This is a genomic window from Streptomyces sp. NPDC005820 (assembly GCF_040630255.1).
GTDB lineage: Bacteria > Actinomycetota > Actinomycetes > Streptomycetales > Streptomycetaceae > Streptomyces.
Map to the genome: position 1 here is coordinate 1 of NZ_JBEXXE010000047.1, position 57158 is coordinate 57158.

Annotated in this window: 44 protein-coding genes and 7 pseudogenes; 13 read left to right on the top strand and 38 right to left on the bottom strand. The window is 70.3% G+C overall.

The window, feature by feature from the left end:
• From ABZ464_RS40940 to paaN, 16 genes and pseudogenes are all read right to left on the bottom strand, one after another.
• Positions 1–1484, bottom strand: a 1484-nt coding sequence (locus tag ABZ464_RS40940; protein ID WP_359286799.1) for a helix-turn-helix domain-containing protein, incomplete at its 3' end; no start/stop codon positions are given.
• 1380 nt (positions 1485–2864) lie between these two features.
• Positions 2865–3670 (bottom strand): IS5 family transposase gene (locus ABZ464_RS40945; RefSeq protein WP_359286975.1). Its coding sequence is split into 2 segments (ribosomal slippage): positions 2865–3340 and positions 3340–3670, totalling 807 coding nucleotides; the frame shifts between segments, so codons are not numbered across the junction.
• Between the two features lie 383 nt (positions 3671–4053).
• Positions 4054–5970 (bottom strand): pectinesterase family protein, encoded by a 1917-nt coding sequence (locus ABZ464_RS40950; RefSeq protein ID WP_359286801.1) that lies wholly within the window; start codon positions 5968–5970, stop codon positions 4054–4056.
• 486 nt (positions 5971–6456) lie between these two features.
• A complete protein-coding gene (locus ABZ464_RS40955; protein WP_359286803.1) occupies positions 6457–8736 on the bottom strand; it encodes a LuxR C-terminal-related transcriptional regulator in 2280 nt (759 codons plus the stop codon).
• A gap of 55 nt (positions 8737–8791) precedes the next feature.
• Positions 8792–9181: pseudogene (locus ABZ464_RS40960) on the bottom strand (transposase); the annotation flags it as partial.
• Between the two features lie 148 nt (positions 9182–9329).
• Positions 9330–9656, bottom strand: a pseudogene (locus tag ABZ464_RS40965) (enoyl-CoA hydratase/isomerase family protein); the annotation flags it as partial.
• 7 nt (positions 9657–9663) lie between these two features.
• Positions 9664–10782, bottom strand: coding sequence for a 1,2-phenylacetyl-CoA epoxidase subunit PaaE (gene paaE, locus ABZ464_RS40970; protein WP_359286806.1), 1119 nt, complete (start codon positions 10780–10782; stop codon positions 9664–9666).
• Positions 10782–11297 carry a 1,2-phenylacetyl-CoA epoxidase subunit PaaD gene (paaD, locus tag ABZ464_RS40975; RefSeq protein WP_359286809.1) on the bottom strand — a complete coding sequence of 172 codons (516 nt, stop codon included), beginning with the start codon at positions 11295–11297 and terminating at the stop codon, positions 10782–10784. Before paaD ends, paaE begins: the two co-directional genes overlap by 1 nt.
• Positions 11291–12124, bottom strand: coding sequence for a 1,2-phenylacetyl-CoA epoxidase subunit PaaC (gene paaC, locus ABZ464_RS40980; RefSeq protein WP_359286811.1), 834 nt, complete (start codon positions 12122–12124; stop codon positions 11291–11293). The genes paaD and paaC overlap by 7 nt, the downstream gene beginning before the upstream one ends.
• Positions 12125–12134: 10 nt before the next feature.
• Positions 12135–12437, bottom strand: a complete 303-nt coding sequence (gene paaB / locus ABZ464_RS40985) for a 1,2-phenylacetyl-CoA epoxidase subunit PaaB (protein WP_359286814.1) — start codon at positions 12435–12437, stop codon at positions 12135–12137.
• Positions 12434–13420: a 1,2-phenylacetyl-CoA epoxidase subunit PaaA gene (gene paaA / locus ABZ464_RS40990; RefSeq protein WP_359286817.1), complete on the bottom strand. Its 987-nt coding sequence runs from the start codon at positions 13418–13420 to the stop codon at positions 12434–12436. The genes paaB and paaA overlap by 4 nt, the downstream gene beginning before the upstream one ends.
• An 82-nt stretch (positions 13421–13502) precedes the next feature.
• Positions 13503–14333 (bottom strand): enoyl-CoA hydratase-related protein, encoded by an 831-nt coding sequence (locus tag ABZ464_RS40995; RefSeq protein ID WP_359286820.1) that lies wholly within the window; start codon positions 14331–14333, stop codon positions 13503–13505.
• Positions 14324–15178: a 3-hydroxyacyl-CoA dehydrogenase family protein gene (locus ABZ464_RS41000; RefSeq protein ID WP_359286823.1), complete on the bottom strand. Its 855-nt coding sequence runs from the start codon at positions 15176–15178 to the stop codon at positions 14324–14326. Before ABZ464_RS41000 ends, ABZ464_RS40995 begins: the two co-directional genes overlap by 10 nt.
• A complete protein-coding gene (locus ABZ464_RS41005; RefSeq protein WP_359286827.1) occupies positions 15175–15921 on the bottom strand; it encodes an enoyl-CoA hydratase/isomerase family protein in 747 nt (248 codons plus the stop codon). The genes ABZ464_RS41000 and ABZ464_RS41005 overlap by 4 nt, the downstream gene beginning before the upstream one ends.
• Complete coding sequence (locus ABZ464_RS41010; protein WP_359286830.1) at positions 15918–17105, bottom strand: thiolase family protein; 1188 nt, start codon at positions 17103–17105, stop codon at positions 15918–15920. Before ABZ464_RS41010 ends, ABZ464_RS41005 begins: the two co-directional genes overlap by 4 nt.
• Entirely contained in the window at positions 17098–18810 is a 1713-nt protein-coding gene (paaN, locus tag ABZ464_RS41015) for a phenylacetic acid degradation protein PaaN (RefSeq protein ID WP_359286833.1), read from the bottom strand. Before paaN ends, ABZ464_RS41010 begins: the two co-directional genes overlap by 8 nt.
• A gap of 99 nt (positions 18811–18909) precedes the next feature.
• Between paaN and paaI the strand changes: the two genes are divergently transcribed.
• The 4 genes from paaI to ABZ464_RS41035 are packed head-to-tail and all read left to right on the top strand — an operon-like array spanning position 18910 to position 22381.
• Positions 18910–19341 carry a hydroxyphenylacetyl-CoA thioesterase PaaI gene (gene paaI / locus ABZ464_RS41020; RefSeq protein WP_359286977.1) on the top strand — a complete coding sequence of 144 codons (432 nt, stop codon included), beginning with the start codon at positions 18910–18912 and terminating at the stop codon, positions 19339–19341.
• Complete coding sequence (paaK, locus tag ABZ464_RS41025; RefSeq protein WP_359286836.1) at positions 19338–20684, top strand: phenylacetate--CoA ligase PaaK; 1347 nt, start codon at positions 19338–19340, stop codon at positions 20682–20684. The genes paaI and paaK overlap by 4 nt, the downstream gene beginning before the upstream one ends.
• A gap of 33 nt (positions 20685–20717) precedes the next feature.
• Entirely contained in the window at positions 20718–21383 is a 666-nt protein-coding gene (locus ABZ464_RS41030; RefSeq protein ID WP_359286841.1) for a TetR/AcrR family transcriptional regulator, read from the top strand.
• 56 nt (positions 21384–21439) lie between these two features.
• Positions 21440–22381 (top strand): helix-turn-helix domain-containing protein, encoded by a 942-nt coding sequence (locus ABZ464_RS41035; RefSeq protein WP_359286844.1) that lies wholly within the window; start codon positions 21440–21442, stop codon positions 22379–22381.
• Between the two features lie 417 nt (positions 22382–22798).
• Here the strand turns inward: ABZ464_RS41035 and ABZ464_RS41040 are convergent, their stop codons facing one another.
• The 10 genes and pseudogenes from ABZ464_RS41040 to ABZ464_RS41085 all read right to left on the bottom strand — a co-directional run bounded on the left by ABZ464_RS41040 (position 22799) and on the right by ABZ464_RS41085 (position 33353).
• Positions 22799–24238: an aldehyde dehydrogenase family protein gene (locus ABZ464_RS41040; protein ID WP_359286847.1), complete on the bottom strand. Its 1440-nt coding sequence runs from the start codon at positions 24236–24238 to the stop codon at positions 22799–22801.
• A 44-nt stretch (positions 24239–24282) separates the two neighbouring features.
• Positions 24283–25812 carry a GMC family oxidoreductase N-terminal domain-containing protein gene (locus ABZ464_RS41045; protein ID WP_359286850.1) on the bottom strand — a complete coding sequence of 510 codons (1530 nt, stop codon included), beginning with the start codon at positions 25810–25812 and terminating at the stop codon, positions 24283–24285.
• 181 nt (positions 25813–25993) lie between these two features.
• Positions 25994–26419 (bottom strand): annotated as a pseudogene (locus tag ABZ464_RS41050) (IS4 family transposase); the annotation flags it as partial.
• Between the two features lie 192 nt (positions 26420–26611).
• On the bottom strand, positions 26612–27223 hold the full coding sequence (locus ABZ464_RS41055; RefSeq protein ID WP_359286854.1) for a hypothetical protein: 612 nt from the start codon (positions 27221–27223) through the stop codon (positions 26612–26614).
• 285 nt (positions 27224–27508) lie between these two features.
• Positions 27509–28177: a lipoyl(octanoyl) transferase LipB gene (gene lipB / locus ABZ464_RS41060; RefSeq protein WP_359286857.1), complete on the bottom strand. Its 669-nt coding sequence runs from the start codon at positions 28175–28177 to the stop codon at positions 27509–27511.
• A gap of 46 nt (positions 28178–28223) precedes the next feature.
• Positions 28224–28847 (bottom strand): CGNR zinc finger domain-containing protein, encoded by a 624-nt coding sequence (locus ABZ464_RS41065; protein WP_359286860.1) that lies wholly within the window; start codon positions 28845–28847, stop codon positions 28224–28226.
• 154 nt (positions 28848–29001) lie between these two features.
• On the bottom strand, positions 29002–30729 hold the full coding sequence (locus ABZ464_RS41070; RefSeq protein ID WP_359286979.1) for a GMC family oxidoreductase: 1728 nt from the start codon (positions 30727–30729) through the stop codon (positions 29002–29004).
• Between the two features lie 5 nt (positions 30730–30734).
• Positions 30735–32318 carry a succinic semialdehyde dehydrogenase gene (locus ABZ464_RS41075; RefSeq protein ID WP_359286863.1) on the bottom strand — a complete coding sequence of 528 codons (1584 nt, stop codon included), beginning with the start codon at positions 32316–32318 and terminating at the stop codon, positions 30735–30737.
• Positions 32308–33234 carry an alpha/beta hydrolase gene (locus ABZ464_RS41080; protein WP_359286866.1) on the bottom strand — a complete coding sequence of 309 codons (927 nt, stop codon included), beginning with the start codon at positions 33232–33234 and terminating at the stop codon, positions 32308–32310. The genes ABZ464_RS41075 and ABZ464_RS41080 overlap by 11 nt, the downstream gene beginning before the upstream one ends.
• Positions 33231–33353, bottom strand: a complete 123-nt coding sequence (locus ABZ464_RS41085; protein ID WP_359286869.1) for a hypothetical protein — start codon at positions 33351–33353, stop codon at positions 33231–33233. The genes ABZ464_RS41080 and ABZ464_RS41085 overlap by 4 nt, the downstream gene beginning before the upstream one ends.
• Positions 33354–33626: 273 nt before the next feature.
• Between ABZ464_RS41085 and ABZ464_RS41090 the strand changes: the two genes are divergently transcribed.
• Both ABZ464_RS41090 and ABZ464_RS41095 read left to right on the top strand, forming a co-directional pair.
• On the top strand, positions 33627–34874 hold the full coding sequence (locus ABZ464_RS41090) for a helix-turn-helix domain-containing protein (RefSeq protein WP_359286872.1): 1248 nt from the start codon (positions 33627–33629) through the stop codon (positions 34872–34874).
• A gap of 258 nt (positions 34875–35132) precedes the next feature.
• Positions 35133–35324: pseudogene (locus tag ABZ464_RS41095) on the top strand (IS21 family transposase); the annotation flags it as partial.
• Between the two features lie 224 nt (positions 35325–35548).
• Here the strand turns inward: ABZ464_RS41095 and ABZ464_RS41100 are convergent.
• From ABZ464_RS41100 to ABZ464_RS41120, 5 genes and pseudogenes are all read right to left on the bottom strand, one after another.
• Positions 35549–37657 carry a SpoIIE family protein phosphatase gene (locus ABZ464_RS41100; RefSeq protein ID WP_359286875.1) on the bottom strand — a complete coding sequence of 703 codons (2109 nt, stop codon included), beginning with the start codon at positions 37655–37657 and terminating at the stop codon, positions 35549–35551.
• A 221-nt stretch (positions 37658–37878) separates the two neighbouring features.
• Positions 37879–39120: an aldehyde dehydrogenase family protein gene (locus tag ABZ464_RS41105; RefSeq protein ID WP_359286878.1), complete on the bottom strand. Its 1242-nt coding sequence runs from the start codon at positions 39118–39120 to the stop codon at positions 37879–37881.
• A 307-nt stretch (positions 39121–39427) separates the two neighbouring features.
• Positions 39428–40597 (bottom strand): annotated as a pseudogene (locus tag ABZ464_RS41110) (thiolase family protein).
• Between the two features lie 152 nt (positions 40598–40749).
• Positions 40750–41338, bottom strand: a pseudogene (locus ABZ464_RS41115) (3-oxoacid CoA-transferase subunit B); the annotation flags it as partial.
• 83 nt (positions 41339–41421) lie between these two features.
• A pseudogene (locus tag ABZ464_RS41120) lies at positions 41422–42082 on the bottom strand (3-oxoacid CoA-transferase subunit A).
• A 268-nt stretch (positions 42083–42350) separates the two neighbouring features.
• On the opposite strand from ABZ464_RS41120, the gene ABZ464_RS41125 reads away from it, so the two are divergent.
• Entirely contained in the window at positions 42351–43514 is a 1164-nt protein-coding gene (locus ABZ464_RS41125) for a thiolase family protein (protein WP_359286881.1), read from the top strand.
• 60 nt (positions 43515–43574) lie between these two features.
• Here ABZ464_RS41125 and ABZ464_RS41130 read toward each other — a convergent pair whose 3' ends face one another.
• The 5 genes from ABZ464_RS41130 to ABZ464_RS41150 form a co-directional block, all read right to left on the bottom strand.
• The gene (locus ABZ464_RS41130) at positions 43575–43850 is read right to left on the bottom strand and encodes a hypothetical protein (protein WP_359286883.1); all 276 of its coding nucleotides are present in this window, start codon (positions 43848–43850) and stop codon (positions 43575–43577) included.
• A 30-nt stretch (positions 43851–43880) separates the two neighbouring features.
• On the bottom strand, positions 43881–45035 hold the full coding sequence (locus ABZ464_RS41135; RefSeq protein WP_359286886.1) for an MFS transporter: 1155 nt from the start codon (positions 45033–45035) through the stop codon (positions 43881–43883).
• A 286-nt stretch (positions 45036–45321) separates the two neighbouring features.
• Positions 45322–46110, bottom strand: a complete 789-nt coding sequence (locus ABZ464_RS41140; RefSeq protein WP_359286889.1) for an enoyl-CoA hydratase/isomerase family protein — start codon at positions 46108–46110, stop codon at positions 45322–45324.
• A 64-nt stretch (positions 46111–46174) separates the two neighbouring features.
• Complete coding sequence (locus tag ABZ464_RS41145) at positions 46175–47368, bottom strand: alpha/beta hydrolase (RefSeq protein ID WP_359286891.1); 1194 nt, start codon at positions 47366–47368, stop codon at positions 46175–46177.
• Positions 47369–47379: 11 nt separating this feature from the next.
• Positions 47380–48039: a flavin reductase family protein gene (locus tag ABZ464_RS41150; protein WP_359286894.1), complete on the bottom strand. Its 660-nt coding sequence runs from the start codon at positions 48037–48039 to the stop codon at positions 47380–47382.
• Positions 48040–48240: 201 nt separating this feature from the next.
• Between ABZ464_RS41150 and ABZ464_RS41155 the strand changes: the two genes are divergently transcribed.
• The 6 genes from ABZ464_RS41155 (at position 48241) to ABZ464_RS41180 (ending at position 53899) form a co-directional block, all read left to right on the top strand.
• A complete protein-coding gene (locus ABZ464_RS41155) occupies positions 48241–48390 on the top strand; it encodes a hypothetical protein (RefSeq protein WP_359286897.1) in 150 nt (49 codons plus the stop codon).
• A gap of 6 nt (positions 48391–48396) precedes the next feature.
• Positions 48397–49296 (top strand): alpha/beta fold hydrolase, encoded by a 900-nt coding sequence (locus tag ABZ464_RS41160; RefSeq protein WP_359286900.1) that lies wholly within the window; start codon positions 48397–48399, stop codon positions 49294–49296.
• Positions 49297–49413: 117 nt separating this feature from the next.
• Positions 49414–51435, top strand: coding sequence for an NADPH-dependent 2,4-dienoyl-CoA reductase (locus ABZ464_RS41165; protein ID WP_359286903.1), 2022 nt, complete (start codon positions 49414–49416; stop codon positions 51433–51435).
• Positions 51436–51475: 40 nt separating this feature from the next.
• Positions 51476–52327 (top strand): MBL fold metallo-hydrolase, encoded by an 852-nt coding sequence (locus ABZ464_RS41170; RefSeq protein ID WP_359286906.1) that lies wholly within the window; start codon positions 51476–51478, stop codon positions 52325–52327.
• 345 nt (positions 52328–52672) lie between these two features.
• Positions 52673–53434, top strand: a complete 762-nt coding sequence (fabG, locus tag ABZ464_RS41175) for a 3-oxoacyl-ACP reductase FabG (protein ID WP_359286909.1) — start codon at positions 52673–52675, stop codon at positions 53432–53434.
• 12 nt (positions 53435–53446) lie between these two features.
• Positions 53447–53899 (top strand): MaoC family dehydratase, encoded by a 453-nt coding sequence (locus ABZ464_RS41180; protein WP_359286912.1) that lies wholly within the window; start codon positions 53447–53449, stop codon positions 53897–53899.
• A 42-nt stretch (positions 53900–53941) separates the two neighbouring features.
• Here the strand turns inward: ABZ464_RS41180 and ABZ464_RS41185 are convergent, their stop codons facing one another.
• Positions 53942–55219, bottom strand: coding sequence for a helix-turn-helix domain-containing protein (locus tag ABZ464_RS41185; RefSeq protein WP_359286915.1), 1278 nt, complete (start codon positions 55217–55219; stop codon positions 53942–53944).
• A 52-nt stretch (positions 55220–55271) separates the two neighbouring features.
• Positions 55272–56999 (bottom strand): acyl-CoA dehydrogenase, encoded by a 1728-nt coding sequence (locus ABZ464_RS41190; protein ID WP_359286918.1) that lies wholly within the window; start codon positions 56997–56999, stop codon positions 55272–55274.
• Positions 57000–57158 lie beyond the last annotated feature (159 nt).

The window sequence follows — 57158 nt, forward strand, 5'->3', positions numbered from 1 at the left end:
CTGAGGGCTTCGGCATGGGCGGCGGCCAGCTCGTCGTAACTGCGCTGGTCGGATGGGGTGATGAGGATCAGTCGGCCGTCGGTGGCGATGCGCCAGCCGTCGGCAGGGCGGCCCGTGACCGGGTCGAGGACGCGCCCGTCCTGGGTGTGCAATGTCGGCGGGATCTCGTCGGGGCGTGGTGCTGGGACCAGGACCTGGCAGCCGTCACGGACGAGCACCACAGCCCTGCTGCGATGCTCCGCAAACCGGTCCAGTACCTCCTGGTAGGCCCTTCGCTCCGCCGTGTGCAGGGCCTTGCGCCGGGCCGCGATGCCCCAGGTGCCGTGTTGCTCGGCGATCTTGTCCCAGCCCTGCGCCGGCTCCGCGGCGAGGCCGGTATCCACGTCGGGGAGGCTGATCCCGAAGCCTTCCAGTGCACGCGGCGCGAGGGCCCAGGTCTCTCCGGTGTGCTGGACGAGGCCGTGGTCGGCGAGGCGTTTGAGTGTCCGGTAGGTGGTGGCGCGGGAGACCGAGGAGGTACCGACGAGCTCGCTGACGCTCTGGTGGGGGTGTTGGTTCAGGGCGCTGATGAGCATGAGGGCGGCGCTGCCGAGGCCGTGGTGGGCGAAGGCGTCGTGGCCCATGAGACGGCCGAGGACGGTGGAGTCGATGTCGGCCGTTGTGGCCGTCTCAGGGGTGGTCCATTCCTCAAGTGCCGGGTCGGGGGGGAACTGATTGGTCCGGAAACGAGACAGCAGAGGCGGGCCGCCGTGACCGGGGGTGCTGCCGTCGCCCAGGTACCAGGTCGAGCTCTCCCGGCCATGGCCCACGCGCAGGCGGCGAAGCCAGCCTCCCGGCTTCAGGACCGTCTCATAGACGACTCGCAGCGTTGTGCGGGAGATCCCGGCTTCCTCCGCGGTCTGCCGCTCACTGGCGTGGTGCAGGAGTCCGCCACCGATCTCGGCGAAGTTCAGATGTGCCCGCAGCACCCGCAGCGCGGTCCGTCCCCGCTCCCCGCGCCAGGGCGTGGTCTCGATGCGGTCCCGGAGCGCGGCGAGCACCTCGTACGCGTCATGACGGGATCCCAGCGCCAAGGTGGTGCCGACGGCGGTCGAGGCGCTGGTCCAGACCCGGCGGATGTAGTCCAGGGCGCGCGCCTGCCCGGAGCGCAGCGCGATGAGCCGGGTGTGCCGTCCGCCTTCGTGGTCGGGGTGCAGCAGCAGCTGCGTGAGCTGGTGGATGCTGCCGCCTGCGCGGGCGACGTGGCAGGCGATGGCCGCGGTGATCCGGTGTCCGTGCTCGGCCGCGCCCTGGCGGTCCCCGCGCAGGATCACGGTCCGTTTGTCGGAGCCGAGTCGGCTGTAACTGCCGGTGGCGTAGCGGCCGGTGAGGTCGCCGAGCAGAATGAGATCGGTTGCGGCCGACGGCAGTTGGGCGTGGCCGACAATGCCGCGGAATTCGGTGGAGTTTTGTTGAGAGAGGGCGTGATGGGTGCTGTCTGGCACGGTGGGGTCGTCTCGCAAAGACGTGGACGCCGTCCAGGCCCGCTAAAACCACGGGCGGCGTCCGGAACCGACCTCCATCGGCGCCGGCAAGGTCTCCAGGATGGCCGTCCTGGAGGCCCTCGTACGACCGGACCCGAGCGGAGGCAGGCGTCCCCATCGCAGCTCGACCGAGATCGAAACAGAGCCCCGCCAGAGTCGCCCACCCGTGATCCACACCGGCCAACTCGGGTCCCTCACAGGCCAGTTTCAGGGGCTGATGCCTCTGACTGCCTCCGAGCGATCCGGGTCGAACCGGGGTCGAATCAGAGCGGTTTTCTCTGACTGCCTCCGAACGTCTCTGCAACCCGTCCTAGCAGGTCACAGCCTCATCGCCCCCACATAAGCGCAGGTCAGAAAGATGCGCTAGCTGTACCACTGGTTCCTGGCGAAAGCGGTCATGTGCGGCATGGCAGTTCCCGTCCCTGTCGGCGGGACGTCCTCGCCCCGCGTGCCGTGGTTGGAATCAGGGTCGTGAGGCTTGCATCGGCTGGGCAAGACGGCTTCTGCCAGGCGGAAGGACTTCTGTAAAGGAGCTGGTCAGAGCCTTGCTCTGTCAACCCCTGATCGCCAGGGTCGAGTGCCGCGTGGTGCGGCGACTGGGTTCGCGCTCGGGGAGCCGGATACGGCGACGGCGAGTGCGACGACTCACAACGTGGCGTTAATCGCCCTACAATGTTCGCTTAGTTTCAATTGTGAAACTCCTCTGCCGGAGGATGCTCGGTACAGCGGCAAGAATCGGCATCACTGCAGGTCAACTACTGTTCGTTTGGGAGTCTTGGACCGTCGGGTCGAATCCGGGTCGAATCCGCGCCCTCTGAGGCTGTTGAGCGTGTTGCCGCTGTTCAGGGGTGGTGTGAGGTCGCCTGCTTTCGGCTTGCGGATGAGGGGTGGCGCGGCGAGAGGTGGGGCCGATGAGCCGCTGAAGAGGCACTGAGTGGCGGCGGTCGGCTACCACGGGCGGGGGCTGACCAGCAGATTCTTCGCTGCTGGTGGCGATCGCCTTTCGTGATCATGTCCTGCGGAAATGCCTTGAGGCGGGACGGCTGATGCGTGACGGCGCGGGATTGATGGTTCCTGGCCAGAACCGACCTGCCGAGCGTTTCAGGGGCCGTCCAGGGGGCCCGCGGTGGTCGGGCCATGTGGCAGAGGCCCCGCCGCCTCGCGCGGCAGCCGGCGCTCTCGCGCTATCCGGTACACCACCGGAACTGGCATTCCTCGGCGCCGACATCAGCACAGCCTCGGTCGGCTCGCCGTCACCAACGCCGAACTGGAAAATCTTGGTACCTCGACGAGTTCATGGGTCCGCGAGGCCCCTTTGTGGCACTCATGTAAGAGGATGTCTCACGTGGCGAGTTTCGCGAGTTTCTTGTAGCAGGTCAGGGCGGCGGCCAGGCCGAGGAAGGCGAGGAAGTGGGAGCCCTTTCGCTCGTACCGGACGGTGAGCCGTCGGTAGCCGAATAGCCAGGCGATCGACCTCTCGATCTTCCAGCGGTGCCGGCCGAGCCGTTCGCCGGACTCGATTCCCGGCCGGGCGATGCGCGGGACAAGTCCCCGTTCACGCAGCCAGGAGAGGTGGTGAGCGGAGAAGTACGCCTTGTCGGCACGGAGTTTGACCGGGCGGCGCCGACGAGGTCCGCGCCGGGAGCGGATGGCGGGTATGCCGCGGATCAGCGGCTTGAGGGCGAGACTGTCGTGCATGTTCGCGCCGGACACGGCGACGGCGAGCGGGAGGCCCTGGGCCTCGGACAGCACATGGAGCTTGCTGCCCCTCTTGCCTCGATCGACCGGGTTCGGCCCGGTCAGCGAGCCCCCCTTTTCGCCCGCACCGACGCGGCGTCCACGATCGCCGAGGTCCAGTCGATCTCGCCCCGGGCGCCGAGTTCGTCCAGGACCGCCCGGTGCAGTCGGCGCCAGAGTCCCGCCTCGGTCCACGCGGTGAACCGCCGGTGTGCCGTCGCAGGCGACACCCCGAACGTCTCCGGCAGATACCGCCAGGCACACCCGCTGGTCAGCACGTACACCACCGCCGCGAACACTGCACGCTCGTCCAGCGGCGCGGTCCCACCGCCCTGCGGACGGGAGTTGAACGACGGCAGCAACGGGGCGACCAGTTCCCACAGGCCGTCAGGAACCAGCCGCTGCGACAGATCGGCACCCATGAAGAGACATCATGCCGCAGCTCGCACCATCACCACGTGAGACATCCTCTAAGTCCTGCTCTTGGCTGGGCAATTGGGGGGCACAAATGTCGGCGGCCAGTAGAAACTACTGGCCCGTCCCACTCACAGCGGGCTCCCCGGTCTCGATTCGCACGAGATGGCCCAGCAGATCACCGTCGGCCCTACCCGTCGATCCAGATCTCCCAGGAGGCCCTGGACCGCACGAGACATACCCCGGCGTCTTCCGCTCCAGGATGAGTAGCCGACGGCGGGGCCGGGACGGTCGTGCCGTCCCGGCCCCGCCGTGGCACGCCGCGGCGCGGCGGCGGAGGGGGTTGCCAACAGGCTGTGCTACCGCTGTCGAACCTCGGTCAGGAGACCGGGTTCCAGCCGTCCGTACCGGCCAGGTACTTCTGGGCGGTGTAGTCGGCGGCCTGCGTGGACGTCAACTTCGGAGCGTTCGCACCGACGCCCGCTCCGGCACCGGAGTTGTTGTACTCGAAGAACCGGGCCTGCGTCCAGGAGTAGGTGGTGTCCATGTCGGTCCACGGGTGGGCGGACGTGATACCCGAGTCCACCACGGTGTCGCGGATCACCGCCTGGGGTGAGACGGTCGTCGCGCTGTGCCAGGGCCGGCCGAGGTACATCGTGCTCGCCGGTATGCCGTTGGTGTAGATGTGGCTGCCGGTGATCAGGATGCCGTACTTCAGGCTCTGGTCGGTGTTCGGCGCCAGCACCGTGCCACCGACCCAGTTGCGCAATGCGATGTTGTTCCGGTCGAACACCGCGGTGGAGTTGCCGAAGATGAAGTCGATCGCTCCCTCGATGTAATTGCCGACGAAGTACTGCCGGTACTGGCCGGTGGCCACGGGGGCCTTGGCGAGGATCGTGTCCTGGCGGGCGATGATCCGGTCCTGGTTGAAGATCTGCCGGTCTCCCATGGCGGCCACCGCCACGGCCTGGGTGGAGTACTGGTCGATCTCCGGGTGCTGTGCGGGGTCGAACGTGTTCTGGATCGTGACCTTCGAGATCGTCATACCGGGCGCCTTGAAGGTGGCGACGGCGCTGCCCTGCGTGCCGTAGACCAGACCGGTGGTGGGGTCGATCATCCCGTGTGCCCGGTCGGCGGTGATGACGACGTCAGCGGCGTTTCCGGTCTCCCCCCTGATGGACAGGTTGCTCTTGCTCGCCGCGACGACGATCACCTCCGGGTAGGTGCCCGCCGCGAGAACGATCTCGCGCGCAACCCCGTCCGAGGGGGCGGCGTCGATCGCGGACTGAATGGTCGGATAGTCACCGAAGGGATCGGGCTCGACGTACAGCGAGCTGAAATCGACCGCGGTGAGCTTCCTGCGGGTGGAAGTGCTCGCACCCGCCTCCTCATAGGCCAACATGATCACGCGCGCGAGGGCAGCCACGGTCACGTAGGTGACGCCGCCCATCGTGAAGGGGGCCGCGAGGACGGTGGCACCCGCCACGAGCGCGGTCACGAGCGCGCGGCTCCCCGTGGCCCAGTTGTTCTGCTGGTCCGTGAACTGCGACGTGATCGTGAACGGCTGACCGTTGCCGAACGCCACGGCGGTCGCGGCCGCCTGGTTCCGGAACCGGGTACCTTCGGAGACCGCCACGATCACCTGGAGAATCGACGACGCGGCGAGGCTGACGAATCCGGCGGCGGTATTGTCACCGTTCTGAAGGGTCAGTACGGCGTTGTTGATGCTGGCCGGGGTGATCTGTGTGCCGAGGCGTACGGCTCCCTGATTCGCCAGGGCGGTGTAACTCGACATCGCCTGCCCGCTCGCGGGACTCGAGAAGCGCGTGTTCGTGTTGGTGCTGTCGGCGCCCGGCAGCGGCGAACTCCCCCCGGGCTGGGCAGCGGGCTCCAGCGGAAAGAACGAACCCCACGTCACGGCGCCACCCGCGCCACCGCTCTCGACGGCCTGTCGCCATCCCATGATGTAGGCGTCGGACCGGCGCATGAACAGCCGGATGAACTCGGATCTGTTCTCGGCGTGCAGGTCGACGGTGATGTAACTGCTGGTCCCGCTGGGGTCGGTCAGGCTGACCTGAGGACCGTTCGCGCCGGTGGGGGTCTGGGCCTTGATTCCGTAGCCGCCGCTGACCGCCGCCCTGATCGCGTTCAGCATCGCGGAGTAGTCGTTCTTGGCCTCGTCAGGCTCACTGCTGATGCGCCAGGTGACGTCCGCACCGGTCGCGGCGCTCGCGCGCTGAAGCAGGCCCAGCGGGCCCAGCAGAGTCGCGAAGATCGAGAGCGCGACCACTGTCACGATCGACCGGACGGTGAAGGCGCGGGCACCGCGCCTGCGAGGCGGCGGCTGAGGCACCCCTGCCTCTGAGAGCGCTCTGATATCGGTGAGCGGCATGCTGGTCTCCAGTTGCTAGGGCTGCTGAGATCGGGGACCCGCGCGTGCCGCCGCCTGCCGCATGTGCGGCAGGCGGCTTCGGACAGCGGCGACGCTGGGTCCGGAAGGGTGCACACCTGCCGGGCGGGAGTGGCTCGGTACCCGGCCGGGCGGCTTGGGCCCGGCTCGGAGTCCTGGCCGTCCTGGCGGAGGTCTGCACCGCAAGAATCACCGCATAGGAGAAACGCGCGCTATACGCGCTTCTGCGCAGGTGCGGTCCCCGGGAACTGGGTATCCCTGGTCCAGGCACTGGGTATCCGGACCCGGGCAATGGGTACGCGGGCCAGGACTCCGTGGATGGACAGCTGCCGCTACATGGGTGGCGGGCGGGGTGGACCGGCCGGTACCGCTCTACAGGCCTGTCAGGCCGTCAGGTACCTGGCTCACTGACCACCAGGACGCGATCCGGGCACGAGAGCCGAATCCGAGCTTGCCCAGAATGTTCTGAACATGACGGTCGGCGGTGCGCGGCGACATACCCAGCGTCGAGGAGATCTGCCGATTGCTCAAGCCCTCGGCGACCAGCTCGGCCACCTCCCGCTCCCGGCGGGTCAGCGAGCGGGCGAGGGCGGCCGGCGGCGTCCACTCCGCGGCGGGGAGCAAAGCGTACTCAATGGCCTGGCCCGGACTGTTCTGCAGGCCGCCCTCCGCGAAGGCCTGCGCATAGACCGCCGGACCCAGGGCGGCCACTACCGCTTCCTCACATCGCATGTGCCATTCTTCCATCCGCGGGCCGAACGCGGAGATGCTGGTACCGGCGTCCCGGCACAGGGCACGCGCGGCGCCCAGCAGCCGGGCCGCCCGACCGTGGTCACGGCCGGAAGCGGTCGCCCAGGCGAGGAGTTCGAGCATCCACGCGACCATCGCGTAGTCGTTGAAACCGCGCATGTTCTCCAGAGCGGACCGGGCCAGGGCCTTGGTCGCCTCCCGATCACCGCGAGCCCAGGCATCGTGACCGAGCGCCATCAGCACATGTGAGCGGCCCCACCGCTCCCCGATCGCCTCGAACGCGGCGATCACCTGCCTGCCGGTCTCCGCCGCGCGAGGGTCCCCCGCGTAAGCCTGTGCGGAGGCCAGCGCGAGCAGCCAGGAGGTCGCCTTACGCCCATCACCCAGCGCCGTTGCCGCGGCCAACGCCTCCTCGTACCACGAGATGCTTTTCTCCGTCTGGCCCCGACAGTACGCAGCCATACCCCGGAAGCCGCTCACATGGGCACTCAGTGCCAAGTCGCCCAACTGCTCACCCAGGGCCGCGGCCTCATCCAGCCACCGGTCGGCCGCCGCCAGGTCACCCTGCATCAGCCCCACCCAGGCGGCAACCCACAGCGCACGGCCCCGCTCCCGGCTGGGCTCGGGCGCCGCCGCCAGCGCCCGGTCGATCTGGCGACGCCCTTCCGTGAGGAATCCGCCGACGCACCAGTGCAATGCCAGCACCGCGACGAGCACAAGCCTGGCCCGGGTGTCACCGTCGTGGTTCAAGGCCGCCAGCAGATTGGGGTGGTCCACGCGCAGCCGGGCCAGTTCCCGCACCTGGCCGGGGCCGTACCAGCCGTCGTAGCCCCGCTGGGCGAGGGCAAGGAAGAAGTCACGGTGCCGCAGCAGCACCGTTTCCTCTTCGCCGGACTCCACGAGACGTTCCCGTCCGTACTGCCGGATGCTCTCCAGAAGCCGGTAGCGCGGCAGGCCCTCGGTCTCCGTGGTCAGGACGACGGACTGAGCGACCAGCTGGTCCAGCAGGTCCAGCACCTCGCGCTCCGCGACACCATCCCCCACGCAGACACTCTCCACGGCGTCCAGTGCGAAGCTTCCGACGAAGACGGACAGCCTGTTCCACAGCAGCCGCTCGGCTGGGGAGCACAGCTCGTAGCTCCAGTCGATCGTCCCGCGCAGCGTGCGCTGGTGCGGCAACGCGGTCGAACCGCGGCTGGTGAGCAACGCGAACCGGTCCCCAAGCCGGTCCGCCAACTGATCGACGGTGAGGGCGCGCAACCGGGACGCGGCGAGCTCGATCGCCAGCGGCAGTCCGTCCAGATCGGCACACAGCTGACGGACCCGTTCCCGGTTCGCCTCGATCACCTGGAACCCGGGCTGGACAGCGGTGGCCCGGTCCCGCAGCAAGCCGACCGCCTCCTCCGGACAGAGCGGCGGGACCGTGAGTACATGCGCGCCCGTGATGTCCAGCGCATGACGGCTCGTCGCCAGGATGCGCAGCCCGGGGGCGGCCGACAGCAGCGCCTTCGTCACTTCGGCGCACGCCCGGGCCAGGTGCTCGCAGTTGTCCAGCAAGATCAGCGCACGCCGCTCCGCCAGATAGCCCGCGAGCTGCTCCACGGCAGGCCGGGCACCTGTGTCAGGCACCCCCAGCGCGGTCGCGACTGCCCCCGCCACCGCCGCCGGGTCGTGCACCTGGGCCAACTCGACCAGCCACACACCGTCAGGAAAGTACTTCGCCGCCTCGCCGGCCGCTTCCAAGGCCAGCCGCGTCTTGCCCACCCCGCCCGGCCCGGTGAGCGTCAACAGCCGCTCCGTCTGCAACAGGCTGCCGGTCCTGGCGATCTCGGGCTGCCGACCGATGAAACTCGTGAACGCGGCAGGCAGGTTTCCCGCTCGCGAGGACGTTACATTGGTCAACGCTCACCTCAGTACCACATTTTGTTCAAGAACTGCCCACCAAGGACACATACCATCACATAAGCGAGGTTTTGTGTAGCGAACGGTGGAACTCGGTCGGTTTTCTTCGGTGGCGTCCGGCTGTGAGCCGGCCGTCGAAGGTGATGTCGAAGGCTTGGAGTGCGGCCTTCCAGTGCATGGTCCAGCGTTTGCGTCCGGTGCCGGTCGGATCCAGGCTCATGACGGCCAGGTAGACACACTTGAGGGCGGCCTGGTCGGTGGGGAAGTGCCCCCGGGCCCGGACGGCCTTGCGGATCCGCGCGTTGATACTCTCGATCGCGTTCGTGGTGCAGACGATTTTGCGGATCTCCACGTCGAATTGGAGGAAGGGCACGAACTCCGCCCAGGCCGCTTCCCAGAGTCGGACGATCGCCGGATAGTTCCCGCCCCAGGCGTCGGCGAATTCCACGAAGCGCTCTTAACTAAGCTGAGACGTCATCTCATTTGGATCGCCAGGCTGTCGGTCGTGGTTCGATCGTTGAGCGGCTGGTGCCGGATGAGTTGTGGAAGCTGTTCCAGCGGGTGGTCCCAGAGGCTCCGTCGCGGCCTCAGGGCTCGCAGCCTCCGCCGAGCGCGTAGCCGGTGAGCGCGGCGACGACCGGTATGGGTATGCGGGCGACGGCCGTGAACGAGTCCTGGAGCACACGCGAGCGCTTGACCATGGCCGTGTGGTCCATGCGCTCCATCTCCTTGATGTCCGCGCCTGCCGCGAACACCTTCTCACCGCCCTAGATGATCACGGCCCGCACGTCGTCGCGCTCGGTCGCCTCCGCGGCGAATTCGCGCAGCCGGTCCTGGGTGCCGGTGTCGAGGGCGTTCATCGGGGGCCGGTCCAGCCGGATCGTACCGATGCCCTCGGCGACTTCGAGTTGGACGGACATGGGTTCCTCAGCTGTCGAAGTCGACGCTCAGCGTCTCGGAGACGGGGAATGTCTGGCAGGTCAGCACGTAGCCGGCGTCGACCTCGGCGGGTTCGAGGGCGAAGTTGCGGCGCATGTCGGCCTCACCTTCGGTGACCAGGGCACGGCAGGTGCCGCAGACCCCGCCCTTGCAGGCGAAGGGCAGGTCGGGGCGAGTCTTCTGGGCGCCGTCCAGGACCGAGCCGGCGCGCGGCAGGGCGGCGGTGGTGGACCGGCCGTCGAGAGTGATGGTGACCTGGCTGACCGGACCGTCGGCGACCGCGTCCTCGTGCCGTGTCTCGCAGACGGGGGCGTCGTCCGCGAAGAACAGCTCCCGGTGGATCCGGTCGTCGGGTACGCCGAGACCGGCCAGGACCTGCTGGGCGTCGCGGACCATACCGTGCGGGCCGCACAGCCACCAGTGGTCCGCGGTCGTGACGTCGACCAGCGCGGCGATGAGCGCGGAGAGCCGGTCGGCGTCCAGGCGGCCGGAGAGCACCTCGGCCTCGCGGGGTTCGCGGGACAGGACGTGGCCGAGCTGGAAGCGGGTGGGGTGGAGGTCCTTCAGGTCGGCAAGTTCGTCGGCGAACATGACCGAGTCGGTGCGGCGGTTGCCGTAGAACAGGGTGACCCGGGAGCGGTCGTCGGCCGCGAGGACCGACTCGGCGATGGACAGCATCGGTGTGATACCGGAACCCGCGGCGATCAGGACGTGGTGGCCGGGTGTTTCCAGGTCGGGGGTGAAGGCGCCGGTCGGAGCCATCACCTCGACGAAATCGCCGGGGCGCACCTCGTGGACCAGCCATGAGGAGAACAGGCCGCCGGGCACCTCGCGCACGCCGATGCGCGGCCGGAAGCCCACCGGGGAGCAGATCGAGTAGGAGCGTCGCTCGTCCTGGCCGTCGACCGCGCGTCGCAGGGTGAGCGACTGGCCGGGCGCGAAGGCGAACTCCTCGGCCAGCTCGGCGGGGATGGCGAAGCTGACGGCGACCGCGTCCTCGCAGAGCCGTTCCACCGCGGTCACACGCAGCGGGTGGAAGGCCGGGCGCCGGCGGGTGCGCCGCGCCGCGACCGGGGCGGCGGTGCCGGGGGCCAACAGGTCCTCCATCAGATCTCCTTGACGTACTCGAAGGGTTCGCGGCAGCTGCGGCAACGCCACAGAGCCTTGCAGGACGTGGCGCCGAAGCGGGAGGTCTCCTCCGTGTCCGCGGAGCCGCAGAGCGGACACGGCACGGTCCGTCGGGTGGCCGACAGCGTCAGCGGCACCGGGCCCGACGCCGACCGCGTTGCCGGCCCGGGGGCCGCGATGCCGTGCTCGGCGAGCTTGCGGCGTCCGTCCGGAGTGATCCAGTCCGTGGTCCAGGGCGGGTCGAGGACCGTGCGCACCTGGACCTGCCGGTAGCCGGCGGCCGTGAGGCGCGCGGCCACGTGGGCGCGCATCTCGGCCATGGCAGGGCAGCCGGAGTACGTCGGGGTGAGGCTCGCGACGACCGTCCCGTCCGTGGCCACGGACACGTCGCGCAGCACCCCGAGGTCGGCCAGGGTGAGCATGGGCAGCTCGGGGTCCGGCACCTGCTCGGCGATGTGCCGGGCGTGCCGGGCGTCCGTCAGGGTGGTCACCATGTCGCCTCCGGGTGGGCACGGGCCACGCTCTGCAGCTCGGCCAGCAGCGGCGCGAGGTGCTCGGTACGGTCGCCGTCGCGGCCGGATCCGGGCAGCGGCCGCTGCCCGGGCACGGACAGTCCGGCTGCCTCGGTGACCTGCGCCAGTACCGCCACGACCTCGTCGCGGACGTCGTGAGCGAGGAACAACTCGCCCAGGTAGGGGGCGACTTGGTCCAGAGCGGCCTGCATACGGCGGTGCGACTCGTCGGTGCCGTCGCCGAGCCGGACGACCCACTCGGCGGCGTACTGGCGGTGATAGGTCAGCTCCTTGACGCCCTTCGCCGCGATCGCCGCCAGCACCGGGTCGCCACCGGCGGTCAGCCGCTCGAAGTGTGCGAGCCGCCACGCGGAGAGCACCAGCAGCCGTGCGACGCAGAACGCGAAGTCACCGCTCGGGAGTTCGGCCAGACGTACGTTGCGGAAGTCCGCGGGGTCCCGGAAGTAGGCGTACGCGTCCTCGCCGCGGCCCGTGCCGTCGGCGTGGCCCGAGCGGGCGTACAGCAGACGCGCCTGGCCGAGGAGGTCGAGGCCGATGTTGGCCAGCGCCACCTCCTCCTCCAGCTCGGGAGCCCGGGTGGTCCACTCGGCCAGCCGCTGGGCCGAGACCAGGGCGTCGTCGCCGAGCGCCAGACAGGTCGCGGCCAGTTCCGCCGCGTCCACGCCCTCGGGGACGGCGCTGTCCACGCCGTGCAGCGGGTCCTCGAAGCCGGTGCCGAACGCCCAGCGGGCGTCGCTGCCGTCGTCGTGTCCCTCCGCCAGGGACAGGTAGACGTGGTCGTCGCTCATGCCCTGCTCCTCAGATGTGGGGGACGTCGTCGGGGATGTCATAGAACGTGGGGTGCCGATACACCTTGTCGGCGCTGGGCGCGAAGAAGGGGTCCTTCTCGTCGTGGGTGGACGCGGCGATGTACTCCGAGCGCACCGCCCAGATGCTCACGCCCTCGTTGCGCCGGGTGTACAGGTCACGGGCGTGGGTGAGGGCCATGCGGTCGTCGGCCGCGTGCAGCGAGCCCACGTGCACGTGGTTGAGCCCACGCTTGCCGCGCACGAACACCTCGTAAAGCGGCCAGTCCCGCTTGGCTTCCTGGTTATCGCTCATGCCGCGGCACCTTCCCTAACTCGCTTGCTCTGCTTGGCCGCGTGGGCGGTCGCCGCCTCACGCACCCACGCGCCCTCCTCGTGGGCCGTCCGGCGCCGCTCGACGCGCTCGGCGTTGCACGGCCCGTCGCCGGTGATCACGCGCTGGAGCTCGTCCCAGTCGGGGGTGCCGAAGTCGTGGTGGCCCCGCTCCTCGTTCCAGCGCAGCTCGGGGTCGGGCAGCGTGACCCCGAGCTTCTCCGCCTGCGGGACGGTCATGTCGACGAAGCGCTGGCGCAGTTCGTCGTTGCTGTGCCGCTTGATCTTCCAGGCCATGGAGGCGGCCGAGTTGGGCGAGTCGCCGTCCGGCGGGCCGAACATCATCAGCGAGGGCCACCACCAGCGGTCGACGGCGTCCTGCACCATCCGCCGCTGGCCCTCGGTGCCACGCATCATCGTCATCAGCAGCTCGTAGCCCTGGCGCTGGTGGAAGGACTCCTCCTTGCAGATCCGCACCATCGCGCGGGCGTAGGGCCCGTACGAGGACCGGCACAGCGGCACCTGGTTGCAGATCGCCGCGCCGTCCACGAACCAGCCGATCACGCCGACGTCGGCGAAGCTCGGCGTCGGGTAATTGAAGATCGACGAGTACTTCTGGCGGCCCTCGATGAGCCGCTCGGTGAGGTCCGCGCGGTCGGCGCCCAGGGTCTCGGCGGCCGAGTACAGGTAGAGTCCGTGCCCCGCCTCGTCCTGGACCTTCGCGAAGAGGATCGCCTTGCGGCGCAGCGACGGAGCGCGCGTGATCCAATCGCCCTCCGGCTGCATGCCGATGATCTCCGAGTGCGCGTGCTGCGCGATCTGCCGGATCAGCGTCTTGCGGTAGCCGTCCGGCATCCAGTCCCGCGGCTCGATCCGCTGGTCACGGGCGATCGTCGCGTCGAAGTGCTCCTGGAGCGCCGGCCCCGCGCAGCCCTCCGACGACGACTCGTCGTGTGTCGCAACCATCCTTGCCACCTTCCCGACCGACCGTTCGTTCGGTAGATAGTATGCATAAGCGCTTTGCGTTCTGACAAGTACAGAGGTCCGGTCAGTGTCCCGTGAAGGACGGCCGCTTTCCCGCGAGGAAGGCCTGTACCGCGGCCCGGTGGTCCTCGGTCGTGCCCAGCCTCCCCTGAGCCACCGCCTCGCGCTCCAGTACGGAGGCGAGATCCGCCCCGGCGGCACCCCGCAGCAGTCCCTTGACCTCGGCGTACGCGGCGGTGGGCCCCTCGGCGAGGCGCTTGGCCAGCGCCAGGCCCTCTGAGGCGGCGTCCCCGTCCGGTACCACTTGGTGGACCAGACCCCACTGCTGCGCCGCTTCGGCGTCGAAGCGGTCGCCGAGGAGCATGAGGGCGGCGGCGCGCGACGGTCCCACGGCCCGCGCCAGAGTGGCGCTCAGTCCACTGTCGGCGGCGAGGCCGATCCCGGTGAACGCGGTGGAGAACCGGGCGCGAGCCGCCGCGACCCGCAGGTCGGCGCAGAGGGCGAGCCCCAGGCCCGCGCCGACACAGGCCCCCTCGACGGCCGCCACCACTGGCTGCCGCAGCGCGTGCAGCTCCTCCACCAGGGGGTTGTACTCGTCGCGCACGATCGCGAAGGCCGAGGCGGGAGCGGTCTCCATGGCCCGGGCGTGCTCCTTGAGATCCTGGCCCACGCAGAAGTGTCGGCCCTCGGCGGTGAGCAGCACCGCCCGGACGAGGTCGCCGTCGCCGCGCACCCGCCGTACGGCGGCCAGCAGCCCGAAGCGCAGCGGCATGTCCAGCGCGTTGCCCGCGGTGGGCCGCCGCAGTTCGATGATGGCGACGCCATGGTCCAGCGTGTAGCCCACGCTCTGTCGCGCCCCTTCGGCCATGGACGAGGCGGACCGGGTCACTCCCATGTGTAGAAGCCCTTTCCGGTCTTGCGCCCCAGTTCGCCCTGGGCGACCTTCTCGCGCAGCAGCCGGGGCGGGGCGAAACGCTCGCCGAGGGTCGCGTGCAGGTGCTCCGCGATGGCGAGGCGCACGTCGAGGCCGACGAGGTCGGTCAGGCGCAGCGGTCCCATCGGGTGCTTGTAGCCGAGCCGCATGGCGTCGTCGATGGCCTCGGGTTCGGCCACCCCCTCCTCGACCATGCGGATGGCCTCCAGCCCCAGGGCCAGCCCGAGGCGGCTGCTGGCGAAGCCGGGCGAGTCCTTGACGACGACGTCCTTCTTGTCGAGGCGGTGCGTCCAGCCGAGCACGGTCTCCACCGTGTCGGCCGCGGTGTCCGGCGCCACGACGATCTCGACGAGTTCCGAGGCCGGCACCGGGTTGAAGAAGTGCATGCCCAGGAAGCGGCCGGGCCGGATGAGGGCGGCGGCGATGTCGGTGACCGACAGGGAGCTGGTGTTGCTGGCCAGGATGGTGCCCTCGCCCACCGCGCGCTCCGCGGCGGCGAGGAGGCGGGCCTTGAGCGCGGCGTCCTCGAAGACCGCCTCCACGACGAGGCCGACGTGCGGGGGCAGGTCCTCGACGGACCGTGCCGTCGTCACCCGGGCGAGCACCTGGTCCGCCGACTCGGCGAGGGCGTTCCGCTCGGCGGCGCGCTTCAGGCCCGCGGCGACGCGGTCCAGTGCGGCAGCCGCCGCCTCGACGCCACTCTCCACGACGGTGACGGAGGACCCGGCCATGGCGAAGGACTGGGCGATGCCGGCGCCCATGCGGCCGCCGCCGATCACCCCGACGACTGCGGGTGCTGCGGTCATGCTCTGCTCCTCTTCTCCAGGAAGCGGTTCATTCGGTCCTTCTTGTCCTGGCCCTCGAACAACACGGCCTGGGCCAGGTCGTCGGCGACCGGGTGGGCGCCGGGCGAGTCCACGACGAGCTTCGTCAGGCGTAGCGCGGTGGCCGAGGAACGGGCCATGCGGTCGAGCAGGGCGTGGGCCTCGTCCAGCAGCTTCTCGGCCGGTACGACGTCGATGACCAGGCCGGCCTGGAGGGCCGCCGGGGCGTCGAGGTTCCGCCCGGCGAGCAGCACCTGCTTGGCGACCGACTCCCCGACCAGCTCGGGCAGGCGCCAGCAGGCGCCGGCCGCCGCGAGGATGCCCAGCCCCGGCTCCGGGTTGCCGAAGACGGCGTCCGGCCCGGCGATTCGGAGGTCGCAGGCGTACGACAGCTCGGCGCCACCACCCAGCGCCCAGCCGTCCACGGCGGCGAGCGTGGGCATGGGAAGCCTGCGCACCCGCTCGAAGAGGCGGCTGTTGATGCCCTGGAGGGCTTCGTCCCGGCCTCGCCGCAGCAGTTCGGCGATGTCGGCGCCGCCCGCGAAGACACCGCCGTGCCCGGTGAGCAGGAGCAGCTTGGGGTCCCGCTCCACGGCGTCGCACACGTCGTGCAGTTCGTCGATCATCCGGCCGCTGATGGCGTTGCGGGCCTCGGGCCGGTGCAGGGTGACGACGACCCGGTCCTCGCGCTCCTCCACGCGCAGCGTCTCGTAGGCCCTCGTCATACCCGCTCCACGAGCATCGCGACGCCCTGGCCGACTCCCACGCACATGGTCCCGAGGCCCCGGCGGGCGTCCTCGCGCTCCAGTCGTCCGAGCAGGGTGAGCAGGATACGGGCGCCGGAGCAGCCAAGGGGGTGGCCGAGGGCGATTGCTCCGCCGTCGGCGTTGACCCGCTCCTCGTCGAGCTTCAGACGCCGTACGACCGCCAGGGCCTGGGCGGCGAAGGCCTCGTTCAGCTCCACCGCGCCCAGGTCGCCGGCCTGCCAGCCGGCCCGGTCCAGCGCCCTTTCGGTGGCCGGCACGGGCCCGAGCCCCATCAGCCGCGGCTCGACGCCCGCCGAGGCGGCGGTGACGACACGGGCCCGGGGTGTGAGGCCGTACCGTTCCACCGCCTCGCCGCTCGCGACGACCAGGGCCGCGGCGCCGTCGGAGAGCGGCGAGGAGTTGCCCGCGGTGACGATTCCCCCGGCCCGGAAGGAGGTGCGCAGCCGCGCCAGCTTCTCGGCGGAGGTGTCCGGACGCGGTCCCTCGTCGCGGGTGACCTCGCCGTCATTCACCGGCACCGGCACCGGCACGAGCTCGCGGTCGAAGTGGCCCGCCTGCTGGGCGGCCACCGCCCGCCGGTGGCTGCGCAGGGCGAAGGCGTCGGCCTCGGCGCGGGTGATCCCGTCGAGGGCGGCCACCTCTTCTGCGGTCTCGCCCATCGGTATCGTCCGGTCGGCGGCGAAGCGCGGGTTGGTGAAGCGCCAGCCGAGCGCGGAGTCGTGGACCTCCCCCGGCTTGGCCCAGGGGGTGCCGGGCTTGGCCATCACCCAGGGGGCGCGGGTCATGGACTCCACACCGCCCGCGACGACCAGGTCGGCCTCGCCGGACCGGATCGCCTGGGCGGCGCTCGCGACCGCCGTCAGACCGGAGGCGCACAGCCGGTTGACGGTGTATCCGGGCACGGTGTGCGGGAGCCCGGCCAGCAGTACGGCCATGCGCGCCACGTCACGGTTGTCCTCGCCGGCCTGGTTGGCGGCGCCGAGGATCACCTCGTCCACACTGTCCGCCGGGATTCCGGCGCGACGCACGGCCTCACCGACCACCAGAGCGGCGAGGTCGTCGGGGCGTACGGAGGCCAGTGCGCCGCCGTAGCGGCCCTGCGGGGTGCGGGCGCCGTCGATCAGGTAGACGTCGTCAGGCATGGGCGGGCTCCAGATCGGTGGCGGGGCGACGCGACTGGAGGGTCGCGAAGCGGCCGGTGACGAAGGCGGGGTCGGACAGGGTGGCGCTGGCGGCGGGGTTGGCCGCGCTGCCGTGGAAGTCGCTGAAGGCGGCGGACTGGTTGACGAAGACTCCGCCGGTGAGGTTCTCGGAGAGGTGCACGCCCGCGTCCAGGGCGGCCGACTCGGCGGCGGCCAGGACCTCTTCGCTCGTGGAGTGGACCGCGGCGGTCAGCGCCCCGTGCGCACGTACCGTCTCGCGGAAGATCCGCAGGCTGTGCTCGGTCGAGTCGGTGCCTACGACGAAGGAGACGGGGCCGAACCACTCCCTGGTGTACGTGTCCCGGTCGGTCTCGGCGTCCAGCCGGGCCACCAGGGGCGTACGCACCTCCGCCTCGGGGTGCTCGGGGTGCTCGACCTTCGCCGACGCGCGCACCGTACGGCCCACCCGCGCCGCCTCGACCAGCCGGTCGCGCACCCCGTCGTTCACGACGGCGCCCAGCGTGCCGGCCGCGCGAGCAGGGTCACCGAGCAGCCGGTCCAAGGCGCCCGCGAGGTCGTCGGCGAACTCGTCGGCGGTCCGGACGCCCTGGTCGGTGGCGATGCCGTCACGCGGGACGAGGAGGTTCTGCGGGGTGGTGCACAGCTGCCCGCTGTAGAGGGACAGGGAGAAGGCGAGGTAGCCGAGCAGGCCGCGGTAGTCGTCCGTGGAGTCCAGCACGACCGTGTTCAGGCCGGCCTTCTCCGTGTAGACGACGGCCTGGCGGGCGTTGGCCTCCAGCCAGTCGCCGAACCCGGTGGAACCGGCGAAGTCGATGATCCGCACGTCCGGGTGCAGGGCGAGAGCGCCCGCGGTGCGCTCACCGGGCTCCTCCGCGGCCAGCAGCACCAGGTTCGGGTCGAAGCCCGCCTCGGCCAGCACCTCGCGGGCGATCCGCACGGTGACGGCGAGGGGCAGTACGGCGCCCGGATGCGGCTTGACGACCACCGGGTTGCCGGTGACCAGGGAGGCGAACAGGCCCGGGTAGCCGTTCCAGGTCGGGAAGGTGTTGCAGGCGATGACCAGCGAGACCCCGCGCCCTACAGGGGTGAACTTCTTGTCCAGCGCCAGTGGACCGCCCTTGCGCTGCGGCTTGCTCCAGCGGGCGGCTGCCGGGTGGCGCTTCTGCTCCGCCCAGGCGTAGGCGACCGCCTCGAGACCGCGGGCCTGGGCGTGCGGGCCGCCGGCCTGGAAGGCCATGACGAACGCCTGCCCGGTGGTGTGCTGCACGGCGTGCGCGATCTCGAAGCTCGCCGCGTTCAGCCGGGCGAGGATCTCCGCGGCGACCCCGGCACGGACGTCGGGGCCCGCGTCGCGCCAGGGGCCGGTGGCGGTCGAGGCCGCGGTGACCGCCTCGTCCGGCGCGACGCGGGGGTAGGTGATGCCGAGCGCGAAACCGTACGGCGACTGCTCGCCGGCGGGCACGACGCCACTGCCCGGGTGGCCGGGGAGCTCGAACGGACGGCCCAGTTGGGTCCTGAACGCCTCTTCCCCGAGCTTCGCGGCGTCCTCGCCGTACACGGTCTTGCTCGGCGACTCCGGATACGGCGTCCAATGCTCGCGACGCGCGGTCGCGGTCACCGCCTGTTCCAGCAGCGCGCGATGGCGGGTGAGGAAATCGGGGCCTTTCGGCCTCTTGTGCGGCATGTGGTCCACCTCTTGACAGGCACTGGTCCGGCTGGATTACTTGGCCGTGCCGCACGCTAACCGAATGTTCGGTCGGGAGACAAGGTGGTCGAAATAGTGATGCAGGCCGCGGAGGCGGCATCGGACCCCGTCGCCGTGATGTTCGCCGCGGACGAGGCCTCCCGGCGACTCGGTATCGAGTTGCTGGAGCACGGTGAGGGGACCGCCGTGCTGCGGATGACAGTGACGGAGACGATGGTGAACGGGCACGGGATGGCCCACGGCGGCTATCTGTTTCTCTTCGCCGACACCGCCTTCGCCTGCGCCTGCAACGGCGCGGGGCCCGTGACCGTCGCCTCCGGGGCCGGCATCGACTTCGTCGCCTCCGCGTACGAGGGCGATGTCCTCACGGCCACCGCCGAGGTACGCACCCGGTTCGGCCGTAGTGGCCTCTACGACGTCACCGTCCTGCGCGGCGACGAGGTGATCGCGGAGTTCCGCGGCCGCAGCCGCCGTGTCAGGAGTATGAGAACCAAGGAGTCGCAGCAATGACCAGCGAGCTGAAGACCCCGGCGCCGACCGCGGCCCGCCTGGGGAAGCCCCTGCCAGACCAACTGTTCGACGACGCCGAGAGGCTGTCCCGCGAGGAGCTGAGAGACCTCCAGCTGCGCCGACTGCGCGCGACCCTGCGGCACGCGTACGACAACGTCGAGCTGTACCGCAAGAAGTTCGACCAGGCCGGTGTCGGGCCGCAGGACTGCCGCGCACTGGAGGACCTGGCCCTCTTCCCCTTCACCACCAAGGCCGATCTGCGCGAGACCTATCCCTTCGGCATGTTCGCCGTGCCCATGGACCAGGTGCGGCGCGTCCACGCCTCCAGCGGCACCACCGGCCGTCCGACCGTGGTCGGCTACACGGAGAACGACCTGTCCATGTGGGCGGAAGTGGTCGCCCGTTCGATCCGGGCCGCGGGCGGCCGTCCCGGCCACAAGGTGCACATCTCCTACGGCTACGGCCTGTTCACCGGCGGGCTGGGCGCCCACTATGGCGCCGAACGCGCGGGCTGCACCGTGATCCCCGCCTCCGGCGGCATGACCGCCCGCCAGGTGCAGATCATCCAGGACTTCCGGCCCGAGATCATCATGGTCACGCCGTCCTACATGCTCACCCTCCTCGACGAGTTCGAGCGCCAGGGTGTCGACCCGCGCTCCACCTCCCTGAAGGTGGGCATCTTCGGGGCCGAGCCGTGGACGGAGGAGATGCGCCGCGAGATCGAGGAGCGCATGGACATCCACGCCGTGGACATATACGGCCTGTCCGAGGTCATCGGCCCGGGTGTGGCGCAGGAATGCGTGGAGACCAAGGACGGCCTGCACGTGTGGGAGGACCACTTCTACCCCGAGGTCGTCGACCCGCTCACGGGCGCGACGCTGCCGGACGGCGAGGAGGGCGAGCTGGTCTTCACCTCGCTCACCAAGGAGGCCCTGCCGATCATCCGTTATCGCACCCGGGACCTGACCCGGCTGCTGCCCGGCACCGCGCGGCCAGCTCTCCGCCGGATCGAGAAGATCACCGGCCGCTGCGACGACATGATCATCCTGCGTGGGGTGAACGTCTTCCCGAGTCAGATCGAGGAGATCGTGCTGCGCACCCCGGGCGTCGCGCCGCACTTCCAGATCGAGCTGTCCCGGCGCGAGCGGATGGACCGCATGACCGTCCGTGTCGAGACCCGCCCCGGCGCGCCCGCCGAGGCACGGGAGACCGCCGCCCGCGCGATCGCCAAGGGGATCAAGGACGGCGTGGGCGTCACCGTCGATGTCGCCGTCGTCGAGCCGGACACCCTGGAGCGCTCCCTCGGCAAGCTCCGCCGGGTCAAGGACCGGCGCGAGCCGTGACCGCGCCCCGGTCGTCCTTGCCACAATGACGTGGTGAACACAGCGCCCGTACGAGCCACCGCCGACCGCCGCGACCGCCCTGCCTACGACCGCGACAGCCTCCTGGAGGGCGCAGTCGGGGTCTTTAACGAACGGGGCTATGACGGCACGGGCATGGAGGAACTCGCCGGGCGCCTCGGCCTGAGCAAGTCGAGCATTTACCACCACGTCTCCGGCAAGGAGGAGCTCCTCGACCTCGCCGTCACCCGTGCTTTCGACGCCCTCTTTGCCGTCCTCGACGAGGACCCCGGCACCGGGAGCACGGCGACGGACCATCTGCGGCACGTCGTACGGCGCAGCGTCGAGGTGCTCACCGAGGAGCTGTCGTACGTCACCCTGCTGCTGCGCGTCCACGGCATCAGCGAGGCCGAGCTGCGGGCGCTGGCGCGGCGCCGCGACTTCGACCACCGGGTCGCCGGGCTGGTGGCTCGTGCTGCGGCCGAGGGTGGCGTACGTGACGACGTCGATCCCCACCTCTCGAGCCGGTTGCTGTTCGGCGCGGTCAACTCACTCACCGAGTGGTACCGCCCGGAGGGCGGTCCGCCGACGGCCGCGCTCGCCGATACCGTGACGGCGGTCCTCTTCGACGGTCTCGGCGGGCACGGGCGGACCGAAACACCAGCCTTCGTGGACATCCCGGGCACTTCGGGACCACACTGATCCAGTACAGGCCGAGGAGTATTCCCCGGCCCACGAGGGGCGAAGGAGCCGGCCCCATGACAAGCACAACGCACAATGCGGCAGGTCCGGACGACCGGCTGGAGCGCTTCCAGCAGCTCGCCTCCGAAACGTTCGCCCCCCTGCACATCCGCTCCGAGCACCCTGAGAGCGGTGGCACCCTGCATGACGCCAGACCGGGCGAGGTCCTGGTCACCCGTATCACCGGCGGGCCCTGCACAGTGCAGCGCACCCGCTCCCTCATCGGATCGGGCGATCGTGAGCTGCTGAAGGTGGCGCTGTACGGACGCGGGCGGGCGGGTGTGGAACAGGACGGCCGCCAGTGTCTGCCCGGCCCCGGCGACCTGGTCGTGTACGAGACCGCCCGCCCCTACGAACTGCGCTTCTGGGATCCCTTCGACATCGTTGTGCTCGGCATCCCGCGCTCGCTGCTCGGCCCGCACGCCGACCGCATGACCGCCCGTACGGCGTCGGCGGTGCCCACGGACGGCGGAGGACGGCGGCTCGCCGCCGGCCTGCTGCGCGACGCGGCGAGCGATCTCGACGCGATCGGCGGCAGCGCGGGCCCCTATCTGGCCGACGCTCTCGTCTCCCTGGTTCTGTCGACCCTGGCCGAGCGGGCGGTCCCCGCGCACGCCGAGGGCGATCTGGCCGACCGTATCCTCGCTCACTGCCTGGGCCGGCTGTCCGACCCCCGCCTCTCCCCGGAGTCGGTGGCGCGCGCCCACCACGTCTCGGTGCGCTATCTGCACAAGACCCTGAGCGGACGTGGCGTCACCCTGGCGTCCTGGATCCGCAGCAACCGCCTGGAACGCATCCGGCGTGACCTGTCCGACCTCGACCTCGCCGACCGCAGCGTCGCCGTGATCGCCGCCCGCTGGGGCATCCTCGACGCCACTCACCTCAGTCGCGCCCTGCGATCGGAGTTCGGGCGGAGCGCAGCGGAGATCCGGAAGGCGGCGACCGCGCACCAGCCGTAGCGAATGGTGATGGCGGTCGCCGGGACCGTTCCCCATACGGCTTCTGCTCTGGGGCGGCTCGGGGCTCGGCAGGCGGCTGACCGGAGAGGCCGTACGCCCGTGAAGGGCTCGGCCTCAGGTAGCGTACGGCCGCGCAGCGCGGGGTCGGCCGGGTGGCCGACAAGGGGCGCAGCGCCTCCGGCCCGACCGCACAGCGCCGCGTGGCGCTGTGGCGGGGTGCCTTGGCCCGAATCGAAGAGATCAGACGGGCGCGGCCGCGATCTCCGGGGTCGGACGTCCGCCACAACCTGACCGCGGGGTCCCCCGGGCGACCGAGCGCCACCCAGCTCAGAACCCACCGCACAGCGCCACCCACTGGAACGGTGCCGTGGCCGGAGGGGAGTCTGGCGGCCACGGCACCGGGTCGGGGGCGGCGGATCAGGCCAGGTTGGTCCAGATGCTCTTGACCTCGGTGTAGGCCTCGATGGCCTCCCAGCCCATCTCGCGGCCGATACCCGAGGACTTCATGCCACCCCAGGGAGCGGCGGCGTCCAGGAGCTGAAGCATGTTGATCCACACGGTGCCCGCCTTGACCTGGCGGGCCAGGCGGTTGGCGGTGCCGATGTCGCGGGACCAGATCGCCGCGGCGAGGCCGTAGTCAGTGTCGTTGGCGAGGCCGGCCAGCTCCTGGGGGTCCTCGTAGGGCAGGACGGTCAGGACAGGGCCGAAGATCTCCTCGCGGGCGATGCGCATGTCCTGCCTGACGCCCGCGAAGACGGTCGGCTCGAAGAAGAAGCCGGAGGCCAGGTCTCCGCCCGGACGGCTGCCGCCGGTCAGCAGCTCGGCGCCCTCGCCCCGGCCGATCTCGACATACCGGGCGGCCTGGGCGACCTGTTCGGCCGACACCAGCGGACCGAGGTGGGTCTCCGGATCGAGGCCGTTGCCCAGGCGGAGGGTTCCGACCGCGCCGACGAGTTTCTCGGCGAACTCGTCGTGCCGCTTGGCGTCCACGTAGAAGCGGGTGTACGCGGCGCACGTCTGGCCGGAGTTGAGCAGTCCGCCGAGCAGGTTGCCCTGGAGGACGGCGTCGATGTCGGCGTCCGCGGCGATGATGCTGGGCGCCTTGCCGCCCAGCTCCAGGGAGACCTTCTTCAGGGTGCGGCCGCACTCCGCGCCGATCTCGCGGCCGACGTCCGTGGAGCCGGTGAAGGAGATCTTCTTGACCAGCGGGTGCCCGACGAGCGCCCGCCCGACGTCGGGGCCGCCGGTGACGACGTTGACGACGCCGGCCGGGACGCCGGCCTGCTCGATCAGCTCGGCCAGGCGCAGGGTGGACAGCGGGGTCTGCTCGGCGGGCTTGATGACCACGGTGTTGCCGGCGGCGAGGGCCGGGGCGAGCTTCCAGACGAGGATCATCAACGGGAAGTTCCACGGGGTGATCAGGCCGCAGACGCCGAGCGGTTCGCGCCGGGTGCGGAAGTCCACGTCGGGCACGGACAGCGGGGCGGTGATGCCGGTGATCTTGGTGACCCAGCCGGCGTAGTAGCGGAAGTGCTCCACGGCGTTGGGCACGGAGAACCCGGCGCTCACACCGAGCGGCTGCCCCTGGTCCTGGGTCTCAAGGCGGGCGATCTCCTCCCCGTGCTCCTCCAGCAGGTCCGCGACCCGCAGCAGCAGTTTCGCTCGGGCCGCGGGCAGCAGCCCACCCCACTCGGGCGAGTCGAAGGCGACGGAGGCCGCCCGGACGGCGGCGTCGACGTCCGCCTCGGTCGCCTCGCGCAGTTCTGCGAGGACCTCGCCGGTGGCCGGGTTTAGGGAGGTGAAGGGGGCGCCCCCGCCCGTGGTCCATTCTCCGCCGATGAGCATGTCGGTCCGCATAGTCGTTTTTCTCCTTGTGAGCTGTGGCGACGTGGTCGTGGATGTCAGGCCGAAGCGGCGAGGATCAGGTCGGACGCCTTCTCGCCGACCATGATCGACGGAGCGTTGGTGTTGCCCGAGGGCACGGCCGGCATGATCGAGGCGTCCGCGACCCGCAGCCCTTCGACGCCGTACACGCGCAGCTCGGGGTCGACGACGGCGAGCGAGTCCTGGCCCATCCGGCAGGTGCCGACCTGGTGGTGGTAGGTCCCGACGGCCCGTCGGACGTACTCCCGCAGGTCGTCACGCGTCCGCGCCTCGGGGCCCGGGGCCACCTCCGCCTTGCGCCAGGCCTCGAAGGCGGCGTGCCCGCCGATCTCCCGGCACAGCTCCACCGCGTCCACGAGCGCTTCGAGGTCGTACCGCTCGGAGAGGATGTTCGGGTCCAGCAGCGGCGCGGCCTCGGGGTCGGCGGACGACAACCGCAGCGTGCCGCGCGACAGCGGGCGGACGATGCCGGGCGCGATGGTGTAGCCGTGCTCCGGCACCGGGTACGACTCGGCCGGATACACCAGGTGCAGGAACAGCGGTTGCAGGTCGGGGCCGGGACGGCGCGGGTCGGTCGAGGCGTACAGCTGGCTCTCCAGCAGGTTCCCGGTGCCGGGCGGCAGCGGGCGGGTGGCCTCGTAGACGTTGCTGACCAGCAGGTGGTCGTGGAGGTTCTCGCCGACACCCGGCAGGTCGACGGTGACATCGACGCCAATCTCGCGCAGGTGCGCGGCCGGTCCGATGCCGGACAGCAGCAGGGCCTGGGCCGAGCCGATCACACCGCCGCTGAGGACGACCTCGGAGGACGCGTACGCGCGGTGCAGGGCGCCGTCCGCCGCGTACTCCACGCCGACCGCGCGGCCGTCCTCCAGCAGCACCCGGTGTACCCGGGCACCGGTGGTGACGGTCAGGGACGGGTTGTCCAGCACCGGCGCGACGAAGCTCTGCCAGGCGCTCATCCGGCGGCCGTCGCGGATCGTGGCATGGTTGAAGCCGGCGCCGATCATCCGCTCGCCGTTGAAGTCGTCGGTCCGCTCGTGCCCGAGGGCGACGGCCGCCTCGACGAACGCGGCGGCGGTCGGGTGCGGATCGGTGATCCGGGAGACGGGCAGCAGCCCGCCCTTCCCGTGCCACTCACTCTCCCCGTCGACGTGGTCCTCGGACCGCTTGAACAGGGGCAGCACGCTGTCCCAGTCCCATCCCGGGCAGCCGGCGTACGCCCAGGCGTCGTAGTCGCTGCGGTGGCCGCGAATGTAGATCATGCCGTTGAGCGAGCTGGACCCGCCGAGTACCCTGCCGCGCGGCCAGTACAGAGTCCGGTTGTTCGCATGCTTCTGCGGCACGGTCATCGCCGCCCAGTCCAGGGGGGACTGGAGCAGCAGCGGCCAGCCCTGCGGGCTGTGCACCCGCTCGTCCTCGTCCACCGGGCCCGCTTCGAGAACGTGGACGGAATGCCCGGCGTCCAGCAGCCGCCGGACGATCACACTGCCGGCCGAGCCGGCTCCCACCACCAGATAGTCATGCTCGCTACGCGGCTGGTGCGCCATGTCGTACTCCTCCCGCAATGTCGTCGTCAGTCGGGTGGAACGTTATGAGCACGGCGGACACCGAGCTCGCCAACGAGCGCACCGGCCGTCGCCAACGAGCGCACGGTAGGGCGACCCCGGCCGCATGCCCGTCGCCGGACAGCCTGTCGCCTTCGACGAAGCACTGGCTCGGCTCCCTATCCAGCACGGCCTGCCCGATCCGCCCCGGCTCTGCGTCCGGCAGCACGCCGGCAGCCGCGATGACCTGGTCCTTGGCGGTCTCCAGAGCGACGGTGAACGAGACGCGGTCCGGGTCGGTGTCGGGCCTGGTCTCGGCGGCCTCCGCCATGGTCCGGCGTAGTGCCTGGTAGACGGCCAGGTGTGCCCAGAGTTCCTGCTGGACAGCGACGGGGTCCTGGGGACGTGGCGCCAGTCCGGCCTGCAGCGTGTGACGTAGGGAGTAGAACGCCGACTCGATCTCCCAGTGTTCGTGGTAGAGCGTGACCAGCTCGGCGGCGGGATGGCGGCGGTGATCGAGGAAGGTGGTGGCCAACCGGTAGTGCCCCTGCAGCCGCAGCCCTGTGACGGTCACCGCGATGTGCGCGTCGATGACGCGCAACCTCACCCCCTTCTTTATCTGGCAGGCACCGCGGGGGACACCTGCGAGGACGAGGGCGTTCATGGGCGCTCCCTCGTTTCATGGGCCGGTCCGTGGCAGTGCTGGGGCCGCATGCGGGTGCCGACTTGGTGCAAGAGCCGGTAGACGGTGGCGGTGGAGTAGCTGCGCTCGCTGGCGAGGCCCGGGACTGTGGCTCCGGCCTCATACCGTGCCCGCAGGGCACAGCGCGAGCTTGCGCTGCTCGGCGGCCTGCGCTGCGGAGCGCATCCGCAGCGTCTGCTGCGTGGTGCGCACGGTGCCACCGGCCTCGATCAGCAGGCGTCGGGCAGTACGCCTCGTTTCTCCCGCGGCTGTCTCGTCGGGGCGGGGCGCTGGGACGATGACCTGGCGGCCGTCACGCACGAGCACCATGGCCTTTCTGCGGTGCTTCGACAGCCGTTCCAATGCCTCCCGATACGACGCGCGCTCGGCCGCGTGCAGTGCCTTGCGCCGGGCCGCGACCCCTGCGGTGTCGTACTGCCGGGCGACGGCGTCCCAGCCGTGTGCTGGGTGCGCGGTCGGGTCGGGAACGGCCTCCGGCGAGCTGGCACCGAAGCCTTCCAGTGCGCGGGGCGCGAGAGTCCAGGTTTCCCCGCTGTGGTCCACGAGGCCGTGGTCGGCCAAGCGGTGCAAGGTCCGGTAGGCCGTGGCTCGGGACACCGATGCCGAGCCGACGAGCTCACCGACCGTCTGCGCCGGGCGGACGTGCAGCGCGCCGATGATCACGAGAGCGGAGCTGCCGCGGCCGTGGTGGGCGAAGGCGTCGTGGCCCATCAGATGGTCGATGACGGTGGAGTTGATGTCGGCCGCCGACCCTGTCTCAGGGCTGGGCCACTCCTCAAGTGCCGCGTCAAGTAGGGTGCCGCCGCCCGGATCGTGCCGCAGCCGGACTGCGTCGCCTTCTCGGTCTCCCGTCTGACGACGGTGCGCGTCGGGGCGGAAGCAGTACTGGAACCCGGCGCCTGGCTCCTCGTATGTGCGGCGGATCGCCGTGAACCGGCGAAACCCAGGAGGACGATCTGCTCGTGGCTGCGGCAGACCCCGGGCCGCGGGACGCACTCATGAGTGCGTTCGGGCCGCCGTGAGCTCGGTTGCCAGGGCTGCGCTTACGGCGTCCCGCACTTGGGTTTCGGTGGGTGTGGGCAGCCCCGATTCTTCGGCGAGTTCCGCGAGTGATGTCATTCGGACGTCCGGCAGCGCGCAGGACATGAAGGTGCTGTAGACGTCGAGATCGGGGGCGATGTTGAGGGCGAAGCCGTGGCTTGTCACACTGCCGCTGATGCGCATGCCGATGGAAGCGATCTTGCGGTGGTCGGGCGTCCACACGCCGACCAGGCTCTCCGAACCCCGAGGCGTGTCCCGTCGTACCGCCTCGAAACCGAGCGATCCCAGCGCGTTGATCAGAGCCTGCTCGACCCGGCGTACCAGGCCGCGGGGGCCGAGGTCGCGTACGTTCACCACGAGGTGGCCGATGAGCTGTCCAGGCCCGTGATACGTGGCGTGACCGCCCCTGTCGACCTCGAACAGGGTTATCGGCGAACGCGGATCAGGGAGCTGACCGGCCAGGGTCCGTGCCGTGTAGGTGATCACCGCCGGGTGCGTCAGAAGGAACAGCCGGTCACCGGCACGCCCCTCCTTCCGCTCGGTGACCCACCGGGTCATGTCGGCCAGTGCCACCTCGTACGGCACTTCGCCCAGATCGATCCGTTCCAGACCGGCCGGCCCCATGATGTTCCTCCGAGTTGCCGGATGTGAGCCCGCGGAAGCGGTCACCTCAGTGCCGTGAGGCGAGTCCGCGTTCCTTCTGGCGGGCTCGGTAGGCGCGTACGTTCTGGGTGTTGCCGCAGGTGGTGACGTCGTGCCAGAGACGTGAGCAGTTCTTGGAGCGGTCGTAGAAGGCGCCGCGGCAGCGGGGGTTGGCGCACACCTTCAGTCGGCGCAGTGTGTCGGCGTAGGTGGCGGCGGCCAGTTGGATCAGGACGTAGGAACGAAGGAGTTCGGCGCCCGTGCCGCGGGGCTCCAGTCGTGCGCCCTCCGCGTCCACGCTGATGGTTGCCGTGACCCGGATCGGCGGGGCGGTGCCGGTGGGGGTTGGTTCGTCGGTGTGGCTGGTGGCCAGCGCGGTGCGGAGGTCGTCGCGCAGGGTGCGGAGGCGTGTGAGGCCGCGTGTGTCGAGGGGGTGGGGCGGGGGAGCGGTGGGGTCGAGCGTGCCGAGCGCGGCCAGGGAGGACGTGAGCCATTCCCCGGCTGTGTCGACGCTCTCCAGGAGGTCGGGCTTACGGGGCTTGCCCAGGCTCGCCGTGTTGAGCAGATCCTGTACGAAGCCCAGGCCTCCCGGGGCGGTGTCCTGGACCTGCTGGTAGCGGGCCGAGGCTGGCCAATGGGCCGCCGTAGTCATCTTGGTCCTCCCGATGTCGTCGCAGGGGCGGGTGTCTCCTCGTAAGAGACTAACGCCTTTGCCTGTGACGACGAAGCGAGGTGGGGCGGTGCCGCCCGGGCGGCACCGCCTTGTCCTCGTCCTCCGGTGGGACAGGGTCACCGTGCGTGGCCCTCTACTGGGTCGTCTGCTCCCCGTGGCGGACCCCGACAATCGGCAGCCGTAGCGCGGCCGGGGCGTGCTCGGGTACTGCGGGACGCCGAGGGCTGACCGCACGCAGGCGGTGATAGGCCGAGCCCAGGCGCGGCCGCTGGTCGGCTTCGCCCTTGTTGGGCCACAGCGCCATCGCCCGTTCGGCCTGGGCGGTGATCGTCAGGGACGGGTTCACCCCGAGGTTGGCCGAGATCGTCGAGCCGTCGACCACGTGCAGTCCGGGATGGCCGTAGAGGCGGTGGTAGGGGTCGATGACCCCGGTCTCCGGCGAGTCGCCGATGGCGCAGCCCCCGAGGAAGTGCGCGGTCGCCGGGGTGTTGGAGATGTCGCCGATCGTGCCGGTGGGGGTGCCGCCGATCTTCTCGGCGGCACGGCGGGCGACCTCGTTGCCCACGGGGATCCAGGTCGGGTTGGGTGCGCCGTGGCCCTGGCTGGTGGTCAGCTTGTGCCGCCCGAAACGGGTCTTCTTGCCGGACATGGTGATGGAGTTGTCCAGCGACTGCATCACCAACAGCATGATCGTCCGCTCCGACCAGTGCCGCACCCACAGTGAGCCCAGGTGCCGCGGGTTGCGGGCGAGCTCCATGAGCCAGGTGACCCACCGCGGATGCGGCTTGTCGCCGTCGGTCAGGGCGGTCTGCAGCAGGCCGATGGTGTTGCTGCCCTTGGCGTAGCGGAACGGCTCGACGTGGGTGTGCTCGTCGGGGTGGAACGAGGAGGTGATCGCCACACCGCTGCTGTAGTCGACGTCGCGGCGCTTGGACTTGGCGCCCAGGAGGGCTTCGGAGTTGGTCCGGGTCAGCAGGCCCAGTCGGCGGGAGATACTTGGCAGTACGCCGGTGTCACGCAGGCGGTGCAGCAGCTTCTGGGTGTTGTAGGTGCCCGCGGAGAAGATCACCTGCTCGGCGGTGAAGGTGCGCAGGTTCCCACGACGCCGCGGCGAGCGGCCGCTGCGCACCGTGTCCACCGCGTATCCCCCGCCCGCCAGCGGGCGCACCCCGCGCACCGTGGTCAGCGGGTGGACCTCGGCGCCGCTGTGTTCCGCCAGGTAGATGTAGTTCTTGTCCAGGGTGTTCTTGGCGTTGTGCGCGCAGCCGGTCTGGCACGCCCCGCAGCGGGTACAGGTGTTGCGGCTCGGGCCGCTGCCGCCGAAGAACGGGTCGGCGACCTCGGTACCCGGCGGGGTGTCGGCCCCGCCGAAGAACACGCCCACCGGGGTGGCGCGGAAGGTGTGGCCGACGCCCATGTCCTCGGCGACTTGTCTCAGGACCTCGTCGGCCGGGGTGACCAGCGGGTTGGTGGTCACCCCGAGCATGCGCTTGGCCTGGTCGTAGTACGGCGCCAGCTCACTCTTCCAGTCGGTGATGTGCGCCCACTGAAGGTCCTTGTAGAACGGGTCCGGCGCCTCGTAGAGGGTGTTGGCGTAGATCAGGGAACCCCCGCCCACGCCGGCGGCAGCCAGCAGCACCACGTCCTTGAGCCAGTACATCCGCTGCAGGCCGTAGAGGCCCAGCCGGGGCGCCCACACGAAATTGCGCGCATCCCAGGAGGTCTTCGGGATGTCGGCGGCCTCGAAACGCCGTCCGGCCTCCAGAACCCCGACCCGGTAGCCCTTCTCGGTCAGCCGCAGCGCGGACACCGAGCCGCCGAAGCCGGAGCCGATGACCAGCACGTCGTAGTCGTACGTCATGTCGTTCACTTCATTCCTGCGCGCTTGATCGCCTTGAGCGAGAAGGTCTGGGACGCGGCCCACCGCGGGAACGACATTCCCTTGGGCGGTGCGAGATTCAGGAGCCGTGCGTGGGCGACGGTCTGGGCCTCCGTGTACTTGAGCAGGCCCTCGGCCCCGTGCCGGCGGCCCAGGCCCGAATCGCCCATGCCGCCCATGGGGGCGTCCACGCTGGCCCAGGTGGCCGCGAAGCCTTCGTTGACGTTCACGGTGCCGGCGTGCAGCCGGGCCGAGACCGCCCGCCCGCGTCGGCCGTTGCCGGTCCACACGCTGGCGTTGAGGCCGTACGGGGTGTCGTTGGCCGCCTCCACGGCCTCGTCCAGGTCGTGGTAGCGGTAGACGGCCACCACCGGGCCGAATGTCTCGTCACCGTGGCAGGCCATGCCGGGCTTGACACCGGTCAGGACGGTGGGTTCGTAGAAGTACGGGCCCAGGTCCGGGCGGGCCCGGCCGCCGGCCAGCACCGTGGCGCCCTTGGCCACCGCGTCCTCGACATGGGCACTGATGCTGGTCAGCTGGGCCGGGGAGGTCAACGAGCCCATGGCGCGGCTGTAGTCGTACGCCGCGCCCAGCGGCATGGCCTGGACCCGGGCCAGGAAGCGGGTGAGGAAGGCGTCGTAGACCGCGTCGTGTACGTAGAGCCGCTCGACGGAGGTGCACAGCTGGCCGGTGTTGGAGAAGGCGGCCCGCACCGCGCCCTCGGCGGCCTTGTCCGGATCGGCGTCGTCGAGCACGATCAGGGCGTTCTTGCCCCCGAGCTCCAGGGAGGCACCGATCAGCCGTTGTCCGGCATCGCCGGCGATGCGGCGGCCGGTGGCGGTGGACCCGGTGAACATCATGTAGTCGGCGCCGGCCATCAACGGAGGGCCGACCTCCTGCGACCTGCCCAGGACGATCTGCCACAGTCCCTCGGGCAGGCCGGCCTCGTACAGCAGCTCGGCGGACCACAGAGCGGACAGTGCCGTCTGGGTGTCCGGCTTCTGCACCACAGCGTTGCCCGCCAGCAGTGCCGGGATGGTGTCCCCGGTCCCCAGCGTGAACGGGTAGTTCCACGGCGAGATCACGCCGACCACGCCCTTGGGATGGCGCAGCTCGGTGGTGTGGGTGAGTACCGGGAACACGCCCCGGCGGCGCCGCGGCCGTAGTAGGGCCCGGGCGGTGCGGGCGTAGTAGCGGGCCGTGAGCGCGATGTCACCGATCTCCAGGAACGCGTCTTGGCGGGCCTTGCCGTTCTCGGCCTGGATCAGGTCCATGATCTCGTCCTGGCGCTCGAGCACCAGGTCGTGGAAGCGCAGGAAGATGCGCGCGCGCTGCGCGACCGGAGTGTTCCGCCAGGCCCGCTGGGCGCGCCTGGCCGCCGTGAAGGCCGCTTCCACGTCCTCGGCGGTGGAGACCGGCAGCTCGGCCAGGGGAGCACCTGTGTAGGGGGCGTAGGTGGTCGTCCGCTCGGCCGATCCGGCGCTCACCCGCCGGACGAGGCGCTCGACCAGCGCCGGGGTGAGCGAGGCCGGAAGCCCGATCGTGCCTGTCACGAAGTGGTCAGTTGACATGGAGGTTCCCCATCCCGGAGTCGTGGTCCAATGCGTTGCGCAGGAACGCGCCGATCTCGTGCACGGCCGTCGTGGAGGCCTTGACCAGGCCCGCGTGCAGATGGGCCACGTGCCACATCCGCTCCAGCCGCCGGTGGACCACCGGGACTCCGGCGGCCTCGGCCCGCTCAACCAGGCGCTCGATGTCGGCCAGGAGGATCTCGCCATCGGCGCTGTGCACGAGCGTCGGCGGCAGTCCGGTCAGGTCGGCGTACAGAGGGGAGAGCTCGGGGGCACGCGGATCTGCGGGACCGGCATAGCGCTCCGCACAGGCCCGCAGCCAGGAAGCCCGCAGCAGCGGATCTCGCCGGTCGTCGCGCACGTTGCCGAGGGTCAGGTCCACCCAGGGCGAGACGAGCGCCAGCGCCGCAGGCAGCGGTATGCCGGACGCGCGAAGCCGCACCATCAGGGCCAGGGCCAGGCCGCCGCCGGCCGAGTCGCCGGCCACTGTCAGCCGTTGCGGGTCGAGGCCGCTGTCCAGCAGCGCCCGGTAGGCGGCCGCCGCGTCGTCGACCGCCGCCGGATACGGGTGTTCGGGGGCCAGCCGGTAGTCCAGCACGTATACGGGTGCTCCGGCGGCCGCGGCCAGGTGCCCCGCCAGGGCGCGGTGGCTGGCCGGTGAGCCGATGGTGTAGCCGCCACCGTGCAGGTAGAGCACCGCGCGCGAGTCGTCGGTGCCGGGCCCGCTGACGCGTTCGGCCGGGCGGTCGCTCAGGTGGACCGCGGCCGGCCGGGTGTCGCGGGGCAGGAGGGGGTAGCGGCTCAGCATGTGCAGCATCCGACGCTGCGGCCGGACCGGCACCCTGGGGCCCAGGACCGGGCGGACGGCCAGCCGCACGGCGGCACGCATCACCGGACGGGGTAGGACGCCGCTCATGCTCGTACCCGGGGCCGTGCGGAGACCCGCGCCGGGCCGGTGGGAGAGATGGTGACCCGCTTGCGGGCTCTGGTACGGACGATCGTGAGGTCGCCGTCGTGGACGCTGTTGTCCGGCATGGCTTCTCCGAGGTACGGGAGAGGGAACAGGCAGAGGTCGCTCAAGGAGGTCCGGCCCCGGAAAAGGGGCGGTCAGAAGACTTCCGGGTAGCTGGGGGGTGGCCCGTCATCTGTCACGTTTTGTCTGTGCTGCGCACGATGTGACGTGTTGCGCCAAACCGTAAGTCGTGGCCACCGGTCCGGACGATGTGCGGCGGCCCAAAGTTCGCCGTGATCTTTGTGCGACGGCCCATTTCTTGTCCCGCGCTGTCACGAGTGCGTAACCTGTCGGTCATGCAGACGACCGCTCCGGACGTCGCGATTCTGATCAGTCAGGTCGCCGAGCGATGCCTCGCCGAGATCGACGACATGCTGGCCGACATCGACGCAGCTACCTTCGCGGTCGTACCCGTCCTGGCCGAGGACCCCACCCTTGCCGCCGAGAGCAGGGCCAGCAGCCGGGCCAACGGGCTGCGCATGTTGACCGTCCTGCAGCGACGCCCCGGCGAACCGGTTCCTCGCGGCGCACCGCTGGAGACCCTCGACCTGGCCCGGACGCTGGTGCGCCGCGGCATTGAACTCGAGGTTCTCGTGCAGGCCTACCGGTGCGGCCATGACGCGGCCTGGCGGTGGTGGATGGACGTCGCCGCCGCGACCGTGGAGGCACGCGACGATCTGGTCGCGGTGCTGCGTGAGTCCTCGGCCCTGTTGTCCGACTACATCAACAGCGCCCTCGACGCCGCCATCACCCGCATGGAACAGGAACGGCAGGACCTGCTCTCAGGAGAGCTGGCCCGGCGGGCCGAAACCATTCGCCTCATGCTGGACGGCGCTCCCATCAGCGCAGACAGGGCCGGCCGGCGGCTCGACTACGACCTCGCCGCCCGGCACACCGCCATGGTGGTGTGGGCGGATCCGCCCGGCGAGGCGCACGGCGTACTCGAGCAGGCCGCCGGACTCCTGGCCGCGGCGGCCCATGCCCGCCGCCCGCTGACCCTCCCTGCGGGCACCTCGACCCTGTGGGGCTGGATCGCCACCCGCAACGCCCCGGACTGGGACGTGCTGCGCGAGGCCATGTCCCATGCCGCGCCGGGCGTCCGCGCCGTACTCGGTCCGTCCCGGGACGGCCTCGCCGGATTCCGGCGCAGCCACTTCGCGGCACTCGCCGCCCAGCGGCTCCTGGGCGGCAACCCCGACGGAGACCGCTTCACCCCCTACCACGACGTGGAGGCTGTCGTCCTCGTAGGCCATGACATGCAACAGGCGCACGAGTTCGTCACCTCCACTCTCGGACCACTGTGCGGAACCGACCCGGCGCTGGCGACCTTGCGCGCCACCCTGCGCGTCTACCTCGACGAGGGCGGCAACGCGCCGCGGGCGGCCGAGCGGCTGCACACGCACCGCAACACCGTGCTGCAGCGCATCGCGCGCGCCGAATACCTGCTCGGCTACCGGCTCGCCGAGCGGCGGCTCGCCGTGTCCCTCGCACTCGAACTCCTGCACCGCCTGGGCAACCGGGCATGGATGACCCGCCCAAGCTGACGTCGCAGGTGAGGGGTGTATAGGGAACCGGAACGGCTGGAGCCTGCTGTCCTGGGACAACACCGGACGCCGTCGCCCCTGGCGATCGTTGGAGTCGCCCTCGGCTTGGGCTACGCCGACCACCTTGGCCGCGCGCAGGAGCGGGGCGACCAGGGATCAGCCGCCTCAGCATCGGTACACACGTGGGCCCGCGATGTTCTCGTACGAAGGTGGAATACCTGCGCAGGGGTATCGACGTGTGGCGCAGCCCTGGACGCCCGTGCCCCGGCCGGTGCTGCGGGCGATGCCTTCGAACCCGCGATCCGCGAGCTCTTAAGGGCACCCCCCCCAACCATGCCCGCCGTCATCGCCGAGCGGATCGGCCGGCAGCGTGGCATGACCGTGCCCAGGGAGCGGGTGCGCGAGCTGCGGCCCGCCTGTCCGCCCGCTGACCCGGTCTCGCGCACGTCCACCCGCCCGGCGAGACCGCCCAGCGCGCCCGTGGTTCCGAGAAGGGCTTCGCCACGGCCGTGGCTGTGATGCCGACCGTTCGCACAAGCTCTCGCCCCGGTCGAGGAGGCCCGGCGCGAGGCCGAGCGGGCCAGCGAAGCCGGTCGGAGCCGGGGCCGCCCGGACGGCTTCCACCTCCAGGCTCTCCCGGATGTGATACGGCCTCCCACGGTCGCAAGCGGCCATCACAGGACCGGTTCGGGGCTCCCGCTGTCCGGGAGGAGCTGTTCGGCCCAGATGACCTTTCCTTCGCGGTTGTGCCGTGTGCCCCAGTGCTGGGCGAGCTGGGCGACCAGGAGCAGGCCGCGGCCGCCCTCGTCGGACACCCGGGCGCGGCGGAGGTGCGGGGCGGTGCTGCTGGCGTCGGAGACCTCGCACGTCAGAGTGGACTGGAGGATCATCCGCAGCTGGATGGGCGCTTTGCCGTAGCGGATGGCGTTCGTCACCAGTTCGCTGACCATGAGTTCCGTGGTGAAGGTCATGTCTTCCAGCCCCCAGGCGGCCAGTTGGCCGGATGCCTGGGCGCGCGCCCCGGAGACGACCGCCGGGTCGGTGGCGAGGTCCCACGAGGCGACACGGTCGGCGTCGAGCGCCCGGGTTCGCGCCACGAGAAGAGCGATGTCGTCAGTGGGGCGGCTGGGCAGCAGCGCCGACAGGAGACTGTCGCAGGTCTCCTCCAGCGACGCCGCCGCTTCGGCGAGGACATCGCGTAGCAGCGTGCGGGCGGTGTCCACGTCGCGCGTGCGGCTTTCGACGAGCCCGTCGGTGTACAGCGCCAGAAGACTGCCTTCCGGCAGTTCGAACTGGGCTGTTTCGAAGGGGAACCCGCCCAGGCCGAGGGGTACGCCGACCGGCATCTCCGGGAGCTCGACCGCACGGAAGTCCGGGCCGCCGCCGGGGACGAGGGGAGTGACGACGGTCGGCGGAACATGTCCCGCGCTGGCCAGGGAGCACAGACGGGAGACCGGGTCGTACACCGCATACAGGCAGGTGGCGCTGAACTCGTCCGCTCCCCGTTCCTCCTCGCGCTGCAGGCGGATGACCACGTCATCGAGGTGGGTGAGCAGTTCGTCGGGTGGCAGGTCGATGTCCGAGAAAGCGCGGACAGCCGTCCGCAGCCGGCCCATGGTGGCGGAGGCGTGGAGGCCGCGGCCGACCACGTCCCCCACGACGAGGGCGACGCGGGCTCCGGAGAGCGGAATCACGTCGTACCAGTCCCCGCCCACGCCCGCGCGGGATCCGCTGGGCAGGTACCGGGACGCTGTCTCGACGGCGGACTGCTCGGGCATCCGATGCTGGAGCAAGCTGCGCTGGAGGGTGAGCGCGATGGAACGCTCGTGGGTGTAGCGACGGGCGTTGTCGATGTAGACGGCTGCTCTGGAGACGATCTCCTGGGCCAGGAGCAGGTCTTCGTCGTCGAAGGGGGGCGCGGTCCGGTGGCGGAGGAACTGTGCGAGGCCCAGGGGGTTTCCGCGGGCCCACAGCGGAACCAGGAGCACCGAGTGAATGCCGAGGGTGCGCAGGGCACGTCTATGGTCTGCGGACGCCGCCAACCAGGTGGGGATGTCGGAGGCCGTGATGCGGTGGCGCAGGGGCTGTCCGGTGGCCAGCGCGTGAGCCAGCTCCGACCCCTCGGGGTAGGTGTGCGTCTGTCCTGTGCAGACCGCCGAGTCCACGTAGCCGTCCAACACCGACTGCTGGGCGACCCGACGGACCACCGACGGAACGGGTGTCGGCTCGGTGCCCTCTTCCCGGAATGCGGAATCGAGCAGGTCGACGGTGACGAGATCAGCGAACTGGTCGGTACCCACCTCAGCCAGTTCCTGGGCGGTGCGCGTGGTGTCCAGGGTGGTTCCGATCCGCATGCTGGCCTCATTGACCATGATCAGCCGCCGCTGCAGCCAGCGGTCGCGTTCCGTCTGGTACGCCGCGACGGCCCCTTCCGCGGTGCGGTCGACGAACTCGAAACCCATCGCGTTCAGCGCGATCGTCGCCGCTTTGATCAGCTCCGGGGACTTGGTGCGACGGGCCGTCTCCTCGGAGAACAGCTGAGTCAGACTGGCGTGGGCGAACCGATAGGAGCGTAGGAGTTGATTGATCTGCACTCCGTGCTTGGCGAGTCGGCGAGCGAGCTCGATGCCGGCAGGTGGCGTCGTGACCTCGGCCAGATCAATGCCGTGCTCGAGAATGTGGAAAACGGCGGTGACGTGTTCGGAGACGGTCGTGGGCCATAGAGCGGCGACGTCCTCGTACTTCCACGCCTCGGGAAGCTCGCGGCGGAAGAGCTCTATCATCGCGTCGACGAGTTGGTCCGCTTGGGGCTCGAGCCCTCGAGCGAGATCGCGAAGGAAGGCATGGGTGTCGGTTCCCACAATCCAAATGTATGGGCAAGTGGTGTGGCGGGCATCCCTTGAAGGTGTAGGACTCAAGGGCCCGATCCATTTGACGAAGCGGCGGCCGGCAAGCAGCCGACCACCGACGTCTCAGCTTCCAGGCTGGTTCGGCCCGCTCCGCGTCACGTCCGAGCGATGGGGCCCTCACTGGGCGCGACCAGGTACTGCCGCAGGTACAGGTCGCGGAACGTCACCGGCCCACGGGGTCCGGGGACCCGGTCGATGTTGATTTCCGTCTCCGGGAGCCGCAGCAGTTTGAAGCCGTCGAGCAGGCGCGTGGTGGAGTTCCAGAAGGCTCCCGCGCCCGTGTAGGCGTCGATGAATTCCGTGGCGGCGACGGGATCCTGGGTTGCGATGGAAGCGGCCAGTCCCGAGGTCTCCTCGTTGGCGATCCGAGCCGCGTACAGCGGGCCGTTCGCTCTGTCGACGGTCACGGTAGCCGCGCGTTCCTGGTCGAGCGTCCACTCGTACCCGCGCGGATGGGCGTGCGGGGGCAGGGACGCGGCGATGCCCAAGCGCTGCAGGACATCGAGAATGCCGGGCAGCCGCTCGTCGTACACCGCTTGGTCGATCAGCAGGAGGCTGAGCCGGTTGCAGACGCCAAGGCGGTCGAGGCTGTCGGTGATGAGCTGGTGCACGGTTTTCTCGTCGTCGGCGGCGCCCACGTACAGCACCGCGCCGCCGTCGGCGTGGGCGAGCGTACGGACGCCGTGGCGGGCGGCTTCACGGCCCAGGTCGCGGGTGCTGTCGCCGCTTCCGCGCAGGATGACCAGCGGGACCAGTTCCGGCAGTGACACCAGCGCGTAGGCGGCGGAGCGATCCTGGTGGGGGACGAGCTGAAGGGCGTCCGGGTCGAGGCCCGCGTCACTCAGGGCCGGTCCGACCACGTGAGCCAGCAGCGCCTGGGACGAGCGCAGCGCTGCGGATCCGGTGCGCAGCACGCCCGCGTTGCGCGACTTGAGGAGCTGGGAGGCGATGTCGAGGGTCACGTTCGGGCGCGCTTCGAAGTTCGCGCCGACGACACCGACGGGACGGCGCCGTTCCCACAGGGTCAGGCCGTCCGGACGCTCCTCGAGGACTATGTCCCTGGGTTCGTGCGCGACGGTCGCGAGGCTGCGGAGTTCGGCTGCCATGGCTGTGAGCCGGGTGCCTGTCAGCCGCAGTCGGTCCAGCAGGGCCGGGCACATCCCGGCGGACACGGCCGCCGCGAGGTCGTCCTGGTTCGCGTTCACCAGCATGCGCTGCGCTGTGGTGACGCGCTCCGCCATGCCGAGGATGGCGGTGTCGATGGCCGTGTCCGAGGCGCGGGCGAGAGCCGCAGCGCCCTGCCGGGCCCGGACGGCGCAGGATCGCACCGCTTTCATGGGCGGAGGAGGTTCGTTCGGCGTTGTCGGTGTTCAAGGAGTCACCCTCGTTGGTTGAGCGGGCCTTGTGTCCATGGTCCTGTCGGCCCGGCGTGTGCCTGCGTCCCCAGCGCTGGGTGAGCTGGGAGACGATGAGTAGATCCCAGGTGTCCATGGGCGCACCTCACGCCGTGGCGCACCCGTGGTCCGGCCTGGTCGCGTTGTCGCCGCATCCCCGTCCTGCGCTTTCTCATCGAGCCGCGCAGGCGAGCGTTCCGCCGCGGATCGTGGAAGCGAGCCGTGCCGTGTCCGCCGTGGGCGCGGCCGCTCATGCCTCGAGCACGACCGCGAGCCCTTGCCCCACGCCGATGCAGATCGTGGCGACGCCGATGCCGCCGCCACGCACGGCCAGTGCGTGAGCGAGGTGTCCGACGATGCGTCCTCCGGAGGCACCGAGGGGGTGGCCCATGGCGATGGCGCCACCGTCCACGTTCACCTTCTCGGGGCCGAGCTCGGGCCACCGCAGACAGGCGATGCTCTGCGCGGCGTATGCCTCGTTGAGCTCGACGAGGTCCACGTCCGACCAGGTCTTGCCGGCGCGAGCGAGGGCGCGGTTGGCCGCCTCCACCGGCGCGATGCCGAAGATGCCCGGGTCGTTGCCCGCCACTCCTCGTCCGATGACGCGGGCCAGGGGTTTGGCTCCGGGCAGCGCGTTCTCCGCTCCGAGCAGCACTGCCGACGCTCTGTCGTTCAGGGGAGAGGAGTCGCCCGCCGTGACGCTTCCGTTCGCAAGGAACGCCGGCTTCAGTGCGGCCAGGGCGGCCATGCTCGTGTTGTCGCGGATGCCCTCGTCCCGGGCCAGGTCGACGCCGGGAACGTCGATGATTTCCGCCGCGTAGGCACCCTCGGCGAATGCGCGTGCCGCGTTCTTGTGGCTGCGCAGGGCGAAGGGGCGTCCTGCTCCTCGCGCGAGATCGCGAACCGTTCGGCCAGGATCTCGGCCGTCTCCCCCAAGGGGATGGTCCATTCCTTGGGCATGCGCGGGTGCACGAGCCGCCATCCCAGGGTCGTCGAGACCATGGTGGTGTTGCCCGCCGGATACGCCCGGTCCGGTTTGGGCACGACCCATGGCGCGCGGCTCATCGACTCGACGCCGCCGGCGAGCACGAGTCGGGCGTCACCGGCTTCGATGGCGCGGCTGCCCTGGATGACTGCCTCGACTCCGGAGCCGCACAGGCGGTTGACGGTCACCCCGGGCGTACTGGTGGGGCCCTGCCAGCAGCGCGCCCATTCTGGCCACATTGCGGTTGTCCTCGCCGGCGCCGTTGGCGTTGCCGAACACGATGTCGTCGATCAGTCCGGGATCCAGATCGGGCTGCCGTTCGACGACGGCGCTCATGACGTGTGCGGCGAGGTCGTCCGGGCGTACGCCCGACAGTGCTTTGCCGTACTTTCCGAAAGGCGTGCGTACCGCGTCTTATACGAAGCTACCGGTCATGATCTCGTCCGTGATCGTTCAGGGTGGTGGAGTGGTGGAACCGCGCCGGGCTCTGCCGGTTTCGGCCAGCGACGGGGAGGGAGGGCGACTCGTCCGTCCTTGAGGGGGAGTCCGGTGGCTGCGGCGAGCGCGTCGATCGTGGCGTTGCCGAACAACTCGCGGACCGCGAAGCCGACGGGCGTGATGTCGAACACCGCGTGGTCCGTGTAGACGCGGGACACGCAGCGCACGCCGGTGAGGGGCGTAGCTGCACTGGGCGACGAGTTTCGGTGTGCCGTCCCGGGTGAGCAGGTCGGTCATCACCCACACCGACCTGGCCCCGATCGCCAGGTCCATCGCTCCGCCGACCGCGGGTATCGCATCGGCGGCGCCCGTGTGCCAGTTGGCCAGGTCGCCGTGTTCGGAGACCTGGAACGCGCCGAGCACGCAGATGTCCAGGTGGCCGCCGCGCATCATGGCGAACGAGTCGGCGTGGTGGAAGGAGGAGGCCCCGGGGCGCTCTGTGACCGGCTGCTTCCCCGCGTTGATGAGGTCCGGGTCGATGCGACCGGGGGCGGGGGCGGGTCCCGTCGCCGGCATGCCGTTCTCGGTGTGCAGGATCACTTCCACGTCGTCGGGGATGGCGTCGGCCACGAGTGTCGGTGCGCCGATTCCCAGGTTCACGACGGAGTCCTCGGGAATGTCGAGGGCGGTACGGGTGGCGAGTTCGCGTCGGGAAAGGCCGGAGCCGAGAGGGGTCATCGAGGCTCGTCCTGTGCTGCGAAGGTGCTCGGGTTCGGGTTGCCTTCCACGTTCGCGGCGCCGACGAAGACGCCCTCACGCAGTCATGCGCGCTCCCCGACATCGACGACGTGATCGACGAAGAGCCCTGGCGTGACAACGGTCTCGGGATCGGTCGCGCCCAGTTCCACGACGCGGTCGACCTGTACGACCGTCGTCCGCGCGGCGGCGGCCATGATCGGACCGAAGTTCCGTGCGGTCTTTCGGTAGACCACGTTGCCCCCAGGGGTCGGCGAGATGGCCGCTCACCAGTGCGTAGTCGGCATGCAGCGGGTACTCCACCACGTGGTCGCGTCCGTCGATGACGCGGTGCTCCTTGCCGGCGGCCAGTGGGGTGCCGAACCCGGTGGGAGTGAAGAACGCGCCGGTTCCCGCGCCGGCGGCCCGGATGCGTTCGGCGAGGGTCCCCTGCGGTGTCAGTTCGAGCTCGATCTCCTTCGCCCGGTAGAGGCGGTCGAAGACATGGGAGTCGCTCTGGCGCGGGAACGAGCAGATGATCTTGCGCACGCGGCTGGCGGCGAGCAGGGCCGCCAGGCCCGTGTCGCCATTGCCGACATTGTTGTTGATGACCACGAGTTCGCGGGCGCCCTGGTCGAGGAGGGCGTCGATCAACTCCACGGGCTGACCGGCTCTGCCGAACCCGCCGATCATGATCGTTGCCCCGTTCTCGATCCCTGCCACGGCTTCGGCGACGCTCGTGCGCATCTTCGAGATCGCGCGACATCACCCTTTCCTGTGCGGCCTCGGGTGCCACTGTGCTGGTGGTCACCGTGCATCGGAAGAGGCAATTCAACATAGTCGAAGCGTTTATACCTATGTCTTGGGTTAGGCTGTCGGCGGGGTGCGTCGCACCCTGTCCGCCGACCGGGCCCATGAGTCGCGGTGTGTCGTGGCAGTCGCCGAGGGCTGGGTCGGCTGCACGAATCCGCCAGTGGTACAAGGCCGGTCGGCAACTCGAACTCAGGAGGCTGTCATGCGGGATGCGGTGATCATCGAGGCGGTTCGTACGCCGGTCGGCAAGGGAAAGCCGGGCGGCGCACTGCACGGAGAACACCCCGTGGATCTGCTGGCGCGGACCCTGTCGGCGCTGGTGGAGCGGGCGGGCATCGACCCGGTACTGGTCGACGACGTCATCGGGGGCTGCGTCACCCAGGTCGGCGACCAGGCCTTCAACACCACGCGCAGTGCGGTACTGGCGGCCGGTTTCCCGGAGAGCGTTCCGGCCATGACCGTCGACCGGCAGTGCGGCTCCTCCCAGCAGGCGGCGCACATCGCCGCACAGGGTGTCATGAGCGGCGCGTACGACATCGCCATCGCCTGTGGCGTGGAGTCGATGTCGCGCGTGCCCATGGGGTCGAACATGCCGCCCGGCAGCGACCCGTTCGGCCCCAAGGTGGGTGAGCGCTACCCCGACGGCCTGGTCCCTCAGGGGGTGAGCGCCGAGCTGATCGCGGCCCGCTGGAAGATCAGCCGCGAGGAGCAGGACGCATTCGCCGCGGAGTCCCACCGGCGTGCGGCCGGGGCCTGGGAGCGTGGCGAGTTCGACCGGGAGGTCGCCTGGGCCGGGCAGCGGGACGAGACGGTCCGATCGGGCACCACCGCGGAGGGCCTGGCCGGACTCAAGCCGGCCTTCTACGACCCGCGTACCGCCGAGCGGTTCCCCGAGATCGGCTGGACCGTCACGGCCGGCAACTCGTCGCCGCTGACTGACGGCGCCTCGGCGCTGCTCATCGTGGGTTCGGACGTGGCCGAGCGGCTCGGGCTCAGGCCGCGCGCCCGCTTCCACACCTTCACCGTGGTCGGCGACGACCCGCTGTTCATGCTCACGGCCATCACGCCCGCCACTCAGAAGGTCGTGGCGAAGGCGGGTCTGACGCTCGACGACATCGACCTGTTCGAAGTGAACGAGGCCTTCGCCTCCGTGGTGCTGGCCTGGCAGCGCGAGACCGGTGTCGACCTGGAGAAGGTCAATGTGCGCGGCGGCGCCATCGCTCTCGGCCACCCGATGGGCAGCAGCGGAGCCCGCATCATGACCAGCCTCCTGCACAGCATGGAGGACCGCGATGCCCGTTACGGCCTGCAGACCATGTGCGAGGCGGGCGGCCTGGCCAACGCCACGATCATCGAACGGCTCTGACGGCGCCTCAGTTGTGCCGGTGCCAGCTGGGTGGTGCCATAGCGCGGCCTCGCGACCCTGCTAAGGCGCCACCGGTACCCGGCCCCGGCGCAGCCGTGGTGCCCACAGGAGAAGCCCGGCCGTCAGGCCGAGGGCCGCGAACACCTGCCAGACGCGGTGGAAGGATGCGACGGCCGTCGCCGCCGTAGGGGTGCCGAGCACAGCGACGAAGAGGCTGATGCCGAGGACGGCACCGAGCTGGCGCAGGCTCGCGTTGATCGCCGAGCCGAGCGCGAACCGCCCTGGCGGCAGCGACTGGGCCGCGGCCTCGGACTGTACCGGCAGCGTGAGTCCCACGCCGAGGCCGGTCAGCAGCGCGGCGGGCAGTCAGTGCGTGGTCCAGTGCGGGTCGGCGCCCACGACCGAGGCGGTGAGGGTGAGGCCCGCCGTCCAGAAGACGGCACCGGCTGTCAGCACCTTGCGCGCTCCGTACGTCTGGGAGAGCCGGCCCGCGGTGCGCGCGACCGCGGCGACCACGAGCGGGGTCGGCGTGGTCGCGAGGGCGGCATGCAACACCGAGTAGTGCCACACCCTCTGCAGAAAGACGATGTTGCTGAGCAGATTGCCGTAGAAGGCTGCCGCGAACACCAACGTGGCCACGTTGACCTGCCGGAACTGCCGGACGCGGAACAGGGCGAAGTCGATCACGGGCCGGGCGGTGAAACGCTCGCGCAGGACGAACACCGGCAGCAGCAGCGCGGCGAGCGCGAAAACACCGATCACGAGTGGGTCGGACCATCCCCGGCTCGGCCCCTCGATGATGCCGAGGCTCAGCGCCGCGGGCATCGCGGCGACCATCAGCACGCCGAGCAGGTGGGGCAGGCCCTCGGCGTGCGGGTCGCGGGTCTCGCGCAGCACGCGTAGGCCCGCGACGACGATCAGGGCGCAGATCGGCACGTTGACCAGGAAGATCCAGCGCCGGGAGGCGTACTCGGTCAGCAGCGCGCCGAGCGTGGGTCCGACCGCGGCCGCGAGCGCCCCCATCGAGCCCCAGGTGCCGATCGCGACCGCACGCCGGGCCGGCGGGAACTCCGGCAGGATCAGGGCGAGCGACGTCGGAGTGACCAGGGCGGCGAAGGCCGCCTGCAACGCCCGGCCGGCGATCAGCACCTCCACGTTCGGCGCGAGGCCACACAGGGCGCTCGTCACCGCGAAGCCGGCGATGCCGATCAGGAAGACGCGCTTGCGGCCGTAGAGGTCCGCCAGCCGCCCCGCCGGAATGAGGGCGGCGGCGAACACCAGGCTGTAGACGTTGAGCACCCATGCCAGGTGGTCGGCGGTGGCATGGAAACTGCGGCTCATGGTCTCGAAGGCGACGTTGACGATGGTCGTGTCGAGGAACACCACGAACGTGCCGAGGCTGCTCAATGCCAGTACGCGCAGCGCGTGGCGCCGGGCGGCGGCATCCTGGGGCCCCTCCGCAGGTATGGACTCGGCGGGCGTGGCGCTCCCTCGGGTGCGGTCATGGCTTCCTCGTCGCACGCGGTGATTCTCGAACCAGGTCGGCCCGACGCTAGCGACATTTAGTCCCATGATGCAACTAACTGTTCGGGTGGGTCCAGGAAGCCGCATCCTCGTGGACATGCGTGGCGGCGGGCGTGCCGGTCGACGGGCGTCCGGGCCCGATGGCCGCCCCCTGAGATCGGGTGGTGGTTCGCGACGTGGTGCAGGGGATCAAGCGCCAGGCGCTCAGGTGGAGAGCGCGTTCTTCTGGGAGCTGGGCGGGTGTCCCCGGCAGGGGGCTGGCAGGGGGCTGGCAGGGGGCTGACTATTCGCCGGTGAAGTCGACGGTGGGTCGGGGCCGGCCGGCCTTGTAGGCGGCGACAGCCGACGAGAGACCGGCCGCCACATCCTTCGACTCGAACAACGGAAGGGCTATGTCGAACATCGCGTCATCGGCGGCCTTCGCACCCCCGGCCTCCCACATTCGCAACAGTGCCTTGTGCGCGGCGTGCGCCCGGGTGGGGCCCGCCGCCACCTTGCGTGCGAACGCCCGGGCCGCTTCGAGGACTTCGCCGTCGGGGAGGACGTGGTTGACGACTCCGGCCTGCGCCATGGTGGCCGCGGGCACCTGTTCCGAGTTCAGCGCCCATTCGAAGGCCCGGGCGCGGCCCACGCGAGCCGCCGACCGGTAGATCCCGCCGAGAAGCGTGACGATGCCCAGGGTCTGCTCGGGGTGCCCGAACCGGGCCCCCTCACCGGCGAAGATCACATCGGAGCGCAGCGCGAGCTCGAAACCGCCCCCGAAGCACAGGCCGTTGACCGCCGCGATCACCGGCACCGGAATCTGCTCGAATCGGTTGAACGCGAACATGTACCGCTCGAACAGCATCCGCAACTGCCGCACCTCGAGATCGGGCCATGTGACGATGTCCCCGCCGTAGGAGAAGTCGGGCCCCTCGGCCCGCAGAAGAACCGCGCGCGCTCCCGCCGACTCCGCCTTCTCGACCGCGGCGAGCAACTCCTCAGCCATCTGTTCGTCGATCCGGTTCTGGGGCGGGTTGTCGAGGATGATCTCGGCGATGTGATCGTCGATGTCGACGCGCAGGTGACTCATGGGTGCTCCATCCCTTCGAGAGGGGTCGTTCGGTGTCTGTGGGGGCGCGGGTGGGGATTTCCGGCTATGCGCCCGCAGAGGCTTGCGGGCCGCCCCCGTAGAAGTGATCCGCCGGCACCACGCCGTCCAGCCGATCGCGGATCGTCGCGGAGAACTGCAGGGCCGCTCCGAGAGGACGATGGTGGATCGCCGCCCGCGCGACCTTGCCCTCGGCGTCCTTCTCCAGCACGGTGACGCCGAAGAGCTGCACGCCGCCGAACGCCGTTGCCTTCCACTGCAAGTAGGTCGTGGCCGAGTCGGAGGCCTCCGCCGTGAACTCCAGCGACTCGTAGATCGCGCTCGCGGCGGCCATGACCGAGGCGACACGGGTCCGGCCGGTGACGGGCTTGACGAGCACGCTTGCCTCCAGCACCACGTCCTCGGCGAATGCCTCGCCGAAGGTGCTGGCCGACTGCTCGGAGAAGCCGCTGCGCCAGCCCGAAGCCGCGCTGTCGGCGTTGAGGTTCTGGAGGAAGGCGAGGACTTCGCGGGCCAGGGTGCCGGGCTGTTCCACATGCAGCCAGTGGCCGCCACCGGCGACCGTGGCCAGGCTCGCGCCGGGAAAACGCGGTGCGACGGCTCCGGTGACCAGTTCCTCGGTGACGAACCCGTCGCGGTCGCCGCGGACGATGAGGACGGGGCCGGGGTATGCGCTCTTCTCCGGTGCGGCGTCGGCCCCGTTGTTCCAGATGTCGACATAGCGTGCCACCACGGGCGGCGGGACCAGCAGGCCGCTGCGGCCGAGCTTGTCCAGTGCCTCATCGTCCAGCGCGGGCGAGAGCTGGCCGCGCACCGCACGCTGGACCTCCGCGTTCCCGCCCAGGGCCCGGAACGGTGCGACGGCTTCGTCGGGCAGCTGCGTTCCTCCCAGGGGCACCGGTGTGAGCAGGACCAGCCCGGCCACGCGCTCGGCACGGGCGGCTGCAGCCAGCTCGGCCACCTGGGACCCCATGCTCTGGCCCACCAGGACGACCGGCCCCTCGATCTCGTCGACGACGGATGCGACCTCGTCGGCGAACAGGGCCAGACTCAGCTTCTCCGGGTCCATGTGGGTGGCCGCGCGGGTCCCGGAGCCCGGAAGATCGAGGCGCACGGCCGACACGGCCCCCTGCAGGGCCTGTACGAAGCCGTCCCAGACGGTGGTGTCGTCCAGGAAGCCGTGGACGAGCAGCAGTGTCGGCGCCCCCGGGAGTGCCTCGCCGGCAGGGTCGGTGCGCATGATGTCTCTGATCATTTCGGTCCTGTCTTCGTTGATCCGGAAGGCGACCATTCCGCCGTGTCGATGGGTGAGAAATCCGTCGGACGTTCGTCGAGCCGTGCGCTGCGGGCAGCGACCAGGCTGTTGACGAGTTCTTCGGGGAGCGGGGTCGTGAAGATGTTGTCGACGAGCGAGTACTCGGCGGCGAGGCGTCCCACGGCGCCCAGGGCCCCGGTGTCGATGCGCCCGCCGGGCAGGTAGAGGTCGTCGCGGACGTGGAAACGCTCCACCCGCCCCCACACCACGTGGTCCATGGGCGGCATGGGAATGATCCGGTCGACCACGCACTCCATGGCGATGGGGGCACCGGCGATCCGGGGCGCGGACACGACCTCGGAATCCGCCTTCTCCAGGCCGAGAGCCTCGAATTCATCGATCCCGGGGTCGAACTCGAAGGCGGACCGGTGGACCTCGTCGACCTGGCCGATCGACACCACGTTGACCACGAACTCGCCGGTGTCCCGGATGTTGACGAACGTGTCCTTCAGGGTGACTTCGTCGGAGCGGGCTGAAGGGAGATCGACACCGTCGGCGGCAGGCGGCCGACTGGGTGCTGACCCAGGCGATCGGGCGCGGCGGGACGCTGCTGATGAGGAGCTTGTTGCTCGACCTGGCATCGAGGGATGCCGCATCGATGATCAATTGACTCTCCGTTCGCGCGGTCCCCGGGGGCCCGGGCGGCTCAGGTGTCAGAGGTGCGAGAGGTGCAAGCCATCTTCCATGTACATGAGCTTAGTGTCTATGGGTGTGACAATGGCAGCCCTGGTGCGAAGACAAGTCAGACATAGCCATACCGTTGTAACCTATGTACGTAGCTGCTACGGTCGACCGCCATGACGGCAATGGTGCTCTCCGGTCCCGGAGGTGCCTGGGACGCCGGGCCGGGCAAGCGGGTGGACCGCTGGTTCCCGCTCACCCGGTACCGGTTGCCGCGGGTCGGCGACCGGATCGGTCTCCCACCCGCCCGGCGTGGAGAGGACTGACACACCATGGTTGACAGGCGAGACGTGGCATTCACCGCCGAGGGCGGGGTGACTCTGCGCGGCTGGTATTTCGTGCCGGAAGGCGAAGGCCCGCATCCGGCCGTGTCGATGGCTCACGGCTACGCCGGTGTCAAGGAGCACGCACTGGAGGGTTTCGCGCGGCGCTTCGCCGAGGCGGGCTTCGCGGTGCTGCTCCACGACCACCGCACGTTCGGCGCCAGTGACGGCGAGCCGCGTCAGGACGTCAATCCCTGGGTGCAGGCCGAGGACTGGCGTCGGGCGATTTCCTTCCTCGAGGCGCAGCCGGAGGTCGCTGCCGACCGGATCGGTGTCTGGGGAAGCAGTTACGCCGGCGGGCATGCCCTCGTGCTCGGTGCCACCGACCGGCGCCTGAAGGCCGTCGTGGCGCAGGTTCCGAACATCAGCGGCTACCGGCAGGCACTTCGGCGGGTTCCTCCGCATCTCGTTCCCGCTCTCGAAGAGGGGTTCGCGGAGGAGGAGCGCGGTGCCGCCCGCGGGGAACCGGTCCGCTACCAGCGGATCGTCAGCTCGGATCCGGCGGTCCGCGCGTCGTACTACTCCGACGACGCCGTCGACTTCTATCTCCAGGAACTGCCTGAGGACGCGGTCTGGGAGAACCGGGTGACCGTGCGCTCCACCCGCATGGCGCGCATGTACGACCCAGGACAGTTCGTCCGCAGGATTTCGCCCACACCGCTGTTGATGATCGTCGCAGAGGCCGACTACCTGACCGTGACCGACGTCGCTCTCGAGGCATACGAGGAGGCCCTCGAGCCCAAGAAGCTGATCCTCATTCCCGGTGGCCACTTCGACCCGTACGGCAGCCAGTTCGAACGCGCCAGCACGGGAGCGCTGGACTGGTTCCGGGAGCATCTCCAGGCGTAGCGCGTGTGCGCTCGCCGGCCGCGGCGGCCGGCGCCCACCTGGCGTGCCGTTCCCTTTCGGGCTGTTGCCCGGCCCCAGCCCCCATGCCAACAGTCTCCAGGACGAGGAGTCGTACCGATGACCGCATACCCCCACTTGCTGAGCCCGCTCGATCTCGGCTTCACGACGCTTCCGAACCGGGTAATCATGGGTTCGATGCACGTCGGCCTCGAAGAGGCCGAGCGAGGCTTCGAACGGATGGCCGCCTTCTATGCCGAGCGGGCACGGGGTGGCGTCGGCCTGATGGTCACCGGCGGGATCACACCTGACGACCGCGGTCGGCTCGCCCCCGGCGCCGCCCGGATGGCGACGGAGGCCGAGGCCGAGCAGCACGCGGTGATCACCGAGGCGGTGCACCGGGAGGGCGGCCGGATCGCCATGCAGATCCTCCACGGTGGCCGGTACTCCAGCCACCCGGACCTGGTGGCGCCGAGCGCGATCCAGGCTCCGATCAATCGCTACGTGCCGCACGCGCTGACCGGCGAGGAGGTCGAGGAGACGATCCAGTCGTTCGTGCGGGCGGCCGAACTCGCCAAGGCGGCGGGCTACGACGGCGTCGAGATCATGGGCTCCGAGGGCTACCTGATCAACGAGTTCATCGTTCCCGCGACCAATCACCGCACCGACGAGTGGGGCGGCGACTACGAGAACCGGATGCGCTTCCCGGTCGAGATCGTCCGCCGGACACGCGAGCGGGTCGGACCGGACTTCATCCTTGTCTACCGGCTCTCCATGCTCGACCTGGTGCCCGGCGGCAGCACCCTGGACGAGGTCGTCACCCTCGCCAAGGCGATCGAGGCGGCAGGAGCGACCATCATCAACACCGGGATCGGCTGGCACGAGTCCCGCGTCCCGACCATCGCCACCTCTGTGCCGCGCGGAGCCTTCACCTGGGTCACCCAGAAGGTGATGGGAGCCGTCTCCGTTCCCCTGGTGACCAGCAACCGGATCAACACGCCGGAGGTCGCAGAACAGCTGCTGGCCGAGGGCCGGGCTGACCTGGTGTCCATGGCCCGTCCGTTCCTGGCCGACCCCGACTTCGTGGCGAAGGCGCGTGACGGACGTGCCGAGACCATCAACACCTGCATCGGCTGCAACCAGGCCTGCCTGGACCATGTCTTCAGCGGCCGGATCACCACCTGCCTGGTGAACCCGCGGGCCTGCCACGAGACCGAACTGGTCCTGTCGCCGACGCGCCGGCGCAAGCGCCTGGCCGTCGTCGGAGCGGGCCCCGCCGGTCTGGCCCTGTCCGTCTCGGCCGCCGAACGCGGCCATCAGGTCACCCTGTTCGATGCCGCCGAGGAGATCGGCGGTCAACTGAACCTGGCCCGGCGCGTCCCCGGCAAGGAGGAGTTCGACGAGACGCTGCGGTACTACCGCATCCAGCTCGAACAGCACGGCGTCGAGGTGCGGTTGGGCACCCGAGTGACGGCACAGAGCCTGCTCGCGGACTCCTTCGACGAGATCGTCCTGGCCACCGGCGTCACGCCCCGAGACCCCGGGATTCCCGGTCAGGACCGTCCCGAGGTGGTGAGTTACCTCGACGTCCTGCGTGACCGGGTCACGGTCGGCGAGCGCGTGGCCATCATCGGGGCGGGCGGCATCGGCTTCGACGTCGCGGCCTTCCTGACCGACCCGGGCCAGAAGGCGAGCCTGGACCCGGAGGTGTACTCCCGGCACTGGGGCGTCGACACGGACTACGGTGACCGCGGCGGCCTCGGCCCGGCGGAACAGGCGAAGCCGTCCCGGACCGTCCATCTCCTCCAGCGCAAGACGAGCAAGGTGGGCGCGGGGCTCGGCACCAGCACCGGCTGGATCCACCGCACCGAGCTCAAGCATCGCGGCGTCACCATGGTGGCGGGAGTCACCTACGACAGCATCGAGGACGGCGGCCTGCACATCACCGTCGACGGCAGCGCACAGCTCATCCCGGTCGACACGGTGGTGCTGTGCGCGGGGCAGGAGCCGAACCGCGCCCTGTACGAGGAACTGCGCGAGACCGGCCGGTCCGTCCACCTCATCGGCGGGGCCGACGTCGCCGCCGAACTCGACGCCAAGCGGGCCATCCGTCAGGGCACCGAGCTGGCGGCGGCACTCTGAACAGTCCCCACACTCCGTATCCGAACAACAGGAGCAGGCCATGGCCGGCAAGAGGGACCTGCGGTACGCGGTCCACGTCTCCCCCTCGATCCCGACAGCGATCAGTGACAGGCCGCCCGGTGTGGAGAGGCGGATGTGGTCACCGATTTCATCGACTCTCGTCTACGGCGACCGTGACGCGGTTCTCGTCGACCCTGTCATGACGGCCCAGCAGGCCGCCGCGCTCGCCGCGTGGGTGGAGTCGTTCGACCGGAACCTGACGACGATCTACGTCACCCATGGACACGGTGACCACTGGTTCGGACTGGCGACCGTCCTCGAGCGCTTCCCGAGCGCCCGACCCGTCGCCACACCCGCGGTCGTGGAGCACATGGCGAAGCAGATGGAACCGGGGTTCGTCGAGAGCTTCTGGAACACGAGGTTCCCGGGCCAGATCCCGCACCGCCTCCTTGCCGCCGACCCGGTGGACGAGATGGTGCTCGAACTCGAGGGACGGGAGCTGACGATCGTGCCGCTCGGTCACACCGACACCGACGACACGACCGCGCTGCACGTCCCGTCGATCGGACTCGTCGTCGCCGGTGACGCCGCCTACAACGATGTGCACCTCTATCTCGCCGAGTCGCCGAGCGCGGGCCGCATGGCGTGGAAGGAGGCGCTCGACGCGATCGCCGGCCTCGACCCGGACCATGTCGTCGCGGGACACAAGCGTCCCGACCGGCCCGATTCCCCGGACATCCTTGCCGAGACCAGCGCGTACATCGATGACTTCGAGGACTGCGTCGCGCGCACCGGCTCCACCGAGGAGCTGTACCGGGCGATGCTGGAGATCCACCCGGACCGTGTCAATCCGGGGGCTCTGTGGGGCTCGGCCCGTTCGGTGAAGGGCTGAGATTCCGCTCGCGGCATCGACAGCGCCGCGGTTCTCGCGCCGCGGTGCTTCCCGGCGAACGGCGCGGGCGCTCCCCGGACGTCCGCCGAAGCCGGCTTCGCCGGCGTGCGGCCTGAGGGGGCCGCGTCCACTGCCGTCGCGACGGGAGACGCACCCCGGAGCGCCACGGACCACGCGGTCCCGCTCCTCTGCCGTCGCACGGGGAACGAGCGCACTCCGCAGCCGACTTCCCCACCACCGACAGGGGCCACTCGTCCCTCTTCTCCGCCCATGGCACGCGCGCGGCGCGCCTTGTGGCACTGGCATGAGCGGGCATCGCGCCCGGCTCAGGAATGGAACACCTTCATGACCGAAGCCACCCTCAGGACCGCGATCGTCACCGGGGCGGCGCGCGGCATCGGCGCCGCCGTCGCCGAGCGCCTGGCCGCGGACGGCCTCGCCGTCGCCGTGCTCGACCTCGACGGCGACGCCTGCAAGCCCGTGGTCGCCCGCATCGAAGGGGCCGGCGGCCGGGCCCTCGCCGTCGGCGCGGACGTCTCCGACGAGCAGGCCGTCGAGCGTGCGGTGGCCGATGTCGCCGATGAGCTCGGCGCGCCCACGGTCGTCGTCAACAACGCCGGGGTACTGCGCGACAACCTGCTGTTCAAGATGAGCGCCGCCGACTGGGACACGGTCATGAACGTGCACCTTCGCGGCTCGTTCCTGGTCAGCCGCGCCGCTCAGAAGTACATGACCGACGCGGGCTGGGGCCGCATCGTCAACCTCTCCAGCGACTCCGCGCTCGGCAACCGGGGCCAGGCCAACTACTCGGCCGCCAAGGCCGGTCTGCAGGGATTCACCAAGACGCTCGCCATCGAGCTCGGCAAGTTCGGCGTCACCGTCAACGCCGTCGCGCCCGGCTTCATCGCCACCGACATGACCGCCGGGACCGCGGAGCGGGTCGGCCTGACCTTCGACGAACTCAAGGCGTACGCCTCCCAGAACATTCCGGTCCAGCGGGTCGGCGAACCGGCCGACGTCGCCGCCGCGGTGTCGTTCTTCGTCCGTGAGGACTCGTCGTTCGTCAACGGCCAGGTCCTGTACGTGGCCGGCGGCCCCAAGGCCTGAGGGAGACTGGACATGAAGACTTACCACGGCCTCGACGGACTCGAGGCAGCGGTCGGCACCGTCGTGGGCCACAGCGAGTGGCACACTCTGACCCAGGATGACATCGACCGGTTCGCCGACCTCACCGGCGATCGGCAGTGGATCCATGTGGACCCCGAGAAGGCGGCGAAGGGCCCCTACGGCACCACGGTGGCCCACGGCTATCTGGTGCTGTCCCTGATCCCGGTGCTGCTGGTCGAGGCGGCCCAGGTGGAGGGCCTGGCCACGATCATCAACTACGGCAGCAACAAGGTGCGTTTCCCGGCGCCGACCCCCGTGGGCTCCGAAGTGCGCGGCACCGTCGAGCTGCTGGAGCTGAAGCGCGGTCCGCAGGGAGCGCAGGCCGTCTTCCGCGTGACGATCGAGCGCCGGGGCGGCGAGAAGCCCGTCTGTGTCGCCGAGACGGTGTCGTTGCTGGTGGAGTGAGTCGCCGGGCGACGCGGCTCTGGCCTGATCGACTCCGGTTGATCAGGCCAGAGCCGCGTCGCCCAGCCAGTGCACGAGCAGCAGCGCGGCACGGATGTCGAAGTCGTGCTCCAGACTGCGGGCCGCCGCCGGAAGCAGCGCGGTGGCCTGCTGCACCCGGTACTGCACCGAGTTCCGGTGCAGTTTCATGATCCCCGCGACCGCCGTGTGGCTCCGGTGGTGATCGAGGAACGTACCGAGCGTGTCGCGCAGCATGGCGTTGCGGACCCCCGTCTGCGCGAGCGCTCCGAGCGTCGCCACCGTGAACTCGCGGACGGCCGCCAGGTCACCGGCCATCAGCGCGACGGGCCCGAGGTCGTCGTAGCGCACCCATTGCGGTTCCGCGAACCGCTGGGATCCGGTGCCCGGGCGCGCCGCCCGGCTCTGCCGGGTCGCGATGATCTCCTTGACCTGCGCGGCCTGGCGCGCCGAGGCGCGGAAACCGGCCAGATCGGCGCCGGGTCGGCCCAGGGATACGTGCAGGCGCGTCGTGGCCGGAGGTTCCAGGCCGCCGAGCTCACGGCGGCTGACGCCGGGGGGCAGGGCGAGCCACAGCCTGCTCTCCTGCGCGTCCGTCGGTACCACGAGCGAGGCCCGGGCGCCCACCTCGGCCACCAGGCAGGCACGAACGTCCTCGACGGCGGAGGACAGCTGAGACGGTGTCATCTCCCCGGCCGGCCAGATCGTGCAGGCGAGGTGCACGGCGTCCAGAGGATAGTGAAGTGCCCGTTCGGCGGCGGCCCGGTCGACGGGGCCGCCGCCCAGCAGTTTGCCGACCCAGTACTGGCGGACGCCGCCGCGGTCGGCAAGCCACTGGTCGCGCTCGCTCTCGTAGGCACGACTGACCTGTTCGCACACCCTGTTGATGTACTTCGCGCCCCGGTCGACCAGCACGACGACCAGATGCGCCCGCTCGTCGGCGGGGAGATCGTCCAGCGCCGTGAAGAACAGCCTCAGGGCCTGTGCGTGCCCGACGTGATACGAGCGTACGAGCGCCGACAGGGGAATGGCGCGCTGGGCCAGCAGCCGGGCGTGGGCCAGGGCCGCGGTCGGGGTCTCGATGTGCTCGGCGTCGATGCCCCGGGCGGAGAAGTTCAGTGCCGCCACGATGTTCTCGGTGATGCTCGCTTCGAGCAGAGAGCGCGCGACCGGGTCCCGGTCGAACTCGCCGATCTCCGCGCGGACCGTCCGCACGACATCCGCGAGCACGGCGTCCCGCATCGCCACAAGGCGGTCCGACACCAGGGCGGCAAGCGCCCCTTCTGCCAACGTCGGTTGCATGGCAGGGCTCGCTCCTCGTCTCATGCGCCGGGCGCGGCGCGGAACCGGACACTCACACGATCTCTCCGGCTGCGATGATCTCGGTCAACTGCGGTACCCGGCTGAGGTGATGGGCACCGTAGAAGTCGGCGTCCAGAACCCGTCGCGCCGAGGACGGGTCTTCCGGTGTCCGGAGCGCGGCGAGGAGGATGCGCGCGTGCATCCAGGCGCCGGCGAGCAGGCCCCACTGCATGAGGTAGGGGACTCCGCCGGCGAGGGCGTCCCGTTGGTTGTCACGGGATTGATGCAGCAGCGCCGCGGTCGCCTGGCGACCGGCGGCCAGAGCCCGCACCAGACGGTGCGCGGTGCGCTCGGCGACCGGATGGTTGTGGCCTCGCAGCGCCGGCAGGCACGATTCCACCAGGGCGTAGGCCGCCTCCGCGGTGGCGCCGCCGTCGCGTGCCACCTTGCGACGGACCAGGTCGTTCGCCTGGATCGCGGTGGTGCCCTCGTAGATGGGGGTGATCCGGACGTCGCGCAGGTACTGGGCGGCGCCGGTCTCCTCGATGAAGCCCATCCCGCCGTGCACCTGGAGGGCGTCCGAGGTGATCTGAACGGCGTTCTCCGTGAGCCAGCCCTTGAGGACGGGGACGAAGAACTCGGCGAACCGCTGCTCCTCGGCGGATTCTCCGCCGCGACCCAGGTCGAGCCAGGCGGCCACCTGGATCTGCAACGCGCGCATGGCGGAGATGCCGCTGCGCATCGACAGCAGCAGCCGCCGTACATCCGGATGCTCCGCGATGGGAGTACCCGCCGGCCTGCCCACCACGCCGCCCTGGACGCGCTCGGCCGCGTATGCCTCGGCCTGCTGGAAGGCCCTCTCGGACACACCCAGTGCCTGGGCGGCCACGGCGACTCGGGCGTGGTTCATCATTACGAACATCGCTTCGAGACCACGGTGCCGGGTGCCGACCAGCCAGCCGGCCGCGTCGTCGTAGTCGAGTACGGCGGTGGGGCTGGCGTGGATGCCCAGCTTGTGTTCCAGGGACACGGTGTGGACCGCGTTGCGCTCGCCCGGGGTTCCGTCGGGCCGCGGAAGGTACTTGGGCACCACGAACAGCGAGAGCCCGCCGAGACCCTCGGGCGCGCCCTCGGTGCGGGCCAGAACGAGATGGACGATGTTCTCGGTGAGGTCGTGGTCGCCCCAGGAGATGAAGATCTTCTGGCCCTTCACCGCCCAACTGCCGTCCGGGCGGGGCCGGGCGGTGGTACGGATCCCGGCGAGGTCGGTGCCGGACTGGGGCTCGGTCAGGTTCATCGTTCCTGTCCACTGACCGGACACCAGGGGCGGCAGGTAGACCTGCTTGATCTTCTCTTCCGCGGCGTTGAAGATCGCGTGCACGGCACCGATGGTCATACCGGGCCCCAGCGCGAACGCCATGTTCGCGGCACACCAGATCTCGGTGGCGGCGTTGGAGACCACCGCCGGCATGCCTTCGCCACCGGCCTGACGCGGGAGGCCGATGCCCATCCAGCCCCCTCCGGCGAACGCCTTGTACGCCTCCGTGAAACCGGGCGCGGTCGTCACCCTGCCGTCGGCGAGGGTGTTCCCCGCACGGTCCCCGACCGCGTTGAGGGGGGCCAGAACCTCGGAAGCGAGGGCGCCGGCATGCCCAAGGATGTCGCGGACGTCGTCCAGGTCCACCTCGCCGTCGGTGGTGACGTCCAGGATGTGCGAGCCGTCGACGACGTGGCGGAGCAGGAAGTCGTACTCGGCCACCGGAGCCTTGTATTCCGTCATCACACGCTCCCCGGGCAGGTACGGAGGGCGGCTTCGGCGGTCGCGTGGCCGGTGCTTCGGATGCCGCGGGTGACCTGGCAGGTCTTGCCCGGGAAGGGGAACGGGTGGGAGGACATGGCGGCTCCAGTGAGACGGTGCGCAAGAAGAAGTCGAGCGAAG

Bases quoted from the DNA above. Each gene is read 5' to 3' on its own strand.
- ABZ464_RS41105 (WP_359286878.1), bottom strand. From the start codon at position 39,120: ATGAAAGCGGTGCGATCCTGCGCCGTCCGGGCCCGGCAGGGCGCTGCG.
- paaN (WP_359286833.1), bottom strand. From the start codon at position 18,810: ATGCCGCACAAGAGGCCGAAAGGCCCCGATTTCCTCACCCGCCATCGC.
- paaA (WP_359286817.1), bottom strand. From the start codon at position 13,420: ATGGTTGCGACACACGACGAGTCGTCGTCGGAGGGCTGCGCGGGGCCG.
- ABZ464_RS41125 (WP_359286881.1), top strand. From the start codon at position 42,351: ATGCGGGATGCGGTGATCATCGAGGCGGTTCGTACGCCGGTCGGCAAG.
- ABZ464_RS41045 (WP_359286850.1), bottom strand. From the start codon at position 25,812: ATGGCGCACCAGCCGCGTAGCGAGCATGACTATCTGGTGGTGGGAGCC.
- ABZ464_RS41035 (WP_359286844.1), top strand. From the start codon at position 21,440: ATGACAAGCACAACGCACAATGCGGCAGGTCCGGACGACCGGCTGGAG.
- ABZ464_RS41090 (WP_359286872.1), top strand. From the start codon at position 33,627: ATGCAGACGACCGCTCCGGACGTCGCGATTCTGATCAGTCAGGTCGCC.
- paaB (WP_359286814.1), bottom strand. From the start codon at position 12,437: ATGAGCGATAACCAGGAAGCCAAGCGGGACTGGCCGCTTTACGAGGTG.
- ABZ464_RS41010 (WP_359286830.1), bottom strand. From the start codon at position 17,105: ATGCCTGACGACGTCTACCTGATCGACGGCGCCCGCACCCCGCAGGGC.
- paaI (WP_359286977.1), top strand. From the start codon at position 18,910: ATGCAGGCCGCGGAGGCGGCATCGGACCCCGTCGCCGTGATGTTCGCC.
- ABZ464_RS40995 (WP_359286820.1), bottom strand. From the start codon at position 14,333: ATGGGAGTGACCCGGTCCGCCTCGTCCATGGCCGAAGGGGCGCGACAG.
- ABZ464_RS41070 (WP_359286979.1), bottom strand. From the start codon at position 30,729: ATGACGTACGACTACGACGTGCTGGTCATCGGCTCCGGCTTCGGCGGC.
- ABZ464_RS41190 (WP_359286918.1), bottom strand. From the start codon at position 56,999: ATGACGGAATACAAGGCTCCGGTGGCCGAGTACGACTTCCTGCTCCGC.
- ABZ464_RS41180 (WP_359286912.1), top strand. From the start codon at position 53,447: ATGAAGACTTACCACGGCCTCGACGGACTCGAGGCAGCGGTCGGCACC.
- ABZ464_RS41085 (WP_359286869.1), bottom strand. From the start codon at position 33,353: ATGCCGGACAACAGCGTCCACGACGGCGACCTCACGATCGTCCGTACC.
- ABZ464_RS41165 (WP_359286903.1), top strand. From the start codon at position 49,414: ATGACCGCATACCCCCACTTGCTGAGCCCGCTCGATCTCGGCTTCACG.
- paaK (WP_359286836.1), top strand. From the start codon at position 19,338: ATGACCAGCGAGCTGAAGACCCCGGCGCCGACCGCGGCCCGCCTGGGG.
- ABZ464_RS41140 (WP_359286889.1), bottom strand. From the start codon at position 46,110: ATGAGTCACCTGCGCGTCGACATCGACGATCACATCGCCGAGATCATC.
- ABZ464_RS41170 (WP_359286906.1), top strand. From the start codon at position 51,476: ATGGCCGGCAAGAGGGACCTGCGGTACGCGGTCCACGTCTCCCCCTCG.
- ABZ464_RS41000 (WP_359286823.1), bottom strand. From the start codon at position 15,178: ATGACCGCAGCACCCGCAGTCGTCGGGGTGATCGGCGGCGGCCGCATG.
- ABZ464_RS41150 (WP_359286894.1), bottom strand. From the start codon at position 48,039: ATGCGGCATCCCTCGATGCCAGGTCGAGCAACAAGCTCCTCATCAGCA.
- ABZ464_RS41160 (WP_359286900.1), top strand. From the start codon at position 48,397: ATGGTTGACAGGCGAGACGTGGCATTCACCGCCGAGGGCGGGGTGACT.
- paaD (WP_359286809.1), bottom strand. From the start codon at position 11,297: ATGGTGACCACCCTGACGGACGCCCGGCACGCCCGGCACATCGCCGAG.
- ABZ464_RS41185 (WP_359286915.1), bottom strand. From the start codon at position 55,219: ATGCAACCGACGTTGGCAGAAGGGGCGCTTGCCGCCCTGGTGTCGGAC.
- ABZ464_RS41100 (WP_359286875.1), bottom strand. From the start codon at position 37,657: ATGATAGAGCTCTTCCGCCGCGAGCTTCCCGAGGCGTGGAAGTACGAG.
- ABZ464_RS41065 (WP_359286860.1), bottom strand. From the start codon at position 28,847: ATGACTACGGCGGCCCATTGGCCAGCCTCGGCCCGCTACCAGCAGGTC.
- ABZ464_RS41040 (WP_359286847.1), bottom strand. From the start codon at position 24,238: ATGCGGACCGACATGCTCATCGGCGGAGAATGGACCACGGGCGGGGGC.
- ABZ464_RS41145 (WP_359286891.1), bottom strand. From the start codon at position 47,368: ATGCGCACCGACCCTGCCGGCGAGGCACTCCCGGGGGCGCCGACACTG.
- ABZ464_RS41075 (WP_359286863.1), bottom strand. From the start codon at position 32,318: ATGTCAACTGACCACTTCGTGACAGGCACGATCGGGCTTCCGGCCTCG.
- paaE (WP_359286806.1), bottom strand. From the start codon at position 10,782: ATGGAGGACCTGTTGGCCCCCGGCACCGCCGCCCCGGTCGCGGCGCGG.
- paaC (WP_359286811.1), bottom strand. From the start codon at position 12,124: ATGAGCGACGACCACGTCTACCTGTCCCTGGCGGAGGGACACGACGAC.
- lipB (WP_359286857.1), bottom strand. From the start codon at position 28,177: ATGGGGCCGGCCGGTCTGGAACGGATCGATCTGGGCGAAGTGCCGTAC.
- ABZ464_RS41055 (WP_359286854.1), bottom strand. From the start codon at position 27,223: ATGGGCCACGACGCCTTCGCCCACCACGGCCGCGGCAGCTCCGCTCTC.
- ABZ464_RS41005 (WP_359286827.1), bottom strand. From the start codon at position 15,921: ATGACGAGGGCCTACGAGACGCTGCGCGTGGAGGAGCGCGAGGACCGG.
- ABZ464_RS41155 (WP_359286897.1), top strand. From the start codon at position 48,241: ATGACGGCAATGGTGCTCTCCGGTCCCGGAGGTGCCTGGGACGCCGGG.
- fabG (WP_359286909.1), top strand. From the start codon at position 52,673: ATGACCGAAGCCACCCTCAGGACCGCGATCGTCACCGGGGCGGCGCGC.
- ABZ464_RS41080 (WP_359286866.1), bottom strand. From the start codon at position 33,234: ATGAGCGGCGTCCTACCCCGTCCGGTGATGCGTGCCGCCGTGCGGCTG.